The 42,641-nt window shown below is 70.8% G+C and carries 36 protein-coding genes (1 of these 36 running past the window's edge); 22 read left to right on the forward strand and 14 right to left on the reverse strand.

All coding sequences use genetic code 11. The features are described 5' to 3' along the window. Positions 1 to 487 carry the end of a hypothetical protein gene (locus tag KSO97_RS02230; RefSeq protein ID WP_232676247.1) on the forward strand. Its footprint begins 497 nt before the window's first position, so 487 of the gene's 984 nt are visible here — the last part of the coding sequence; its start codon lies beyond the left edge, outside the window; its stop codon occupies positions 485 to 487. Positions 488 to 539: 52 nt separating this feature from the next. Here the strand turns inward: KSO97_RS02230 and KSO97_RS02235 are convergent, their stop codons facing one another. Continuing rightward, positions 540 to 1,025 (reverse strand): MarR family winged helix-turn-helix transcriptional regulator, encoded by a 486-nt coding sequence (locus KSO97_RS02235; RefSeq protein WP_232676248.1) that lies wholly within the window; start codon positions 1,023 to 1,025, stop codon positions 540 to 542. Positions 1,026 to 1,142: 117 nt separating this feature from the next. Next, positions 1,143 to 2,357 carry an acetyl-CoA C-acetyltransferase gene (locus KSO97_RS02240; protein ID WP_232676249.1) on the reverse strand — a complete coding sequence of 405 codons (1,215 nt, stop codon included), beginning with the start codon at positions 2,355 to 2,357 and terminating at the stop codon, positions 1,143 to 1,145. A gap of 80 nt (positions 2,358 to 2,437) precedes the next feature. On the opposite strand from KSO97_RS02240, the gene KSO97_RS02245 reads away from it, so the two are divergent. Beyond that, a complete protein-coding gene (locus tag KSO97_RS02245) occupies positions 2,438 to 3,355 on the forward strand; it encodes a thioesterase family protein (protein ID WP_232676250.1) in 918 nt (305 codons plus the stop codon). 62 nt (positions 3,356 to 3,417) lie between these two features. On the opposite strand, the gene KSO97_RS02250 is transcribed toward KSO97_RS02245, so the two are convergent. Together KSO97_RS02250 and KSO97_RS02255 are read right to left on the reverse strand one after the other, a co-directional pair. Next, positions 3,418 to 3,828 (reverse strand): globin, encoded by a 411-nt coding sequence (locus KSO97_RS02250; RefSeq protein WP_232676251.1) that lies wholly within the window; start codon positions 3,826 to 3,828, stop codon positions 3,418 to 3,420. Further along, positions 3,825 to 4,847: a mechanosensitive ion channel family protein gene (locus tag KSO97_RS02255; RefSeq protein WP_232676252.1), complete on the reverse strand. Its 1,023-nt coding sequence runs from the start codon at positions 4,845 to 4,847 to the stop codon at positions 3,825 to 3,827. The genes KSO97_RS02250 and KSO97_RS02255 overlap by 4 nt, the downstream gene beginning before the upstream one ends. A 98-nt stretch (positions 4,848 to 4,945) precedes the next feature. Between KSO97_RS02255 and KSO97_RS02260 the strand changes: the two genes are divergently transcribed. Together KSO97_RS02260 and KSO97_RS02265 are read left to right on the forward strand one after the other, a co-directional pair. Next, a complete protein-coding gene (locus KSO97_RS02260; RefSeq protein ID WP_232676254.1) occupies positions 4,946 to 5,302 on the forward strand; it encodes a hypothetical protein in 357 nt (118 codons plus the stop codon). Beyond that, on the forward strand, positions 5,289 to 5,669 hold the full coding sequence (locus KSO97_RS02265) for a DUF5130 family protein (protein WP_232676255.1): 381 nt from the start codon (positions 5,289 to 5,291) through the stop codon (positions 5,667 to 5,669). The genes KSO97_RS02260 and KSO97_RS02265 overlap by 14 nt, the downstream gene beginning before the upstream one ends. Before the next feature lie 142 nt (positions 5,670 to 5,811). Here KSO97_RS02265 and pepN read toward each other — a convergent pair whose 3' ends face one another. Further along, on the reverse strand, positions 5,812 to 8,364 hold the full coding sequence (gene pepN, locus KSO97_RS02270) for an aminopeptidase N (protein WP_232676256.1): 2,553 nt from the start codon (positions 8,362 to 8,364) through the stop codon (positions 5,812 to 5,814). Between the two features lie 215 nt (positions 8,365 to 8,579). Between pepN and KSO97_RS02275 the strand changes: the two genes are divergently transcribed. The 4 genes from KSO97_RS02275 to KSO97_RS02290 all read left to right on the forward strand — a co-directional run bounded on the left by KSO97_RS02275 (position 8,580) and on the right by KSO97_RS02290 (position 13,114). Continuing rightward, positions 8,580 to 10,202 carry a CHAP domain-containing protein gene (locus KSO97_RS02275; protein ID WP_232676257.1) on the forward strand — a complete coding sequence of 541 codons (1,623 nt, stop codon included), beginning with the start codon at positions 8,580 to 8,582 and terminating at the stop codon, positions 10,200 to 10,202. Positions 10,203 to 10,228: 26 nt separating this feature from the next. After that, positions 10,229 to 10,864: a disulfide bond formation protein DsbA gene (locus KSO97_RS02280; RefSeq protein ID WP_232676258.1), complete on the forward strand. Its 636-nt coding sequence runs from the start codon at positions 10,229 to 10,231 to the stop codon at positions 10,862 to 10,864. A gap of 79 nt (positions 10,865 to 10,943) precedes the next feature. After that, entirely contained in the window at positions 10,944 to 12,254 is a 1,311-nt protein-coding gene (locus KSO97_RS02285; RefSeq protein ID WP_232676259.1) for a CHAP domain-containing protein, read from the forward strand. Continuing rightward, on the forward strand, positions 12,254 to 13,114 hold the full coding sequence (locus KSO97_RS02290; protein WP_232676260.1) for an MOSC domain-containing protein: 861 nt from the start codon (positions 12,254 to 12,256) through the stop codon (positions 13,112 to 13,114). The genes KSO97_RS02285 and KSO97_RS02290 overlap by 1 nt, the downstream gene beginning before the upstream one ends. A gap of 125 nt (positions 13,115 to 13,239) precedes the next feature. Here the strand turns inward: KSO97_RS02290 and KSO97_RS02295 are convergent, their stop codons facing one another. After that, the gene (locus KSO97_RS02295; RefSeq protein WP_232676261.1) at positions 13,240 to 13,524 is read right to left on the reverse strand and encodes a GIY-YIG nuclease family protein; all 285 of its coding nucleotides are present in this window, start codon (positions 13,522 to 13,524) and stop codon (positions 13,240 to 13,242) included. A 208-nt stretch (positions 13,525 to 13,732) separates the two neighbouring features. Between KSO97_RS02295 and metG the strand changes: the two genes are divergently transcribed. From metG to KSO97_RS02310, 3 genes are all read left to right on the forward strand, one after another. Beyond that, positions 13,733 to 15,547 (forward strand): methionine--tRNA ligase, encoded by a 1,815-nt coding sequence (gene metG, locus KSO97_RS02300; protein WP_232676262.1) that lies wholly within the window; start codon positions 13,733 to 13,735, stop codon positions 15,545 to 15,547. A gap of 71 nt (positions 15,548 to 15,618) precedes the next feature. After that, positions 15,619 to 17,199, forward strand: a complete 1,581-nt coding sequence (locus tag KSO97_RS18130; protein ID WP_232676263.1) for a GMC family oxidoreductase — start codon at positions 15,619 to 15,621, stop codon at positions 17,197 to 17,199. Beyond that, on the forward strand, positions 17,196 to 18,716 hold the full coding sequence (locus KSO97_RS02310) for an aldehyde dehydrogenase family protein (protein WP_232676264.1): 1,521 nt from the start codon (positions 17,196 to 17,198) through the stop codon (positions 18,714 to 18,716). Before KSO97_RS18130 ends, KSO97_RS02310 begins: the two co-directional genes overlap by 4 nt. 105 nt (positions 18,717 to 18,821) lie before the next feature. Here KSO97_RS02310 and KSO97_RS02315 read toward each other — a convergent pair whose 3' ends face one another. Then, entirely contained in the window at positions 18,822 to 19,550 is a 729-nt protein-coding gene (locus KSO97_RS02315) for a hemolysin III family protein (protein WP_232676265.1), read from the reverse strand. A gap of 50 nt (positions 19,551 to 19,600) precedes the next feature. Here KSO97_RS02315 and KSO97_RS02320 point away from each other — a divergent pair, with 50 nt between their 5' ends. The 3 genes from KSO97_RS02320 (at position 19,601) to KSO97_RS02330 (ending at position 23,017) form a co-directional block, all read left to right on the forward strand. Further along, entirely contained in the window at positions 19,601 to 20,374 is a 774-nt protein-coding gene (locus KSO97_RS02320) for an isoprenyl transferase (protein ID WP_232676266.1), read from the forward strand. Positions 20,375 to 20,782: 408 nt separating this feature from the next. Continuing rightward, complete coding sequence (locus KSO97_RS02325; protein ID WP_232676488.1) at positions 20,783 to 22,063, forward strand: PhoH family protein; 1,281 nt, start codon at positions 20,783 to 20,785, stop codon at positions 22,061 to 22,063. 252 nt (positions 22,064 to 22,315) lie between these two features. Then, on the forward strand, positions 22,316 to 23,017 hold the full coding sequence (locus KSO97_RS02330; RefSeq protein WP_232676267.1) for a lytic transglycosylase domain-containing protein: 702 nt from the start codon (positions 22,316 to 22,318) through the stop codon (positions 23,015 to 23,017). A 34-nt stretch (positions 23,018 to 23,051) separates the two neighbouring features. Here KSO97_RS02330 and KSO97_RS02335 read toward each other — a convergent pair whose 3' ends face one another. Together KSO97_RS02335 and KSO97_RS02340 are read right to left on the reverse strand one after the other, a co-directional pair. Beyond that, positions 23,052 to 24,464 (reverse strand): NAD(P)/FAD-dependent oxidoreductase, encoded by a 1,413-nt coding sequence (locus KSO97_RS02335; RefSeq protein WP_269781865.1) that lies wholly within the window; start codon positions 24,462 to 24,464, stop codon positions 23,052 to 23,054. Positions 24,465 to 24,536: 72 nt separating this feature from the next. Further along, complete coding sequence (locus tag KSO97_RS02340; RefSeq protein ID WP_308188245.1) at positions 24,537 to 25,949, reverse strand: class II fumarate hydratase; 1,413 nt, start codon at positions 25,947 to 25,949, stop codon at positions 24,537 to 24,539. 115 nt (positions 25,950 to 26,064) lie between these two features. Between KSO97_RS02340 and KSO97_RS02345 the strand changes: the two genes are divergently transcribed. Next, positions 26,065 to 29,751: a choice-of-anchor X domain-containing protein gene (locus tag KSO97_RS02345; RefSeq protein WP_232676268.1), complete on the forward strand. Its 3,687-nt coding sequence runs from the start codon at positions 26,065 to 26,067 to the stop codon at positions 29,749 to 29,751. A 116-nt stretch (positions 29,752 to 29,867) separates the two neighbouring features. Here KSO97_RS02345 and KSO97_RS02350 read toward each other — a convergent pair whose 3' ends face one another. Beyond that, on the reverse strand, positions 29,868 to 30,167 hold the full coding sequence (locus tag KSO97_RS02350; protein ID WP_232676270.1) for a zf-TFIIB domain-containing protein: 300 nt from the start codon (positions 30,165 to 30,167) through the stop codon (positions 29,868 to 29,870). Between the two features lie 220 nt (positions 30,168 to 30,387). On the opposite strand from KSO97_RS02350, the gene KSO97_RS02355 reads away from it, so the two are divergent. Then, entirely contained in the window at positions 30,388 to 30,819 is a 432-nt protein-coding gene (locus KSO97_RS02355; protein ID WP_232676271.1) for a hypothetical protein, read from the forward strand. A 90-nt stretch (positions 30,820 to 30,909) separates the two neighbouring features. On the opposite strand, the gene KSO97_RS02360 is transcribed toward KSO97_RS02355, so the two are convergent. Then, the gene (locus KSO97_RS02360; RefSeq protein WP_232676272.1) at positions 30,910 to 32,598 is read right to left on the reverse strand and encodes a fumarate hydratase; all 1,689 of its coding nucleotides are present in this window, start codon (positions 32,596 to 32,598) and stop codon (positions 30,910 to 30,912) included. 33 nt (positions 32,599 to 32,631) lie between these two features. Next, positions 32,632 to 32,931 (reverse strand): metal-sensitive transcriptional regulator, encoded by a 300-nt coding sequence (locus KSO97_RS02365; RefSeq protein WP_232676273.1) that lies wholly within the window; start codon positions 32,929 to 32,931, stop codon positions 32,632 to 32,634. A gap of 38 nt (positions 32,932 to 32,969) precedes the next feature. Here KSO97_RS02365 and KSO97_RS02370 point away from each other — a divergent pair, with 38 nt between their 5' ends. The 5 genes from KSO97_RS02370 to KSO97_RS02390 all read left to right on the forward strand — a co-directional run bounded on the left by KSO97_RS02370 (position 32,970) and on the right by KSO97_RS02390 (position 37,852). Next, entirely contained in the window at positions 32,970 to 33,182 is a 213-nt protein-coding gene (locus KSO97_RS02370) for a heavy-metal-associated domain-containing protein (RefSeq protein ID WP_232676274.1), read from the forward strand. A gap of 6 nt (positions 33,183 to 33,188) precedes the next feature. After that, positions 33,189 to 34,148 carry a hypothetical protein gene (locus tag KSO97_RS02375; protein WP_232676275.1) on the forward strand — a complete coding sequence of 320 codons (960 nt, stop codon included), beginning with the start codon at positions 33,189 to 33,191 and terminating at the stop codon, positions 34,146 to 34,148. Then, entirely contained in the window at positions 34,138 to 36,363 is a 2,226-nt protein-coding gene (locus KSO97_RS02380) for a cation-translocating P-type ATPase (RefSeq protein WP_232676276.1), read from the forward strand. The genes KSO97_RS02375 and KSO97_RS02380 overlap by 11 nt, the downstream gene beginning before the upstream one ends. 82 nt (positions 36,364 to 36,445) lie before the next feature. Continuing rightward, positions 36,446 to 36,937 (forward strand): VOC family protein, encoded by a 492-nt coding sequence (locus KSO97_RS02385; RefSeq protein ID WP_232676277.1) that lies wholly within the window; start codon positions 36,446 to 36,448, stop codon positions 36,935 to 36,937. A gap of 195 nt (positions 36,938 to 37,132) precedes the next feature. Beyond that, complete coding sequence (locus KSO97_RS02390; protein ID WP_232676279.1) at positions 37,133 to 37,852, forward strand: SDR family NAD(P)-dependent oxidoreductase; 720 nt, start codon at positions 37,133 to 37,135, stop codon at positions 37,850 to 37,852. Positions 37,853 to 37,918: 66 nt separating this feature from the next. Here the strand turns inward: KSO97_RS02390 and KSO97_RS02395 are convergent, their stop codons facing one another. Then, positions 37,919 to 39,574: a DNA repair helicase XPB gene (locus KSO97_RS02395; RefSeq protein WP_232676280.1), complete on the reverse strand. Its 1,656-nt coding sequence runs from the start codon at positions 39,572 to 39,574 to the stop codon at positions 37,919 to 37,921. A gap of 22 nt (positions 39,575 to 39,596) precedes the next feature. Further along, positions 39,597 to 41,891, reverse strand: coding sequence for a helicase-associated domain-containing protein (locus KSO97_RS02400; protein ID WP_232676281.1), 2,295 nt, complete (start codon positions 41,889 to 41,891; stop codon positions 39,597 to 39,599). Positions 41,892 to 41,936: 45 nt separating this feature from the next. On the opposite strand from KSO97_RS02400, the gene KSO97_RS02405 reads away from it, so the two are divergent. Continuing rightward, positions 41,937 to 42,641, forward strand: a 705-nt coding sequence (locus KSO97_RS02405) for a PP2C family serine/threonine-protein phosphatase (protein ID WP_232676282.1), incomplete at its 3' end; no start/stop codon positions are given.

Consider the following 42,641-nt stretch of genomic DNA (forward strand, 5'->3'; position numbering starts at 1 on the left):
GGGCTTCGAGGAGCCGGGCGGCTACGGCGGTCCCGAGTCGTTCGACTCCTCTGCCGTCGGGTCCTGGGTACCGCCCGAGCGTGGGCAGTGCGCGTGCGTCCACCATCTCGAGGACTTCCTGATGGAGGTCGTGCCGTTCGGGAAGACCGCACCGTCGGGGCTGGAGCCGCGACGCGTCTCCGACCTGGTGATGAGCCACGAGATCGACGCGCGCCCGGGATTCCCGGGCCCGCAGCTGGAGTTCCGCAAGCGCCCGGTCGGGCCGTTCCACTGGGAGGTCTGGCTCGGTCAGGGCGCGCGGCTGCACCTCGACGAGGGCGGCCGGGTGGACCTCGAGCTCTGGCTGATGCGCAACCCGAACGTGGGTGCCGTGGTCTGGCCGCAGCGTCAGACCCTGCATCTGCAGGGCCCGCACCTGTGCACCGACGGAGTGCTCACGCTGATCGCGCGGGCGCTCCTCGACGACCGCGTGCGACGTCGCAAATAGGCGGCCGCGCGACCTCCCAGCGGGACCGCTGACCTCCCTCTCGGCGCCCGGGTCAGCGCATCTCGCGGTCGGGGTGTGCGGCGATGAGATGGTCGGCGACGGCGTCGAAGACCCGTCCCACTGCCGCGAGATCCTCCGCGGAGGCCAGGTCCACGAAGTGGTCACGGACGCCGTGCACGTGGGTGGGCGCGATCGAGGCGTGCAGGCTCCGGCCCTCCTCGGTCATCACCGCGACGACGCCGCGGCCGTCCTCGGGTGAGTTCGTGCGCTCCACCAGTCCCGCGCGTTCCATCCGCTTGACGGTGTGGGTCACCCGGCTGCGGCTGTGTGCGAGCGCATCCGCCAGCTGCGCCATCCGCATCCGGCCGTCGCGCTCGGAGAGTCGCACGAGGATCTCGTACTCCACCAGGGAGACGCCGTGCGCGCGCTGGAGGTCGTCGTCGAGACGATCGAAGAGCAGCGTGCTTCCGAGCAGGAACGCTCGCCAGGAGCGTTGCTGCTCCTCGTCGAGCCATCGCGGCGGGGTGCTGCCTGTCACATCGCTGACCCTACTTGCGGCGCGAGGCAGGTGCGGTCAGAACACGACGCCCGGCTGCGAACTCGCAGCCGGGCGTCGTGGTGGAACGCGATCAGGAGGTCGCCGTGGAAGGCGCGCTCACATCCGCTCGAGGATGAGCGCCATGCCCTGGCCGCCGCCGACGCACATGGTGATCAGACCGGTCGACTTGTCGTGGAAGTCGAAGCTGTTGATCATCGTGTTCTGAAGGCGGGCACCGGTCATGCCGAACGGGTGGCCGACGGCGATCGCGCCGCCGTTGACGTTGAGCCGGTCGATGTCGATGCCGAGGTCCTGGTAGGACGGCACGACCTGGGCGGCGAACGCCTCGTTGATCTCGACGAGGTCGATGTCGTTGATCGTCATGCCGGCGTACTTCAGCGCGTTCTTGGTGGCCTCGACCGGACCCATGCCCATGATCTCGGGCGAGAGGCCCGAGACGCCGGTGGAGACGATGCGCGCCAGCGGCTTGAGGCCGAGCTCCTTGGCCTTGGTGTCGCTCATGATCACGACCGCGGCCGCGCCGTCGTTGAGGGCGCAGCAGTTGCCGGCGGTGACGACGCCGTCCTCGCGGAAGACCGGCTTGAGGCCGGAGATCGCCTCGATGGTGACACCGGCGCGCGGGCCGTCATCAGCGGTGACCACGGTTCCGTCAGGCGTGGTGATCGGAGTGATCTCGCGCTCCCAGAAGCCGTTGGCGATGGCCTGCTCGGCGAGGTTCTGCGAGCGGACGCCGAACTCGTCGAGCTCCTGGCGGGAGAGGCCGCGCATCGTCGCGACGTTCTCGGCCGTCTCGCCCATCGCGATGTAGATGTCGGGGGCGAGGCCGTCCTCGCGCGGGTCGTGCCAGGTGGCGTTGGACGCCGTCGTGGCGACCGTGCGGGCCTGGGCGTCGGCGAAGCTCGGGTTCTTGGTGTCGGGCCAGTGGTCCGGCGTGCCCTTCATGAACCGCGAGACGGTCTCCACGCCGGAGGAGATGAAGACGTCGCCCTCACCGGCCTTGATCGCGTGGAAGGCCATCCGGGTGCTCAGCACCGAGGAGGAGCAGTAGCGGTTCACGGTCGCGCCGGGGACCGAGTCGAGGCCGAGTATCGTGTTGACGACCTTGGCCACGTTGAAGCCGGCCTCGCCACCGGGCTGACCGCAGCCCAGGTAGTGGTCGTCGATCGTCGTCGGGTCGAGCTCGGGGATCTTGTCCAGCGCCGCACGGATGATGGTGGCGGCGAGGTCGTCGGGACGCAGGTCCTTCAGCGACCCCTTCATGGCGCGCCCGATCGGCGAACGCGCGGCGGAGACGATGACGGCTTCAGGCATGGAGGCACTCCGTTGTTCTCAGGGATGTCAGCCTGAGCCTAGAACAGGTTCTCGTGTCGGTGGCTGAGAGGATCCGGGACGTGCGTCACGTCTACGACTGTCCGACCCGCTGGGCCGACCTCGATCAGCTCGGTCACGTCAACAACGTGATCTACGTGGACTACCTCCAAGAGGCCCGTATCGACCTGATGCGCCACCTGTTCGGCCCGCGGCCGATCGGTGCCGCCGACCTCGTCGAAGGCGTCGTCGTGGTGCGCCAGGAGATCAGCTACCTGGCTCCGTTGGGCTTCGGGTTCGGACCCGTCTCGGTCGAGTGCTGGGTGAGCGAGGTCAAGGCGGCCACCTTCACGATCTCCTACGAGATCTTCCATGCCGCTCCCGACCGCGGATCTGACGGGCGACGGGTCTATGCCCGGGCGCGGTCGGTGCTCGCACCGTTCGTCTTCGCCGAGGAACGCCCGCGCCGCCTGGACGTCGAGGAGCGTCGGGTGCTGCGCGACGTCCTGGAGTCTCCTGGCGATGGGGGTGCTGGGTGGGGCGAGCTCGTCGCGGTCGAGGTCGACGACGTGGTGGTGTCGCGTGAGGCGCAGGACGCGCTCCGTTACGACGTCCACGTGCGGTTCTCCGACGTCGACGCGTACCGCCACGTCAACAACGTCGTCTACTTCGAGTACTTCCAGGAGTCGCGCATCCGTCTCCTCGCCCAGGTTGCGCGCGACGCAGGGGTCGTCGGCAACGTGGTCGTCGCCGCGGCCGACGTCGGCTACCTCGCACCGATGCTGCAACGCTCCGAGCCGTACCTGTGTCGCAGCAGCATCGTGGCGGTCGGGTCGCGCTCGGTGACGGTGGCCGGCGAGATCGTCGACCCCGCGGATCAGGCCCGGGTCTACGCGCGGGCTCGCGTCACTCTCGTCTTCTTCGATCCGGCCACCCAGCGTTCGGCCGAACCGCCCGCGGCGCTGCGTGAGACCCTGATGGCGCTGCTTGCGCCGGCCTGACGTCGTCGTACCCGCGCCGGCGCCGGACGGGAGCCGAGCGGTGTCTCAGCCTGATTCCAGGCTCAGCCCTGGGTGTTCACCATGAACTGGGCGGCGTGCGTGACGTAGTCCCAGAACTGGGCGTCCTGCTCCGGTGTCAGGGCCGCGGCGTCCAGGCCGGCGCGGAAGTGCACCAGCCAGCGGTCGCGCGCCTCGAGGTCGACCGGGAACGGTGCGTGCCGCATCCGCAGACGTGGGTGACCGCGCTGCTCGGAGTAGGTCGTGGGCCCGCCCCAGTACTGGATCAGGAAGAGTCGGAATCGCTCCTCGGCCGGCCCGAGATCGGCGTCCGGATACATCGGGCGCAGCAGCGGGTCGGTCGCGACGCCCTCGTAGAACACGCGCACGATCGTGGTGATCGTGGGCTCGCCGCCGATCTGGTCGTAGAACGAGCGCTCCGGATCGCCGTGATCGCTGAGCTTCAGGTCGGTCATGAGGCGTCCTCGTTGCTGGGGGTGACACCAGTGTGGCGGGTGCCGGTGTCGGCGCCCGAGCCGGTGCCGTCGCCGGCGTCGGTGCGCTGCCAGACCACCCGCTGGGGAAACGGCATCTCGATGCCCTCGTGGTCGAAGCGAGCCTTGATCCGCTCACGCATCTCCCGAGCGATCGCCCACTGCTCTCCCGGCGTGGTCTTGAGCACCACGCGCACGGTGACGCCGTCGGGGCCGAGATCCTGTACCCCCCACACCGACGGCTCCTCGATGACCTGGTGCTTGAAGTCCTCCTCCTCCCACAGCGAGTGGGCGACGTCGGCGAGCACGCGTCGCACGCGGGCGAGGTCCTCGTGATAGGCGACGCTGACGTCGAGCACGGTGCGGGCCCAGTTCTGGCTCTGGTTGCCCACGCGGACGATCTCCCCGTTCGGCACGTACCAGACCGTCCCGTTGACGTCGCGGACCCGCGTCATCCGCATCGAGACGGCCTCGACCGTGCCGATCGCCTCGCCGAGGTCGACGGAGTCGCCGACGCCGTACTGGTCCTCGAGGATGATGAAGATGCCCGAGAGGAAGTCCTTCACCAGCGACTGAGCACCGAAGCCGAGCGCGATCCCGACGATGCCGGCGCTGGCGATGATCGGGGCGATGTCGACGCCGATCTCGCTGAGCATCATGGTGCCGAACACGGCGACGATCAGCCCGGTGACGACGCTCTTGAAGAGCCCGCCCATCGCCTCGGCCCGCTGCAGGCGGCGCACGGGCGGCTGGAAGCCGAGCCGATCCAGGCCGATGCGCTCGCCGACCCGAGGCGGCAGGGCGGCGTGCGCCGCGCGTCGCACCACCCGGTCGATGAGTCGGTGTGCCACCCACCGCACCACGAGTGCGAGGAGAAGCAGTCCCAGGACGGCGAGGGGTTTGGTGACCAGGACGTCGGAGGACTCGGCGAGCGGTTCGCTACCGGTCCACTGATAGATCAGCCGGCAGACGGTCTCGCCCTTCTCGCACGGGTTCGCCATGCCTCCATGCATAACAGGTGGACGGCGAGAGCTCCCGGCGTGGGGTACGCCACGTCGGCGTGGCGCAGAGCGCTCCGAGAGCCCGATATCCTGGCCGCGTGAATACGCCCGTCGCCCGTCGCCTCGCGATCACCGTCTCCGTCTGCGCTGGTCTCGCCGTCTCGTCCGTGCTCGGTGCCGGCTCCGCCGCCGCCGACGTCCCCGAGGGGTGGCCGGTCAACGACACCGTCGAGCCGCTCCACGCGCTGTTGGTGCTGCTCGGCATCCCGCTGTTGAGCGCTCTGGTCATCGCCCTGCTGTGCTACCTGCCCTCGCTCGTGCGCGGTGAGTCGATCGCCCCCGGTGGTGCGGCGACCGAGAGCCAGTGGCTCGGAGGCCCGCGCAAGGCAGCCGGTGAGTTGGCGGCTCCCGACGGCGACGACTCGCAGGCAGGCGGAGCCAGTGGCCGCTGGTGACGTGCTCTCCGGCGCCGACCGGGCGTCGCTGGACGAGACGATCCGCAAGGCCGAGCAGCTCTCCCGCGCGGAGTTCTCGGTGTTCGTCGGCCACGCCGACGGCGAGGACGCGCGCGCATTCGCGACGAGCCTGCACAACACGCTGGTGGCGCCTTCGCGCAGCATCCTGATCATGGTCGACCCCGGGCGCCGCTCGCTCGAGGTCGTCACCGGCGGGTTCGTCCGCCGCACCCTCGACGACGTCCAGGTCGAGCTCGCGATCGAGACGATGACGCGCTCCTTCGGCGAAGGCGACCTCACCGGCGGTCTGCGGCGAGGCATCCAGCACCTCGCCGAGCACGCTCGCGCCACCGCCAAGACGGGCTGAGCCTCGATCACCGGTTCGCTTCGGTGGTCGAGGAGGTCGCCCTGCGACCGTCTCGAGACCGGATGGGTCGAACGCCGACGCCGGCTGGTGGGGTTTTCGAGGCCCTCGCTGGCGCTCGGGCTCCTCGACCACCGGGGGGCGCTCAGCGCGGAGCACACTCCTGGGCGTGGAGCGCGCGGCCGATCTCGGCACGTCCTTCGCGCACGTAGCGGACGGCGCCCGGATTCGCCGACGCCGTCTCCAGCCACGCATCGATGCGCGCGGCCAGCTCGGGCGAGGTGAGCGCGCGTGGGAACAACCCCTGCAGTGCGACGGCGGCCTTGTGGGCGCCGAGGCTCTCCCACGCCGACCCGACGGCGTCCAGGTAGCGCTCCACGAACGGTTCGAGCACGGCACCCTGGTCGGCGACGTTGAAGGCGACGGCGATGCTGCGGGCGGTCTCGTTCGGGGTGTCGGGGGAGAGGGCCGCGGTCCAGGCTGCCTCCTTCGCCGCGACGTCAGGTCGCACGGCGCGCGCAGCGGCGGCCTTCTCCTTGCCGGAGATCGTCGAGTCCTCGGCGAGCATCGCCTCGATGCGTGCCTCGTCGGCGCGCCCGGCTGCGGCGAGGCCGGTCAGCAGCGACCACCGCAGGTCGGTGTCGACGTCGAGCCCCTCGAAGGTGAGCGTTCCGTCGAGGATCGCCTCGAGGTCGTCGAGCCCGGCGTCGGAGCGGGTGGCGGCCGCTAGAGCGCGCACGAAGGTCAGCTGGTGGTCGCTGCCCGGCTCGGCGCTGTCGAGCAGTCGCCGTAGTCCGCGCTCCCAACGGTCCTTGATCTCGGCGCGGTGCTCGGGCGGCGTGTAGTAGTTCACCGCCAGGGCCGTGGAGTCGGGGATGCGGGTGACGCCCCAGGCGTCGGTCTCCGAGCCGATGTTGCCCAGCACCAGGTCGACGAAGTCGGATGTCGCGAGCTCGCCGTCGCGGGTCATGTCCCAGGTGGCGCCCCAGATGATCGCGCGCGCCAGCGAGTCGGGCATCGCGGAGAGGCCGGCGATCGCGGTCTGCAGCGACCGGTCGTCGAGCCGGACCTTGGCGTAGGCGAGGTCCTGGTCGTTGAGCAGCAGCAGGTCGGGCTGACGCAGCCCGACCGCCTCGGCGACCTCGGTGCGCTCGCCGTCGACGTCCACCTCGAGATACTCCCGGCGCACGAGCCGGCGCGCGCCCTGCTCCTCCACCCAGTCGTAGAGACCGATGCCGAGACGGTGGCGGCGCAGCGTCGGCCAGTCCGGGTGAGCGGTCTGGCGAACGGCGAGCGAGGCGTACGTGCCGTCGTCGGCGAGAGTGAATTCGGGGGAGAGCGTGTTGACCCCTGCGGTCTGCAACCATTCGGCGGCCCAGCCGCGCAGCTCGCGGCCCGAGGATCGTTCCAGGGCGGTCAGCAGGTCGTCGAACTCGGAGTTGCCGTAGGCGAAGTCGCGGAAGTAGGCGCGCAGGCCCTCGAGGAAGGGCTCGAGCCCGACCCAGGCCACCAGCTGCTTGAGCACCGAGGCGCCCTTGGCGTAGGTGATCATGTCGAAGTTCACCTCGACGGCCTCGAGGTCGTGGTTGTCCGCTGCGATCGGGTGGGTGCTCGGCAGCTGGTCTGCGCGGTAGCCGGTCTGCTTGCGGGCGTTGGCGAAGCCGGTCCAGGCGTCGGTGAAGTCCGTGGCCTCGGCCTCGCACCAGTAGCAGGCCCACTCGGCGAACGATTCGTTGAGCCAGAGGTCGTCCCACCAGCGCATCGTCACCAGGTCGCCGAACCACATGTGCGCCATCTCGTGGGTGATCACCGAGCAGCGGAACTCGTAGAAGGAGCGCGGCTGACGCGAGCGGGGGAGGTACTCGTCGCGCAGCGTCACGCAGCCCGCGTTCTCCATGGCGCCCATGTTGTACTCGGGCACGTACAGCTGGTCGTACTTCTCGAACGGGTACGCCATCTGGAACTGGGTCTCGAAGAACGCGAAGGCCTGACGGGTGATGCGCACCAGCTCCTCACGGTCCAGGTGCTCGACGAGCGACTGGCGGCAGTAGTGGCCGAGCGGAATGGTGCCGTAAGGACCTTCGTAGGTGTCGAAGACGCCGTGGTACTCGCCGGCCACGATCGCGGTGATGTAGGTCGACATCGGCTTCGTCGCGGGGAAGTGCCACACCGCGACGCCGTCGCGCTCGGACGCCGTGGGCTCGGGCGTCGGTGCGTTCGAGACCACGACCCAGTGGTCGGGCGCGGTGACGTGGAAGGTGAAGGTGCCCTTGAGGTCGGGCTGCTCGAAGGTGGCGAACACCCGGCGGGCGTCGGGCACCTCGAACTGGGAGTAGAGGTAGACGCGATCGTCGACGGGGTCGACGAAGCGGTGCAGGCCCTCCCCGGAGTTGGAGTAGCGGCAATCCGCGCGGACGACCAGGACGTTGTCGGCTTGGAGGTCGGGCAGCGGGATGCGGGAGTCGGCGTAGGTCGCCGGGTCGAGCGTGACGCCGTTGAGCGTGATCTCGTGGACGGTCTCGGCGACCAGGTCGGCGAAGGTCGACGCGCCGGGTTCTCCGCAGGTGAAGCGGAGTTCGGTGGTCGAGGCGAACGTGCGATCACCGGTGGTGAGGTCGAGCGACACGTCGTAGGTGGACACATCGAGCAGGGCGGCGCGGGTGGCCGCTTCGTCGCGGGTCAGGTTGGTTCCGGGCATGGTCGGCATCCTGTCATTCCCGCAGGTCAGCCGGGAGAGAGGGCCTCGGGGGCGACGCCGGCTGCGCGACCTTCGGGTACGGGAGTTCTTCCGTCGATCGTCGCTGTCGAGCGAAACGACACGCGTGTAATTACGCGAATGCGAGAAAATGTTACTGATGTGAGTTATGGGGAAATTGTTGCGAAACGCACCCGATGTGCTTGACAGTGTTCCCCGTGCCTGGCCTGAACCGGTTCCGACGACTGCTGCCCGTGCTGCTCATCGCAGCGCTGGTGCCCCTCGCCGTCCCCTCGTTCGTGCCGGACAGCGCGCCGTCCGCCCAGGCCTCCTCGACCTACCTGTGCACCGGGTACGAGGGATGCGCCAAGGCCGGCTATCCGAGTTCGGGCTACGCCGCCCGGAGCGGCCAGATGTACTGGCGGATGTACTCCGGCCACAACTGCACGAACTACGCCGCCTACCGCATGATCCAGGCCGGCATGTCGGCCGAGCGGCCGTGGAGCGGCTCGGGCATGGCCTACAACTGGGGATACGCGATGTCGCGGATCACCGACAAGGTTCCCGCCGTCGGCGCGATCGCCTGGTGGGACCGCGGTGTGTCCGGTGCCGGGTCGAGCGGACACGTCGCCTACGTCGAGCGTGTCGTCTCTCCGACCGAGATCGTGATCTCCGAGGACAGCTGGAGCGGCGACTTCCACTGGCGCACGATCGTCAACGACGGACGCGGATGGCCCACCGGATTCATCCACTTCGTCGACCAGGCGGTCACCAACACGTCCCCGCCTGCGGTGAGCGGCACACCGCAGGTGGGGTCCACCCTCACGGCGACCTCGGGGGCCTGGAAGCCCTCCGGCGCCTACGCCTACTCGTGGTTGGCCGACGGCGTCGCCGTTCCGGGTGCCACCGCGGCGACCTTCACGCCCGGGCCCTCGCACGTCGGCAAGGCGATCAGCGTGCGGGTGACCGCTCGCAAGACCGGGTACGCCAACGGCACCGCGCTGACGGCGTCGACCGTCGCGGTCGCACCGGGGCTCATCGATGTCGGCGGTGCGCCGACCCTGGAGGGCGAGGGCATGGTCGGCCAGGTCCTGCGTGTCGATCCCGCGTCGTTCTCCCCCCAGCCGACCACGACCGGCATCCGGTGGCTGGCCGACGGCCGGGTCATCCAAGGTGCCAACGGCGCCTCGCTCGAACTGACTCCTGCGCTGGTCGGTCGCACGATCCGGGTCACTCAGGTGGCGCGTCGCAACGGCTACGAGCGAGCCACGGTCGACTCGCCGATGAGTGTCGGTCCGGTGCTGGCGGGCGTGATCGAGGTGGCGACTCCGATCGCGATCGAGGGACGCAACCGTTTCGGATCGACGTTGTCCGCCGTGCGGGGAGCGTTCGCGCCCGCGGATGCCCAGGCGACGTTCGAGTGGCTGCGCGACGGTGTCGTGATCGAGGGTGCCGGTGCCGCGAGGTACCAGCCCACGCCCGCCGACGTCGGACATCGGCTGGGGCTGCGGATCACGGCCACCAAGCAGCACTACCGCTCGCTCGAGCGCACCTTCGACTTCGGGCGCACCACCACCGGCTCGCTGATCCGGATCGCGAAGCTGACGCCGATCCGGGGTGGCGTCAAGGCCGTGGTGCGCGTGGTCGCCGCGGGTGTCCAGCCCAAGGGCCTGGTCGTGATGACCGTGGGCAAGCACGTGGTTCGCGGTCGCCTGGAGAACGGTCTGGTGCGACTGCGGCTGGACGGGCTGAGCACGGGCCAGCGCCGCGTGCAGTTCGAGTACCGCGGCACCGATGCCGTCGAGGCGTCGCGCACGGCGAAGGTCGCCACCGTCAAGTAGTAGGTCGCGGTGGTTGAATCGATGCCATGACGCAGACACCAGGTTCTGGGACCGCCGACTTCTGGTTCGACCCGCTCTGCCCGTTCGCGTGGATCACCTCCCGCTGGATTCTCGAGGTCGAGCAGGTGCGCGACATCGAGGTGACCTGGCACGTGATGAGCCTGGGGTACCTGAACAAGGACCGCGACCTCCCCGACGAGTACCGGAAGATCCTCGCTCCCGCCTGGGGACCCGTGCGCGTGTGCATCGCTGCCGAGCAGCGGCACGGTCGCGAGGTCCTGCTGCCGCTCTACACGGCGCTGGGGGAGCGCATCCACCCCGGTGGTCGCAAGCTCCACGAGGAGGGCGACGGCGGGCGGGCGCTGATCGCGGAGGCTCTGGCCGAGGCAGGTCTCGAGGCGGACCTCGTGGATGCCATGGACGACTCCTCCCTGGACGACGCGGTCGCCGCGAGCCACCACGAAGGCATGGATCAGGTCGGCGACGACGTCGGCACGCCGACGATCTCCTTCGACGGGTCGGCGTTCTTCGGGCCCGTGCTCTCCAAGATCCCGCGGGGCGAGGAAGCGGGGACGTTGTGGGACGGCTGCGTCGCCGTGTCGAAGTTCCCCTACTTCTACGAGCTCAAGCGCACCCGGAGCGGGGATCTCGACTTCTCCTGACGCTCGCCGCGACGTCGGCGATAATCACCGGGTGTACCGGGTCGCGTCTTCTCGAGCTCGGGCGACCGGTCTGGCGACGGTGATCTCACTGGTCCTGGCGGCCGCCCTGCTGCTCGTCCCGACGTCGTCTGCGAGTGGCGCGACGACGCACTGCGTGGGCTACTCCGGCTGCCGTGCTCAGGGGCTCAGCGACTCCGGCTACGGGGCGGTCAACAACCGCTACTACTGGAACATGGCGCTCGGCCACAACTGCACGGCCTATGCGGCGTACCGGATGATCCAGGCGGGTCGCCCGAACTCCAGGCCATGGAGCGGAAGCGGCGACGCGAACCGCTGGGGCCATGAGATGGCCGGCATCACCGACGGCACGCCGATGGTGGGCGCCGTCGCCTGGTGGGACGCCTTCCGCGGTGGCTGGGGCGAGAACGGCCATGTCGCCTACGTCGAGCGCGTCACCGCCAACACGATCACGATCTCCGAGGACATCTACAACGGGGACTTCCGCTGGCGGACGCTGACGCGAGGCGAGGCCGCCTGGCCGACCGGGTTCATCCACTTCGCCGACGAGCGGGTGCGCGCCGTCCGTTCGCCGAGCGTCAGCGGAACGCCGCGGGTGGGGGAGGTGCTCAACGCCTCCGGGGGCACCTGGAGCCCGGGAGACGTCGCGCTCTCCTATCAGTGGCTCCTCGACGGTCGCCCGATCAAGGGAGCGACCGGCTCGCGCCTGGAACTCACGCCGTCGATGCTGCGCAAGCGGGTCGACGTCCGAGTCGACGCCTCGAGAATCGGGTACCAGGCCGCGACAGCGACGATGCGTGCTGCGCGCCGGGTGGATCTCGGCGTGATCGACCGCCGTCGCGCACCCCGGATCATCGGCAGCGCGCGGGTGGGCGAGATCGTCGTCGCGGACCCCGGCGTGTGGGAGCCGCGAGTCCGCGCCCGCTACCAGTGGTTCGCCGGGGATCGTCGGATCCGCGACGCCTCGGGACCCCGGCTACGGATCGGACCTGAGCTCGCCGGACGTCGCATCCACGTGCGGCTGACCCTGCGCGCTCCCGGCTATCGTCCCGCGAAGGCGCGGGTCGCCGTGCCGCGCCCGGTCGGCCGCGGAGCGTTGGAACGACGGGTGTCCCCGCGCATCCTCGGGACACCGCAGGTCGGGCAGACCCTGACGGCGCAGCCCGGAGGCTGGTCGGTGGAGCCCGCCAAGCGTGCCTACGTCTGGTTCGTCGACGACCAGGTCGTGGAGGGCCAGTACGGTCCGCAGCTCCTCGTGGACGCCGCCATGGTCGGTCGCGCCATCGTCGTGGTCGAGGGAGTCGCCCGGCCGGGCTACGCCCCCGGCGTGAGCGCCTCCAGGCCCGTCGGTCCGGTCGTCGAGGCGAGTTGATGGGGCGGCTCGTCGAGCTTCACCGCTACCCGCTCAAGTCCGGGCGGGGCGAGTCCCTGGACGCCGTCGACGTCGAGCCCTGGGGCCTGGCCGGCGATCGCCGGTGGATGGTCGTCGATCCCGAGAACCCCGGACAGCTGGCGATCACCGCGCGGGAGGTGAACAGCCTGCTGCTCGTGGGCGCGCAGGCACGCGAGGACGGCGGTCTGCGTCTCACCGCTCCCGGCGTCACCGGACTCGACGTCGCGCCGCCGGACGCGCACCGCCAGGAGCCCGTGGGCCTGTGGCGTTCCCGTCTCACCGCAGCCCCGGCCCCCGACGCGGACGGCTGGCTCACCGCCGTCCTCGGGCGCCCGGCACGACTCGTCTGGCTCGACGACCCGCGCCGTCGGCCGACCAACCCGACGTACTCCCGAGTCGGCGACCGGGTCTCCTTCGCCGACGGCTATCCGCTGCTCCTCGCCACGGAGGAGTCGCTGGCTGCGCTCAACGACGTCGTGCTGGGGGCGTCGGCGCACCCACGCGAGCCGCTGCCGATGACCCGCTTCCGCCCCAACGTCGTCGTCACCGGCGCGACGGCCTGGGCCGAGGACGACTGGCGACGGCTGCGTATCGGCGACGTCGTCTTCAGGGCCGTCAAGGGCTGCGCACGCTGTGTGATGACCACCGTCGATCCCGAGACCGCGGTGCGTGAGAGGGAGCCGATCGCCTCGCTCGCACGGATGCGACGCTGGGACGGCGCGACCTGGTTCGGCGTCAACCTGATCCCCGACGACCCGCAGCGCGTGCACCGGCTTCGGCTCGGCGACGACGTCGAGATCCTCGAGGCGGTCGAGCCCGGCGGCGGCCCGCTGCGCTGACCTGTCGCCGCATCGCCCGGTCTCGACATGCTCGACCAACCGCTCGGTCATCGACCCGTCGCACCGGTCATCGAGCTTGTCGAGATGGCGGGTCGGGCTCGGCAGGCTCGACCACCGGGGTTCGGTCATCGAGCTTGTCGAGATGGCGCCAGGTCAGGGAGGTCGCCATAACGCCCTTCGATCAGTGCGATCCGTTTGGCGCGGCCCCAGCCTTGGATCTGCTTCTCGCGAGCGAAGGCGTCGGCGATCCGCATGTACTCCTCGTGCCAGACCAGACGCACCGGCAGTCGACAGCGCGTGTAGGCGGAGCCGGCTCCGGCTGCGTGTTCCTCCAGGCGTCGGCCGAGGTTGTAGGTACTGCCGACGTAGAACGAGCCGTCACGGCACTGCAGCATGTAGGTGAAAGGCATCCTGCACGGTCGCCGACCAAGAGGCGCGGTCGACGGGCAGCGACGGTGGGGATGTGGAATCGAGGTCGAGGCGGTCGCCTGTGCGTGCTGACGGGTCTCGACAGGCTCGACCACCGGCGTTCGGTCATCGAGCTTGCCGAGATGCGGGTCTCGACAAGCTCGACCACCGGGGCGGACCGCGGTCGCGGGCGTCAATAGGATCGTCCCTATGACGCATGTCCTGTCCGCCGTCGCCTGGCCGTACGCCAACGGCCCGCGCCACATCGGCCACGTGGCCGGTTTCGGCGTGCCCTCCGACGTGTTCAGCCGGTACATGCGGATGGCAGGACACGAGGTGCTCATGGTGTCGGGCTCCGACGAGCACGGGACGCCGATCCTGATCGCGGCCGACGAGGCCGGCATGACGCCGCAGCAGCTCGCCGACCAGAACCACCGGATCATCGCCGAGGACCTCTGCGCCCTGGGGCTGAGCTACGACCTCTACACCCGGACGACGACGCGCAACCACCACGCCGTCGTCCAGGAGCTGTTCCTCGGGGTCTACGAGAACGGCTACTTCGTCGAGCAGACGACGAAGGGTGCGATCTCGCCGTCGACGGGACGCACGCTGCCAGACCGCTACATCGAAGGCACCTGTCCGATCTGTGGGGCCGGCGGTGCTCGTGGCGACCAGTGCGACACCTGCGGCAACCAGCTCGACCCGGCCGACCTGATCGACCCCGTCTCACGGATCAACGGGGAGACGCCGGAGTTCATCGAGACCCAGCACTTCTTCCTCGACCTGCCGGCGCTCGCCGAGGCGCTGACGGCCTGGCTCGACGAGCGCGAGGCGACCGGGCTGTGGCGGCCCAACGTCATCCGGTTCAGCCAGAACATCCTGGAGGAGATCCGCCCGCGCGCCATGACGCGCGACATCGACTGGGGTATCGCGGTGCCGCTCGACGGTTGGCGCGAGAACCCCACCAAGAAGCTCTACGTCTGGTTCGACGCCGTCATCGGCTACCTGTCGGCCTCGATCGAGTGGGCGCGTCGCTCGGGCGACCCCGAGGCTTGGCGTCGCTGGTGGAACACCGCGGACGGCGCGCAGAACCAAGCGCTCTCGTACTACTTCATGGGCAAGGACAACATCACCTTCCACTCCCAGATCTGGCCGGCGGAGCTGCTCGCCTACTCCGGACGCGGATCCAAGGGGGGCGAGCCGCGCGAGTACGGCGTGCTCAACCTGCCGACCGAGGTGGTCAGCTCGGAGTTCCTGACGATGGAGGGCAAGAAGTTCTCCTCGTCGAAGAAGGTCGTCATCTACGTGCGCGACCTGCTGAGCCGTTACCAGCCCGACGCGTTCCGCTACTTCGTCGCGGCGGCCGGCCCGGAGAACCAGGACTCCGACTTCACGTGGTCGGAGTTCGTCCGTCGCACCAACGACGAGCTGGTGGCCGGTTGGGGCAATCTGGTCAACCGCACGGCGACGCTGATCCACAAGAACTTCGGCGAGATCCCGGCAGCGGGCGAGCTCACCGACGTCGATCGTGCGGTGCTGGACGCCGTCGAGGCCACGTTCGGCACCGTCGGCGACCTCATCGGTCGTCATCGCCAGAAGCAGGCGATCGGCGAGGCCATGCGCGGCGTCGCCGAGGTGAACAGGTACGTCTCCGACCTGGAGCCGTGGAAGCTCGCCAAGTCCGACGGCGACGCCGAGCGCGAGCGTCTGGCCACGGTGCTGCACGTCATGGCGCAGTGCGTCGCGGACCTCAACGTCGTGCTGTCGCCCTTCCTGCCGTTCTCGGCCAACCTGGTCGACGCCGCCCTCGGCGGCAGTGGCCAGGTCGCGCCGATGCCGCGGATCGAGGAGGTCGAGGACCTCGACGGTGGCGCGCCGTACCCGATCATCACCGGCGACTACAGCGAGATGCCGGCGTGGGCGCGCCGTCCCGTGCAGGTCGGCGCGACGGTCGACAAGCCGACGCCCATCTTCGTCAAACTCGACACCGCACTGGTCGAGGAGGAGCTCGCGCGTCTGGCCTGATCGAGGGAGTGTCATGGGCGAGAGTGCGTGACGGCGTAGCCGTGACGTCGCGTCGCGGGTAGCGTCGCGGTGTGACGCAGGACACCTACGACTATGTGATCGTCGGCGCCGGGAGCGCGGGGGCCGTGCTCGCGGCCCGGCTCAGCGAGGACCCCCGCCTCAGTGTGGCGCTGATCGAGGCGGGAGGGGCGCCCGACATCGACGAGGTGGCGATCCCGGCGGCGTTCCCCGCGCTGCTGCGCACCAAGTGGGACTGGAACTACTGGACGACCGAGCAGAAGCAACTGCACGGTCGTCGGACGAGCTGGCCGCGGATGAAGGCGCTCGGCGGGTGTTCGGCGATGAACGCGATGATCTACATCCGCGGGCACCGGGTCGACTACGACGGCTGGCGGGACGCGTTCGGGGCCACGGGCTGGGGCTACGACGACGTTCTCCCGTACTTCCGTCGCTCCGAGGCCAACAGCCGGCTCGGGGCGCCGTTCCACGGCACCGACGGTCCACTCACCGTCGAGGACCGTCGCTACACCCACGAGCTGACGTCGGCGTTCGTGGAGAGTGCCGTCAGCGCCGGGATGAAGCGCAACGACGACTTCAACGGTGCCGAGATGGATGGCGTCGGCCCCTACCAGGTGACGTGCCGAGGCGGCGTCCGCTGGTCGACGTACCACGCGTTCCTGAAGCCCGTGCAGGGCCGCGACAACCTGACCATCCTCACGGGGGCCCTCGCCGCACGCGTCGAGCTGGACGGCGAGCGCGCGAGCGGGGTTGTCGTCCGCCGAGGTGGTCGGGAGCAGATCGTGCAGGCGCGGCGCGAGGTGGTGCTCAGCGGGGGCGCCATCAACTCACCGCAGTTGCTGATGCTCTCGGGCATCGGGCCGGCCGCCCACCTCGCCGAGCACGGCATCACCGCGCGCGTCGACCTCGCCGGCGTCGGCTCGAACCTGCAGGACCACCCCTTCGTGCCGATGATCTGGCACACCCGTGACACCACCGATCTGGCCGACTTCAACAACCTCGCCAACCTGGTGCGCTGGAAGGCGCGCAAGAGCGGGCCGCTCACCTCCAACGTCGCCGAGACCGGCGGCTTCTGGCGCACCCGGGAGGGGCTTTCGGCCCCCGACATGCAGGCCCACGCCCTGCCGACCGGCATCCACGGCGACGGCTGGCACGAGCCGCAGACGCGGATGACCTCGGTGCTCGCGACGCTGGTCGAGATCCGCAGCCGCGGCTCGGTGCGACTGCGCTCGGCCGATCCGACGTGGCACCCGGCGATCGACGCCGCCTACTACGACGACCAAGCCGACCTCGACGCGATGGTCGCCGGCTGCCGGCGCATCACCGAGATCGCCGAGGCAGGCCCGCTGGCGCGCCTGATCGACCGCCCCTGGGAGCGCCCGGAGTCGCCGTCGGACGGCGACCTGGAGGAGTTCGTGCGCACCCAGACCCAGACGACGTTCCACCCGACGTCCACGTGCGCGATGGGGACCGGCGAGGATGCCGTCGTCGATCCCGAGCTGCGGGTACGCGGTGTCGCGGGCCTGCGGGTGGTGGATGCTTCGGTCATGCCGACGGTCGTCCGCGGCAACACCAACGCCCCCACCATCATGATCGCCGAGAAGGCCGCCGACTTGATCAGGAGCACCCGATGACCACGACCGCCGTCACTGCCACCGAGGCGTCCAGCCCGCCCGTGACCTTCGAGTCGCTGAGCCCGATCAGCGGCGATGTCGTGGGCACGCATCCCGTGCACACCGCCGACGACGTCGCGTCGGCCGTCGAGCGTGCCCGCGTCGAGGCGGAGTGGTGGGGCGCACTGACCTTCGACGAGCGCGCCAAGCACCTGCGCACCTGGAAGGCGGTGATGACGCGGCGGATCAACCAGCTCGCCGAGCTGATGCACGCCGAGACCGGCAAGCCGCGCGGCGACGCGCTGCTCGAGATCGCCCTGGGTATCGACCATCTCGCCTGGGCATCCGGCAACGCCGGCAAGCACCTCAAGCGTCGTCGCGTCGCCTCGGGGCTGTTGATGGCGAACCAGGCCGCGCACCTGGAGTACCGACCGCTCGGTGTCGTTGGCGTGATCGGGCCGTGGAACTACCCGGTCTTCACCCCGCTCGGCTCGATCTCCTACGCGCTCGCCGCCGGCAACGCCGTCGTCTTCAAGCCCTCCGAGTACACCCCCGGTGTCGGCGAGTGGATGGCGCGGATGTTCCTGGAGGCCGTCGGGCGCCCGGTGCTCTCGGTGGTCACCGGCTACGGCGAGACCGGTGCCGCGCTGTGCCGCGCCGGCGTCGACAAGCTCGCCTTCACCGGCTCCACCGCCACCGGCAAGCGCGTGATGGCTGCCTGCGCCGAGAGCCTGACGCCGGTCGTCATCGAGGCAGGCGGCAAGGACGCGGTGATCATCGATGACGACGCCGATCTCGCCGCTGCCGCGGACGCCACGCTGTGGGGCGCGTGCGCCAACGCCGGCCAGACCTGTGCGGGCGTCGAGCGCGTCTACGTGCACGAGCGGGTCTACGACGACTTCCTCGCCCAGCTCACCGCCAAGGCCCGCGACCTCCGGGCCGAGGACTCCGAGGACACCAAGATCGGCCCGATCACGATGCCCGCGCAGCTCGACGTCATCCGCACCCACATCGACGACGCACTGGCCCGTGGTGGGCGCGCCGTCGTCGGTGGTGCGGACGCGGTGGGTGAGCGGTACGTGCAGCCGACGGTGCTCGTCGACGTGCCCGAGGATTCGCTGGCGGTCACCGAGGAGACCTTCGGTCCGACCGTCACCGTCACCAAGGTGGCCTCCATGGCCGAGGCGATCGAGCGCACCAACGCCAGCCGCTACGCGCTCGGCTCGACGGTGTTCGCCAAGAAGAACGCGCAGGAGATCGCCGCGCAGCTGCGCTGCGGGATGACCGCGATCAACGGCGTCATCACCTTCGCCGCGATCCCCTCGCTGCCCTTCGGCGGCGTGGGGGAGTCGGGCTTCGGTCGTATCCACGGTGCCGACGGCCTCCGTGAGTTCACCTACGCCAAGGCGACCGCGCGCCAGCGGTTCAAGCCGATGATGGCGCTGACCACCTTCGATCGCACCGAGAAGGCCGACCAGCAGTTGGTCAAGATCATGTCGCTGCTGCACGGGCGGGGCTCCACGCTGCCCAAGCGTTGAGCGACGCGGCACCACCCGGTGGTCGAGCTTGTCGACACCCCTCGCCGCGTCTCGGCAAGCTCGACGACCGGGCGACAGGCTCGACGACCGCGCCCGGGCGCCCCCTCAGCGCAAGGAGTACGTCGCCAGCGAGACGCCCACGTAGTGGCTGACGAAGGCCAGGATCGTGAAGGTGTGGAAGACCTCGTGGAAGCCGAACCACCGCGGCCAGGGGTTGGGCCGCTTGAATCCGTAGACGACGCCGCCGAAGGTGTAGAGCGCCCCGCCGGTGACGATCAGGACGAAGATCGCGATGCCGACGCCGAGGCCCAGGCTCACCGCACCGTCGTAGAAGGCCGGGATGAAGAAGACCGCCGCCCAGCCGAGCGCGATGTAGATCGGCACGTAGAGCCAGCGCGGCGCGCTGGTCCAGAAGATGCGGAATGCGACGCCGAGGATCGCCCCGCCCCAGACCGCCGACAGCAGCACGACGCGAGCGGTGCCCTCGAGCAGGATGATGCTGAACGGCGTGTAGGAGCCCGCGATGAGCAGGAAGATGTTCGCGTGGTCGAAACGGCGTAGGAACGCCCAGGCTCGGGGCGACCACGTGCCGGTGTGATAGATCGCCGAGACGCCGAAGAGCAGCAACGCGGTCGCGGCGAACAGCGCCGAGCCGATCCGCGTGCCCGCCGTGGGGGAGAGACAGACCAGCACGATGCCGGCGGCCAGGGTCAGCGGGGTGATCCCCAGATGCAGCCAGCCACGCAGCTTCGGCTTGACCTCCGCGAGCTTGTCGCCGAGCGCGTCGAGCGCCGCGTGAGCGGCATCGCCGGCGTGCTGGAATGCCTGGTTCATGGCGCAAGGATATCCGGCGTCCAGAGGCGCGCCTCCCGTACGCTGGCTCGGTGGCGGACTGGAAGCGTGGCGTGCGGCGAGTGCTGTACCCGGCCTACGAGGCCCGGATGCTGCGTCGGATGCCCGACAGTCTCCCGCGTCACGTCGGCGTCATGCTCGACGGCAATCGTCGCTGGGCCAAAGCGGTCGGGCAGGACTCCGCCAGCGGTCACCGTGCCGGAGCGGCGAACATCGAGCCGCTGCTGGGCTGGTGCGACGAGGTCGGGATCGAGGTGGTCACGCTCTGGCTGCTCAGCACCGACAACCTCAACCGCTCGGCGGCCGAGCTGGAGCCGTTGCTCGGCATCATCACCGACGCCGTCGACGCGCTCGCCGTTCAACGGCGATGGCGGCTGCACCTCGTCGGCGCCCTCGACCTCCTGCCCGACGAGACGGCGCGCCGCCTCAAGCTCGCCGCCGACGCGACGGCCGACGTCGAGGGCATGGTCGTCAACGTGGCGGTCGGCTACGGCGGGCGCCGCGAGATCGCCGGTGCCGTCCGCTCGCTGCTGCACGGGCACGCCGCCCTGGGCACCTCGTTGGAGGAGCTGGCGCAGGTGCTCGACGTCGAGCACATCGGCGAGCACCTCTACACCAAGGGCCAGCCCGACCCCGACCTGGTGATCCGTACCTCCGGTGAGCAGCGGCTCGGGGGGTTCCTGCTCTGGCAGAGCGCGCGCTCGGAGTTCTACTTCTGCGAGGCCTACTGGCCCGATTTCCGGCGCGTGGACTTCCTGCGCGCGATCCGCGCGTACGCGCAGCGCGAACGTCGCTACGGCACCTGACCCGGTCGATCCGCGTCACGTGAACTTCACATGACGTTGCCGCGTGTCGCCCTGGACGGGTCGGGTCGCAGGCGTACGTTCGCGAGCACGGACGAGTGGGGAAGCTCGTCCTACCTGGAGGCCCGATCGTGATCACTCACGAACCGAATGTCGACACCGGTCGACGGGCGCCCGCCCGCGACCGCGCGTCGTCAGGAGGGCGTCGGCACTCCGGCGCACGGGCTCACTCCCGGTCCATCTGCGCAGACTGAGGGCCGGCGGGAGTGCGCGTGCGGCCATCGTGAAGGGGTAGTCGTGGCCGACGCCGCCGTCCGGACCCAGCGCACGTCATCGGAGAAGCCCTCTCCGAAGTCCTCCGGCAAGTCCGCGGGGACGAAGAAGTCCCACCGCGCGGACACGCGCACCTATGTGCTCGACACCAGCGTCCTGCTGGCCGATCCGGGAGCGCTCAAGCGCTTCGCCGAGCACGAGGTGGTGCTGCCGGTCGTCGTGATCACCGAGCTCGAGGGGAAGCGGCATCACCCCGAACTCGGCTACTTCGCGCGAACGGCGCTGCGCATGCTCGACGAGCTCCGCGTCATCCACGGCCGACTGGACGAGCCCGTCGCGATCGGTGACGTCGGCGGCACGGTGCGGGTCGAGCTGAACCACACCGACCCCGCGGCGTTGCCGTCGGGGTTCCGGCTGGGCGACAACGACACCCGCATCCTCGCCGTCGCCAAGAACCTGGCCGACGAGGGCCACCAGGTCACGTTGGTCTCCAAGGATCTGCCGCTGCGGATCAAGGCCTCGGCCGTCGGTCTGGACGCCGAGGAGTACCGGGCCGAGGCGATCAGCGACTCAGACACCGGCTACACGGGCATGGCCGAGCTCGAGGTGACGTCGGCCGACCTCGACGAGCTCTACGACGACGGCACGCTCGACCTGCAGCCCGCGCGCGAGTTGCCCTGCCATACCGGTCTGGTGCTTCTCTCCGACCGGGGGACGGCGCTGGCCCGGGTCGGTGCGGACAAGCAGGTGCACCTGGTGCGCGGCGACCGCGAGGCGTTCGGCATCCACGGCCGCAGCGCCGAGCAGCGGATCGCGCTGGAGATGCTCCTCGACCCCGAGGTCGGCATCGTCTCCCTCGGCGGGCGAGCCGGCACGGGCAAGTCGGCCATGGCGCTGTGCGCCGGCCTGGAGATGGCTTTGGAACGCAACGCACACAAGAAGGTGGTCGTCTTCCGGCCGCTGTTCGCCGTCGGCGGCCAGGAGCTCGGCTACCTGCCGGGCTCGGAGAACGAGAAGATGTCGCCCTGGGCGCAGGCCGTGTTCGACACCCTCGGTGCGATCACCTCGCGCGAGGTGATCGAGGAGGTGCTGGCCCGCGGCATGCTGGAGGTGCTGCCGCTGACCCACATCCGCGGCCGCTCGCTGCATGACTCCTTCGTGATCGTGGACGAGGCGCAGTCGCTGGAGCGCAACGTGCTCTTGACGGTGCTGAGCCGTATCGGTGCCAACTCCAAGGTCGTCCTGACCCACGACGTCGCCCAGCGCGACAACCTGCGGGTCGGTCGTCACGACGGCGTCGTGGCGGTGGTCGAGAAGCTGAAGGGGCACCCGCTCTTCGCGCACGTCACCCTGACTCGCTCGGAGCGTTCGCCCATCGCAGCCCTGGTCACCGAGATGCTGGAGAACGTCACGCTCTAGCCGCACGCGGCGTGGCGTCGGGCGATCAGCTGGTCGTCCGGCGCCACGCCGACGGTGTGACCTGCGTGTTCGATGTGCCTTGTGTGACGCACGAGGCGCGCAGAAGCCCCGGAAGTCCCACGAGTTTCGCCGTTCGGTTTGCACGGCCCTGCCGCACGAGGCATGGTGGGTCGCGCACTGGCCGCCACTGACGTCGTCCGGTTCCCCATGCTGTTGCCTTCCGGCGATCACCTACGACTTCTGGATTCCCTCTTGTCGAAGCCCGCCCCGCGTCACCGTGCCGTGCCGCCGCGCCATCGTGCCGCGCGCTCGCCGCGGCCCTCGCGCGTGGCAGGCGTGATCGGTCAGGCGCCGGCCGCACTGCGTGCCACGGTCGTGGTCTCCTCCGTGGCGGTCGCCGCGACGGGCGGGACGATCACCACGGGCCTGCTCACCTCCGCGGCCCCGAGCTCGGCGGCCGCCGGGTCGATGACGTCGGCCACCCCCGGCGGCCTCGACGCGGCGCAGGCCGCGTTGCTGGCGGTCTCCGATGTCGCCCGCGACCAGACGGTGTCCCGCTCGGCCGATCGCCGCGACGACGTCGACCCGCTGAAGGCGGCCGCGCTCTCCGCGCCGTCGGGCCCGGCGGTCACGGGCGAGGAGAACCTCAGCGACGCCGATCCGCGCGACATCGCTCGCGCCCTGCTCGGCGAGTTCGGCTTCTCGCTCGACCAGTTCTCCTGCCTGGACTCGCTCTACATCCGCGAGTCCAACTGGAACCCCCGCGCGGCCAACCCGACGTCGAGTGCCTATGGCATCCCGCAGGCGCTGCCGGGCTCGAAGATGGCCTCGGCCGGCGCTGACTGGCAGACCAACCCCGTCACGCAGATCCGCTGGGGCCTGGGCTACATCGCCGACCGCTACGGCAGCCCGTGCGGCGCGTGGTCGCACAGCCAGAGCAACGGCTGGTACTGACCGCGGCGAGCGGTGAGGCCTCCGCCCCGCCGGATCAGCCCAGTCGCAGGTCGCGGATCGCGAGCTCGGCGGCACGGAACCCGACCATGCCGTGGGCTCCCGGCCCGGGCGGCGCAGCGGCTGAGCACAAGTAGACCTTCCGCGCGCCGGTTCGGTAGGGATTGCGGCCCGGGCGCGGTCCGAGCACGAGCGCGCCGGGCGTCTTCGAGCCGGTGAGGATGTCGCCGGACACGTAGTTGGCGTTGGCCGCCGCGAAGCGCGCAGGGCTGGTCACATGCTGGTCCACGATCCGCTCGCGGAAGCCTGGGGCGAAGCGCTCGATCTGAGCGACGATCGCAGCCGTGGCGTCCCCGGCGTATCCGGCGGGAACGTGGGCGTAGGCGTAGATCGGGTGTACGTCGCCCCGTGACCGAGAAGGATCCGCCAGGTACTGCTGGCCCAGCAGCACGAAGGGACGTTCCGGCAGTCGGCCCGACGCGACGGCTCGCTCGTTGGCGATGATCTCCTCGGCTCCGCCGGAGAGATGTACCGTGCCAGCGGCTCCGACTCCCTCGTCACGCCACGGGATGCCGCCCTCGACTGCGAAGTCGACCTTGAACGCGGCCGGCCCGAACCGGTAGCGGCCGTAGGAGCGTCGAGTCCCTGCCGGCAGACGGTCACCGCACAGCTCGAGGGCCGCACGCGGCGAGAGGTTGAGCAGGACGGCGTCGGCGTGTTCGACCTGGTCGAGCGAGGTGATCGTGACGCCGGTCTCGATGCGACCACCGAGTCCGCGCAGCGCCGCCGTCATCGCGTCGCTGATCGCACGGGTACCGCCGACGGCGACCGGCCACCCGTCGTGGTGGCCCGCGGTCAGGATGCCGACGCCGATGGCGGAGGAGACCATCTCGGTGAGCGGTCGCATCGCGTGCGCGGCCGTGCCGAGGAAGAGCGCCCGGGCCCGCTCGGTGCGAAACGCCCGGGAGAGCGTGGTGGCGGGCAGCAGGGTCGGGGCGCCGAACCGTCCCAGTAGGAGCGGATGCCGAGGCAGGTGCAGGACCGGGCCGAGCACATCCGCGGCGAGGCGATCGTAGGAGCGCGACGGTCCGTCGAACAGCCGCCGCCATCGCCGACCGTCAGCCGCGAGGCCCGCGGCGGTCTGCTCCACCGAGCGATGAAGCAGCGCCGCGGGGCCGTCGTCGAGGGGATGAGCGGCGTCCACGTCGGGCCACGCCCACCGCAGGCCGTGGAGTTCGAGACCCGCGAGCGCCGGCGAACGCACGGCCATGGGATGGATGGCCGCGCAGTGGTCGACGAGGATGCCGTCGCCGAACGGTTGGGAGGTCTTCGTACCACCGCCGATCTCGTCCTGCGCCTCCAGCACGGTGACGTCGGCGCCTGCGCGGGCCAGGGTCAGCGCGGCGGCGAGGCCGTTGGGCCCGCTGCCGACCACGATCACGTTCGCCATGTCACGAACGTAGTGGCCAGAGCGTCGTGGCGCGTCGACTCGCGTGCTGATCGGGGTCGGGGCGGGCGACGGCTACGCGGGAGGTCGCGTCATCGCGTCGACGTCGAGGGCGGCATCGAGGTCGGCCTCGCTGAGCTCGCCGCGCTCGACGTAGCCGAGATCGACCACGGCCTCGCGGATCGTGCACCCCTGCGCGAGAGCGTGCTTGGCGATCGCTGCGGCCGCCTCGTAGCCGAGGTGACGGTTGAGCGGGGTGACCACCGAGGGCGACGACTCGGCGTAGTGCCGCATCCGCTCGACGTCCGCGGTGATGCCGGTGATGCAGCGCTCGGCCAGCATCTGCGTGGAGGTCGAGAGCAGCCGGATCGACTCGAGCACGTTGCGCGCCATCACGGGCATGGCGACGTTCAGCTCGAAGGCGCCGCTCGCCCCGGCCGCTGTCACGGCGGCGTCGTTGCCGATCACCTGGAAGCACACCATCAGGGTCGCCTCCGGCAGCACCGGGTTGACCTTGCCGGGCATGATGCTCGACCCCGGCTGGAGGTCGGGGAGGTGGATCTCGGCCAGTCCGGTGGTGGGGCCAGAGGAGGCCCAGCGCAGGTCGTTGCAGATCTTGGCGAGCCCCACGGCGATCGTGCGCAGCACGCCGGACAGCTCGACGAGGGAGTCCCGCGTCGCCTGGGCCTCGAAGTGGTTGCGGGCCTCGGTGAACGGCTCGCCGGTGCGTCGGCCCAACTCCGCGATCGCTCGCTCGGCGAACCCGGCCGGGGTGTTGATGCCGGTGCCCACTGCTGTGCCGCCGAGCGGCAGCTCGCGCACCCGCGGCAGGACGGCGTCGAGTCGCTCGATGCCGTAGCGGACGGTCGCCGCGTAGCCTCCGAACTCCTGTCCGAGCATCACCGGGGTGGCGTCCATCAGGTGGGTGCGGCCGGCCTTGACGACGTCGGCGAACTCGACGGCCTTGGCCTCGAGAGCGTCGGCGAGGACCGCGAGCGACGGCGTCAGGTCGCCGCCGACCGCGAGCGCGGCTGCGACGTGGATCGCCGTCGGGAAGGTGTCGTTGCTCGACTGGCTCGCGTTCACGTGGTCGTTGGGGTGCACGGTCACGCCCGAATCGGCCGCCAGCGAGGCGATCACCTCGTTGGCGTTCATGTTCGAGCTGGTGCCTGATCCGGTCTGGAAGACGTCGACCGGGAACTGGTCGTCGTGCTCGCCCGACGCCACCGCATCGGCGGCGGCGACGATGGCCTGGGCCTGGTCGTCGTCCAGCGCTCCGAGCTCGCCGTTCGCCGCGGCCGCGGCGGCCTTCACGTGCCCGAGCGCGTGGATGAGCCGCGGTTCGATCGGCGTCCCGCTGATCGGGAAGTTCTCCACCGCGCGCTGGGTCTGGGCTCGCCACAGGGCCGCGACCGGCACCTCCACCTCGCCCATCGAGTCGTGCTCGATGCGGAACCCGTCCGCTGCGCCCTCGCCCGAAGTGCTCACGCTTCCGACGCTACCTCGCCGTCCGCGTCGGCCCCGCGCACTCGGATGCTCGTCCCGGCCACGAGGTGCGGCTGTCCCTGTCGACCGGGTCGCCGGGAGGGCGAACGTCGTCCCTATGCGAACTCGACTGTCCTCCCTGCCGGCCGCCGTGTCGGCGTTCATGCTGTCGGTCGGACTCCTGGCTCTCGTCGTCCCGACGGCCACCGCCCAGGGTGATCCCGCCCCCGCGGCTTCCGGCTCAGCCCCTCCGGCCGCGGAACCGTCGCGCGCCGACGACGGCATCGTCGGACCGCAGCCGCTTCTGGTCGTCGGCCCCGGTGCGAGCGCCGCGCCCACGCCCGGGTGTCGTGACCTGGACCTGAGCTACTTGGCGCAGGAGAGCATCTCCTTCAACGAGGGGATGCCCTGGATCCTGGATGCCGGTCCGGAGATCGACCTGACGGCCTCGTGGGTGCGTGGCGAGAGCCGGACCGTCACCTACGACCCGGGGTCGGGACAGCTGCCGGTGTTCGGATGGGGCGACCCGACCGACTTCCCGCTGTTCCGCGGTGTCAACGACCTACGCATCCACGGCGACGAGCTCGGCGAGACGCGGGTCACCTGGCACCTGGCACGCACCGACGGGGAGCCCGCTTGCGACGGCGAACTCATCACCCGGGTACGCCACCTCGCCACGGCGAGCACTCCGGCGAATGTGCGGTACCGACAGGAGCACTCGATCGTGAAGATCACTGCACCTGCGCAGGGTGCGAAGCTGGAGGTCGGGCGCCCCGTCGAGGTGACGTTCGGCTGCGCGTACACCGGGACGTTGCCGACGAAGAGCGAGTGCTTCGCGTCCGGCGGCTTCGGAGCCACCCACACCGCCACCTTCGCTCCGCATGCGCTGGGTGACGGCTATGTCTGCTTCTATGCCAGCACGGAGGCGGTCGGCGTACCGCCGGAGAGCACGTACGGGTGGTTCAACGGCGTCGACTGTCTCTGGTACCGAGGCGTCGCAGCGACCGTGCCTCCGGCGCTGGAGAAGAGTGTGCGCCTCGAGACGCAGGTGTTCCCCTCGACGGAGTGGAGCGAACTGCCCGACGGCGCGAACGTCGTCGCCGGCAATCCGGTGCGGGTCGTGACCACCCTGCGCAACGTCTCGGGTGAGGAGAAGTCGATCGACCTCGCCCTCCGTGACGTCGCGACGGGGCAGGCGCTCCCGGATTCGGAGGAGAGTTTCGATCTTCCACCGGGCGCGACCTACGAGCGCAGTACCCGCTGGGACACCACCGATCGAGCCTGGCTCGCGCCCGGCCTGCCGAACGTGCAGGCATCGCAGGTAGAGGTCGACGTCCGTGTCGGGCGTGAGAAGCAGGCCGTGCGCCGCGCCGTCGTCGTCCAGCCCCGCCCGGTCGTCCTGGTCCACGGTTGGAAGTCCTATGCCGAGTCGTCGTGGGGCACCTACCAGGACATCGTGGAAACGGGGCACCCCTGGCTGCGCGGCTACGCCGTGGGAGACGGCCGGTTCCCCGGGCGGATGAACACCAACGGCGGGGGCACCGGCTGCCAGACCTGCCGCACCAACACCGTGGCCGAGAACGCAGCGGAGGAGGCTCGCTACATCGAGGGCGTTCGCGCGGCCACGGGCGCGTGGCGGGTAGATGTCCTCGCGCACTCCATGGGAGGTCTGATCTCCCGGTACTACCTGCAGGAGCTGATGCCGCTCGACAACGACGGGCGTCCGGTCGTGCACCGCCTGATCCAGATGGGCACCCCGAACCGGGGCTCCCAGCTCGCCGACATGCTGATGGCCTTCGGTGCTGCCGGCGCAGACAAGATCCCGTTCTTTCCGGCGTCGTACCACCTGACCCCGGAGTGGGTCGAGGGCTACTTCAATCAGATTGTCACCGACACTCGCGGTGTGCCGATCTCCAACCTCGTCGGCACGTCGTTGCCGCTGGTCGGCATGCCGCTGCTGCCCTGGCTCGCCGGTGACGGCATCGTGCCGGCCGACAGTGCTCGCTGGACGCTCGCGGACACGATGGACTCGCCCTACGACTTCCACACCGCGATGACCGAATCCGCCGACGACTTCACCAAGTACGTGCTCCCTCGGCTCTCCACGCCGGTCAGTCCCAGCGAACGACGTGCGGCTGCCCTGGGTCCGCTCTCGGTCGAGCCGGGGGTCGAGGAGGACCCGGTGATCTTCGAGCAGCGCTCGCAGCCGAACGGCGTCCGCACCGCCTCGGTGCCAGCCGGCGGCACCGTGAACCTGCCGTACCAGTTGGAGAACGCCACCACCATGGGCGCACTCGCCGTGGCCGATGATCTGCGGTTGACGTTGCTGGATGCGGCCGGCGAGGTGCTGGCCACCGACGAGGAGCAGGGCGCCGACGGCGTCGTGCAGGTCGCCACTCCGAACTTTCGCGCCACTCGCGGTGCCGGCACCCTCCGGGTCACCGACCTCTCAGGTCAGGCGCGCGACGTGACTCTCCTGACGTTCGTGGCGGGCAGCCCGCTCACCCTTGAGGCCGCCACGTCACCGTGGTCGCGCGCGGGTACGACGTCCGGACCTGCACGTTCCGAGGCCCCGGGTCAGGTCACCGCCCGGCTCGTCCGACTCGAGCAACCCGCCGCGGGCACGGTGACGGCTCGCGTGATCGGTCGTGCTCAGGAGGTCACGATGGTCGACGACGGAGCACACGGGGACGGCCCGGCCGGGGACGGCGTCTACGGCGCCCGGCTCGGCGACCTGCCCGAGGGCCAGCACGCCGTGGTCATCACCGCGACCACACCGGGTGGGTCCACGCGGATCGCCACAACAACGATCGCGGGCAACGGTCGGGGCGGCCCGGTGCCGGGTGACCCAGGCGATCCCGGTCCAGTGGATCCAGGTCCGGTGGATCCCGGTCCGGTGGATCCCGGTCCGGTGGATCCCGGTCCGGTGGATCCCGGTCCGGTGGATCCCGGTCCGGTGGATCCCGGTCCGGTGGATCCCGGTCCGGTGGATCCCGGTCCGGTGGATCCCGGTCCGGTGGATCCCGGTCCGGTGGATCCCGGTCCGGTGGATCCCGGTCCGGTGGATCCCGGTCCGGTGGATCCCGGTCCGGTGGATCCCGGTCCGGTGGATCCCGGTCCGGTGGATCCCGGTCCGGTGGATCCCGGTCCGGTGGATCCCGGTCCGGTGGATCCCGGTCCGGTGGATCCCGGTCCGGTGGATCCCGGTCCGGTGGATCCCGGTCCGGTGGATCCCGGTCCGGTGGATCCCGGTCCGGTGGATCCCGGTCCGGTGGATCCCGGTCCGGTGGATCCCGGTCCGGTGGATCCCGGTCCGGTGGATCCCGGTCCGGTGGATCCCGGTCCGGTGGATCCCGGTCCGGTGGATCCCGGTCCGGTGGATCCCGGTCCGGTGGATCCCGGTCCGGTGGATCCCGGTCCGGTGGATCCCGGTCCGGTGGATCCCGGTCCGGTGGATCCCGGTCCGGTGGATCCCGGTCCGGTGGATCCCGGTCCGGTCGATCCAGATCCGGTCACGCCCGGCCGGCCCTCGACCGGCACCCGACTGCTCGCGCGATTCGAGTCGATCGTGCGTCTGCACCACCTGCGGCCGACGTTGACCAGGCCGATGCGGGCGGCGCTGCGCAATGCCATCCGGTGGGAGGAGGCCGACAGACGGCGAGTGGCGCGCCGGGAAGTCCGTCGCTTCCACCGTCACGTGGTGCTGGCTGGCCGGCGCGGCCACGTCACCACGCCGCAGCGCGTGGCGCTCCTACGCGTGTGGCGCGCCGCACGGCGCCTCGTCACGACGTCCGGCGGGCGTTGAGCGACCACCGTCACCGCGGCGTCGCCTCGACGAGGTGCAGAAGAGCCGACGGGGGGGGGCCCCGGGGGGGGCCCCGGGGCCCCCCCCCCCGGGGGCCCCCCCGCGGGGGCGGACGTTCAGTCGAACAGCTCGGAGAGCCAGCTCTCGCGGCGCTTCTTCTTGTAGCCCTTGTCGTAGTCGCGGTCGTGACGTTGGTCATAGCCACGCGGAGCCGGCGGTGCCTGGTAGGACTCGTACCGGGCGGCGGGTGCCTGTTGGGGCGCGGGCACAGTCGGCCCCTGGCTGAGGGAGCGGTCGATGATCTTGTCGAGCTCGCCGCGGTCGAGCCAGACCCCACGGCACGTGGGGCAGTAGTCGATCTCGATGCCGCTGCGCTCGCTCATCACGAGCGTCGCCCCGTCGGTCGGGCACTGCATGTGGGTCCTCCTGGTCGCCGTCGGAGCCGGAGCGGCTCCCATCGTGTCCAACGACCCGGGGCGATCGACCGTTCCCGCGTGGTCGAGCCCGTGGTGAGGGCCGGCGCCGGTGCCCGCCGGCTTCGTCGGGGATCGGGGCGTCACTTACGCTCCCTGGGCTCGTTGAACCATGTGTCGGCGCGCCCGTCGTCCCTTCCTCGGTGTTGAAAGGCCATTCCTCATGAAGCGCTACCTGTCCGCCCTGCTCGTCCTCGCGAGCCTGATGACGTCCGCCGTCACGATGTCGGCCCCGGCGCAGGCGGCCAAGAAGGCCGGTCCGAGCTACGGCAGCTACTCCAGCTACCTCTTCGACATGCGTGCTCGCGTCGCGCAGCCGGTCAAGAAGCAGGGTCGTCTGTACGTGCAGATCAACCGCAACGGCAACCAGTCCGGCGATCGCCAGGTCATCTTCAAGCGCCAGATCCAGGGCAAGTCCGCGCAGGTCTCCGGCATCCGGGATCTCGCGCCGAACCAGACGATCACGTTCAACAGTGGCGTCGTGCCGTGCGGCAAGTCGATCTCGGCCACGTTGAGTGCGCGCGGTCGCGCCGACGCGAACTCGGCCTGGACCGAGTGGAAGTCGATCTCGGCGAACTTCACGCGCTCCTGCTGAGGCATCTGCCCTGACGTGAGACGAGCCGGCCCGCCGCTGATGCGGAGGGCCGGCTCGTCTGTTCCCCGACGGCGTGTGCCGGTGACACCGCTATTCGGCCGAGCGCACCCGGATCCCCGATACGGGCACGGTGACGGTGCCGGAGGGGTCGGTGAAGAAGTCGTTGCCCTTGTCGTCGACGACGATGAAGGCCGGGAAGTCCTCGACCTCGATCTTCCACACCGCCTCCATGCCGAGCTCGGGGTACTCGATGACCTCCTGGCTCTTGATGCAGTCCTGGGCCAGCCGGGCCGCGGGGCCGCCGATCGACCCGAGGTAGAAGCCGCCGTAGGTGTCGCACGCCTCGGTGACCTGCTTGGAGCGGTTGCCCTTGGCGAGCATGACCATCGAGCCTCCGGCGGCCTGGAACGACTTCACGTAGGAGTCCATCCGGCCGGCCGTGGTCGGGCCGAACGAGCCTGACGCCATGCCCTCCGGCGTCTTGGCCGGACCGGCGTAGTAGACGGGGTGGTTCTTCAGGTACTCCGGCATCTCCTCACCGGCGTCCAGGCGCTCCTGGATCTTGGCGTGGGCGATGTCGCGGGCCACCACCAGCGGTCCGGTCAGTGAGAGCCGTGTCTTCACGGGGAGTTCGGAGAGGACCGCGAGGATCTCCGACATCGGCCGATTCAGGTCGATGGCGACGACCTCTCCGCCGCTGATGTCCTCGGCGACGCCGGCGTCGGGCATGTACTGGGCGGGGTCCATCTCGAGCTGCTCGAGGAAGACGCCGTCCGCGGTGATCTTGCCCAGCGCCTGCCGGTCGGCCGAGCAGGAGACGGCGATCGCCACCGGGCAGGAGGCGCCGTGGCGGGGGAGGCGGACCACGCGCACGTCGTGGCAGAAGTACTTGCCGCCGAACTGCGCACCGATGCCGAAGCTCTGGGTCAGCTTGAAGACCTCCTCCTCCAGTTCCAGGTCGCGGAAGCCGTGGGCGCTCATCGAGCCCTCGGTGGGGAGGTTGTCCAGGTAGTGCGCGCTCGCGTACTTGGCGGTCTTCAACGCGTACTCCGCGCTCGTCCCGCCGATCACGATCGCCAGGTGGTACGGCGGGCAGGCGGCCGTGCCGAGCGAGCGGATCTTCTCGTCGAGGAACTCCAGCATCCGCTTGGGGTTCAGGACGGCCTTGGTCTCCTGGAACAGGAACGACTTGTTCGCCGAGCCGCCGCCCTTGGCCATGAAGAGGAACTTGTACTCCGGACCTTTCGGCCCCTGAGCGGTGGAGTAGAGCTCGATCTGGGCCGGCAGGTTCGTGCCGGTGTTCTTCTCCTCATACGTCGTCAGCGGCGCCAGCTGGGAGTAGCGCAGGTTGAGGTTGGTGTAGGCGTCGAAGACGCCGCGGCTGATCGCCTCGCCGTCGTCCGCGCCGGTGAGCACGCCCTCGGACTTCTTGCCCATCACGATCGCGGTGCCGGTGTCCTGGCACATCGGCAGCACGCCGCCGGCCGAGATGTTGACGTTCTTGAGCAGGTCGAGCGCCACGAAGCGGTCGTTGCCCGACGCCTCGGGATCGTCGATGATCTTGCGCAGCTGGGCGAGGTGCGCGGGCCGCAGGAAGTGGCTGATGTCGTGCATCGCCTCGGCGGTCAGTCGCTGGATCGCCTCGGGGGCCACCTCGAGGAACGTCTTCCCGTTCGCCTCGAACGTGGAGACGCCCTCGGTGGTGATCAGGCGGTACGGCGTCTCGTCGGCGCCGGTCGGCAGCAGGTCGGAGTAGCGGAACTCTGGCGGGGTGCTCACGAGCCCCCAGGGTAGTGGGCGCCTCCCGCGCGATCAGGACCGCACGAGACGGCGGATGGCGGCCGACGCCTCCGCCACCTTCCCGTCGGCCTCGGCGCCACCGGCGCGCGCCGCCTCCACGACGCAGTGGCCGAGGTGATCGTCGAGCAGGGCGAGTGCCACCTGCTGCAGCGCCTTGGTGGCAGCGCTGACCTGCGTGAGGACGTCGATGCAGTAGGTGTCCTCCTCGACCATCCGGTGGATGCCGCGCACCTGACCCTCGATACGACGAAGACGCTTGAGGAGGGCCTCTTGGTGCCCGTGGTGGTGGTAGCCGTGCGCCTGGGTCTCCATGACGTCGATCTTATACCCCTAGGGGGTATGATGTCGGCATGAGCGAGAGCGTCGTGCAGAACTACACCGTCGAGGGCATGACCTGCGGCCACTGTGCCGCTTCGGTCACCGAGGAGCTGGAGGAGATCGACGGCGTCGTCGCCGTCGAGGTCGACGTGACCACGGGATCGGTCACCGTCACCAGCGAACAGCCGCTCGCCGAGGCCGACGTGCAGGCGGCCGTCGTCGAGGCCGGCTACCGGGTGGTCTGACCCGGCATGAGCACCGGAGTCCGCGTCCTCGCGTTCGTCGCGATCCTGGCTGTCATCTTCGGTGGGGCCTGGGCGGTCGGCGCGGCCGTCGGACCGATCGGCACCGACGACACCGGGCACGGCTCCCACTCGACGGGTCGCACGGTGCTCGACCCGGTCGAGGGTGGGGCGGAGCATGAGCACGGCTCGGACTCCGACTCCGACTCCGGCGACGTGGGCGGGCCTGGCGGCCTGGCGGTCGCGCAGGACGGCGTCCGGCTGGTGCTGGCCGACCAGACCCTTCGCGCGGGCACGCGACCGCTGAGCTTCGTCGTCGAGGGAGCCGACGGTCGTCCTGTCACGGAGTACGACATCGTGCACGAGAAGCGATTGCACCTGATCGCCGTGCGTCGTGACTTCGGCGGCTTCCAACACCTGCACCCCGTGCTCGACGACGGCATCTGGTCGACGTCGGTGGACGTGAGCCCTGGAGCATGGCGGGTGTTCGCGGACTTCACTCCGGCCGGTGGATCGCCGGTCACCCTCGGCGCGGACCTGCAGGTGCCGGGCTCGGTGCCCCCGGCGCGACCGGGAGAGGAGAGCCGCACCGACGAGGTCGACGGCTTCACCGTGCGCCTGCACGGAGACCTCGTCGCGGGCCAGCACGAGATGCTGCACGTGGAGGTACAGCGCGACGGCGTGCCCGTGACGCCGGAGCCGTATCTGGGTGCGTTGGGGCACCTCGTCGCGTTGCGCGAGGGTGATCTCGCCTACCTGCACGTGCACCCCGACGGCGAGAGCACGACGTTCGGCACCGAGGCGCCGAGCCTCGGTCGCTACCACCTCTACTTCGACTTCCGGGTCGGCGGGGTGGTGCGCACCGCGAACTTCGTGCTGGACGCCGCGCGCGGCGCCGCCGCCTCCGACGTCGACTCGGGCGACGTGGATGCCGAGACGGACGAGACGGGCGCGGGCCATGCGCACTGAGCTGGCCGAGACGGCCGCGGTGGCGGACGCGGCAGGGCGCGTCGAGCTGGAGCTGACCGGCATGACGTGTGCCTCCTGCGCCAACCGGATCGAGCGCAAGCTCAACAAGGTGCCGGGTGTCGCCGCGACGGTGAACTACGCGACCGAGAGGGCCGTGGTGCGCCTCAGCGGCCCCGAGGTCACGACGTCCGAGCTGATCGCCGTCGTCGAGTCGGCGGGATACGGCGCGACGGTGCGGGAGCCGGATCGACCGGTGTCCGCCGATGCACCGGACGACGGGGGCGCGTCGTCCGTGGGTGGGCTGCTCGACGACCCGCTGGCGCAGCGTCTGGTGGTGTCCGCGGTACTGAGCGTGCCGGTCGTCGCGATGGCGATGGCGCCCGCGCTGCAGTTCACGTACTGGCAGTGGCTCTCGCTCACGTTGGCCGCACCCGTCGTGGTGTGGGGAGCCTGGCCGTTCCACCGCGCCGCCTGGGTCAACCTGCGTCACGGCGCCGCCACGATGGACACCCTGATCTCGATGGGCACGCTAGCGGCGCTCGGCTGGTCGGTCTGGGCCCTCTTCTGGGGAACCGCGGGCACTGCCGGGATGACGCACCCGTTCGAGCTGACCATCCGGCGCGGCGACGGCAGCGCCAACATCTACCTCGAGGCCGCCGCGGGCGTCACGACCTTCATCCTGGCCGGCCGCTACCTGGAGTCACGGTCCAAGCGTCGTGCCGGTGCCGCGCTGCGCGCCCTGCTCGACCTCGGCGCCCGCGACGTCGCAGTGCTGCGGGAGGGCGCGGAGCTGCGGATCCCGATCAACGAGCTCGGCGTCGGCGATGAGTTCGTCGTGCGGCCGGGGGAGAAGATCGCCACCGACGGCGTCGTCGTCAGCGGTGCCTCGGCCATCGACGCCGCCCTCGTCACGGGTGAGTCCGTGCCGGTCGACGTCGTCGTGGGCGACCAGGTCGTCGGCGCGACCCTCAATGCCGGCGGGCGCCTCGTCGTCCGGGCGGAGCGGGTGGGTGCCGACACCCACCTGGCGCAGATGGCGCGCCTGGTGGAGGAGGCCCAGGAGGGTAAGGCCGCCGCCCAGCGGCTCGCCGACCGGATCTCCGGGATCTTCGTCCCGGTCGTGATCGCGCTCGCCGTCGGCACGCTGGCCTTCTGGCTGGGCAACGGCGGCGGCGCGAGCGCTGCGTTCACCGCCGCGGTCGCCGTCCTGATCATCGCGTGCCCGTGCGCGCTGGGGCTCGCGACGCCGACGGCGTTGATGGTCGGCACGGGTCGTGGCGCCCAGCTCGGCATCCTGATCAAGGGTCCCGAGGTGCTCGAGCAGACCCGGCGCATCGACACCGTCGTCCTCGACAAGACCGGCACGATCACCACGGGCGAGATGACCGTGCTCGAGGTCGACGCCGAGCCCGGCCACGACGCTGACGAGGTGCTGCGGGCCGCGGGGGCGGTGGAGGCCGCCTCCGAGCACCCGATCGCCCGAGCCATCGCCGACGCCGCACGGGTTCGCGGCGCCCTGCCCGAGGTGACGGGGTTCCTGGCGACCGCCGGTGTCGGGGTCGAGGGAGTGGTCGAGGGCCGCGCTGTGGTCGTGGAGCGGTCGCAGCGGTCGCATGCGACCGGCACCGCCGTCGACGTCCGGTGGGACGGCGTGGCGCGGGGTCGCATCGTCGTCGCCGACACGGTGAAGCCGTCGTCGGCCGAGGGCATCGCTCGGCTGCGCGCACTCGGGCTGAGGCCGCTCCTGCTCACCGGTGACGCGGAGTCGGTGGCGCGTGCGGTGGCCGAGGACGTCGGCATCGCGCCTGACGACGTGGTCGCCGAGGTGATGCCCGCCGACAAGGCCGACGTCGTGCGCCGTCTGCAGGCGGAGGGCCGGGTCGTGGCGATGGTGGGCGACGGCGTCAACGACGCCGCGGCGCTCGCGCAGGCGGACCTCGGCCTGGCGATGGGCACCGGCACCGATGCGGCGATCGCGGCCAGCGACCTCACCCTCGTGCGCGGCGACCTGCGTGTGGTCGCCGACGCGATCCGGCTCTCCCGCCGCACGCTCCGCACGATCCAGGGCAACCTGGTCTGGGCGTTCGGCTACAACGTGGCCGCGCTGCCGCTCGCCGCGGCGGGCCTGCTCAACCCGATGCTGGCGGGCGCGGCGATGGCCTTCTCCTCGGTGTTCGTGGTCGGCAACAGCCTGCGGCTGCGCTCCTTCCGCTGACCGGGCCGGTGGCGGGCGATGAGTCCGAGGGCGAACCCGGGTCGGTAGTGGTCACAGCACCGAGGATCACGAGGAGAGCGACATGACCGGCATCAGGACCAAGATCACCCCGAACCTCTGGTTCGACCGCGCGGCCGAGGAGGCCGCTGCGTTCTACATCGACGCGCTCGGCGGTGTCGGTCGCATCGTCACCGTCGTGCCGCCGCACCCCGGAACGCCGGCGCCCCAGGACGTGCCGATGGTGGTGGAGTTCGAGCTGCACGGCCAGCGCTTCGTCGCCATCAACGGCGGCGACCAGTTCCAGTTCACGCCGGCGGTCTCCCTGGAGGTCACGGTCGCCGATCAGGACGAGCTCGACCGGGTGTGGGCCGCGCTGACCGTCGACGGTGAGGAGCTTCCGTGTGGCTGGCTCACCGACCGGTACGGCCTCTCGTGGCAGGTGACGCCCCAGGCCTACTACGAGGCGATGAGCTCCGACGACGAGGCGGCCAAGAGCCGCATGCTCTCCGCCCTGTTCACCATGCACGGCAAGCTCGACGTCGCCGCCCTCCAGGCCGCCTTCGCCGGCGAGTAGCCCTCCCGTCGGTGGTCGAGAGGAGGGCGCCGAGGAACGAGGTGGGTCTCCCGGTGGTTGAGGAGGGCCGAGGAACGAGGCCCGTCTCGAAACCCCCGCACCCGACCCACTCCCGTCGCCCACGCCGTCTCCAGCGGATAGGGTCCGACCGGCTTCACCCCCGACAGACACACCACAGGACAGGCGGAACACGCGATGGGCGGACGGTTCGACGGTAAGCGGGCAGTGGTCACCGGAGCGGCGGGTGGCGTGGGCCGCTCGACGGTCGAGCTGCTCGAGCGCGAGGGCGCGACGGTCGTCGGGCTCGACCTGCACGCCTCGGACGGAGTGCTGGCGTGCGACGTCAGCGACGAGACCTTGGTGCGAAGCGCCGTCGAGCAGGCCGCCGCGACGCTCGGCGGCATCGACGTCGTGGTCAACGTCGCCGGCATCGACCAGTTCCGCAAGTTCGAGGACCTCGACGTCGCGACCTGGCAACGCCACCTCGGCGTCAACCTGACCGGCCCGATGCTGGTGAGCCACGCCGCGCTCCCGCACCTGCGCGCCAGCAAGGGCAACATCGTCACGATCGCCTCGATCGCGGGTCTGCGTGCCCAGCCGTACCAGGCCGCCTACTGCGCCTCCAAGGGCGGCGTGGTGCTGCTGATGAAGTCGCTCGCCCTCGAGCTGGCCGCCGACGGCATCCGGGTCAACACGATCTGCCCCGGCGGCGTGCAGACCGACCTGCCCACGAACGCCGCCGCCGAGCACCCCGACACCGACCTGGACTGGGGCCTGCTCATGGAGACCGCCGGTGCGCGCTACGGCTTCATGCCGCCCAGCGACATCGCGGACGCCGTCGCCTACCTGGCCTCGGACGCCGCGGCCTCGGTGACCGGCGCCGTGCTCTCGGTCGATCGCGGCACCGCCTGCTGAGCCGCACGTCTCGGCGGTCGGGGCAGAGGACGAGGTCACGTCGCCCCGCAGTGCGACCGCGGTTCCCTATACCCCCAGGTCCTCCGCATCCACGATCCGGTAGGCGTAGCCCTGCTCGGCCAGGAACCGCTGCCGGTTCTGGGCGAAGTCGGCGTCGACGGTGTCGCGGGAGACGACGGTGTAGAAGCGCGCGACCTTCCGCTCGCCCGTCGGGGACGGCGGGCCCGGGCGCAGCAGGCGGCCGAGCCGTTGGGCCTCCTCCTGGCGGGAGCCGAACGAGCCGGACACCTGGATCGCGACCTCGGCCGAGGGCAGGTCGATGGAGAAGTTGGCGACCTTGGAGACCACCAGCAGGCCGATCTCGCCGGTGCGGAACGCGTCGAAGAGCCGCTGACGCTCCTTGACCGGGGTCTCGCCGGTGATGACCGGCGCGTCGAGGGCAGCGGCCAGCTCGTCGAGCTGCTCGAGGTACTGGCCGATCACCAGGGTGGGGGAGTCGGCGTGGAGCGCGACCAGGTCGCGCACCACCCGCACCTTCTCGTGGGTGCAGGACGCGAGCCGGTAGCGCTCCTCGGGTTCGGCGGTGGCGTAGGTCAGCCGCTCGGACGTCGGAAGGGTCACCCGCACCTCGACGCAGTCGGCGGGCGCGATCCAGCCCTGCGCCTCGATGTCCTTCCAGGGCGCGTCGTAGCGCTTGGGCCCGATCAGGGAGAAGACGTCGCCTTCGCGTCCGTCCTCGCGCACCAGGGTCGCGGTCAGCCCGATCCGACGGCGTGCCTGCAGGTCGGCGGTCATCCGGAAGATCGGTGCCGGAAGCAGGTGCACCTCGTCGTAGACGATGAGGCCCCAGTCGCGAGCGTCGAGCAGCTCCAGGTGCGGGTAGGTGCCCTTCCGGCGGGTGGTCAGTACCTGGTAGGTCGCGATGGTGACCGGACGGATCTCCTTGACGGTGCCCGAGTACTCGCCGATCTCGTCCTCGGTCAGCGACGTGCGCCGCACCAGCTCGTCCTTCCATTGGCGTGCCGAGACGGTGTTGGTCACCAGGATCAGCGTGGTCGCCCGCGCTTGCGCCATCGCTGCCGCGCCCACCAGCGTCTTGCCCGCCCCACACGGCAGGACGACGACGCCCGAGCCGCCGTGCCAGAACGACTCGGCTGCGTGACGCTGGTAGTCACGCAGCGTCCAGCCGTCCTCCAGGAGATCGATGGGGTGCGCCTCGCCGTCGACGTACCCGGCGAAGTCCTCGGCCGGCCATCCCAGCTTGAGCAGCGCCTGCTTGAGGTTGCCGCGCTCGGAGCCGTGGACGACGACGGTGTCGTCGTCGATGCGGCTGCCGAGCATCCCGGCGATCTTCTTGGCACGCAGCACCTCCTCCAGCACGGGGCGGTCCGAGCTGGCCAGCACCAGGCCGTGGGTCGGGTGCTTCTCCAGCCGGAGCCGCCCGTAGCGCGCCATCGTCTCGGCGACGTCGACCAGCAGCGCGTGCGGCACCGCATACCGCGAGAACGTCAGCAGCGTGTCGATGACCTGCTCGGCGTCGTGACCGGCGGCGCGCGCGTTCCACAGTCCGAGGGGCGTCAGACGATAGGTGTGCACGTGCTCGGGAGAGCGCTCGAGCTCGGCGAACGGGGCGATCGCCCGCCGACAGTCCGCGGCGCGTTCGTGGTCGATCTCCAGCAGCAGGGTCTTGTCGGACTGCACGATCAAAGGCCCGTCGTTCACCCGAGGATTCTACGGACCGCCCTCAGCCGGACGGCGCGAGCGGGCGCACGGTGCGGATCCGGTGGACGGCGAAGCCGCGCACGTCGTCGGCGCGATGGTCGAACGCGACCAGCGAGCCGCCGTCGACCGAGCGCGGATCGACGACGCGATCCGAGGTCATGCCCTGGTTGTCCAGGTAGCCGATCACGACGGTCGTGCCGGTGTCGATCGCCTCGCGCAGTGCCGCCAGGGCACCGCTCGGCGAGAGCACCTCGGACGGCGGGCCCGCGGCGCCGACGGCACCCGCGGCACGGTCGCCTGCCCGCAGGCTCGTCACGGCCGCCGCGATCCGTGCCGTCTCCCGCGCGGCACTCGAGCGCGACGACGCCGCATCGCTGCGCCGCTGTCCCGAACCCGATCGCGGTGTGCGCGCACGCAGGACGTCGGGGCGCGTCACCTGGACGGCGCCGTCGGGCCCCTCGACGACCGGGGCGGCGCCCAGCTCGCGTAGGCGCGGCAGCAGGACGTCGAGCGAGGTGCTGCTGATCAGCACGGTCGGGGCCAGGCGACGCAGCCCCAGCCCGGCGGCCTGGGGGTGGTGCAGCAGCTCGGTCAGCGCGTTCTCGTCGTCGGCGCGCAGGAACGCCTCGGCGTGACCAACCCGGATCGAGCCGAAGGTGCGGACGGTGTCGTCGACGAGGTAGGTCAGCGGCTGTGGCACCGGTGTCCGCGAGACCGAGCCGAGGAAGTCGTGCAGCTCGACCGCGGTCCAACCGACGTCGAGTGCGCGGCGCACCGAGTCGCGGGTGAACCGGTAGACGGTCGCGCCGCCTTGGGACTCGATGTCGGCCACCAGGTGGAGCGAGCGGGCCAGCGTCGACTCCAGCGGGCCGGGAGCGACGGCGGTGAGGTCGGCCTGGATGAGCACGTGGTCGACCGGCTCGGGGAGCAACGGGTCGAGGGCACTCGCCGTCTCGTGGTCCAGCAGCTCGCGGAGGTACGCCGGTGCGCCGCCGAGCCCCAGCATTCCCAGCGCCGCCGCCTCGCGGCACGCCTCCTCGGTGAACCGGCCCCACGAGCGGGGGCGCCGTGGTCGACGCCAGGTCAGGTGTGCGACGAGCGAGGCCAGGCCGGTGCCTGCCGCGAGGGTCTCGCCGGCGGGAAGCTCGGCGATCGCCTCCAGGGTCGCCCGTCGGGTCGCCGGCGCCTGCGGCTCGCCGATCTCGGCGCTGAGACAGTTGCGTACCTTGCCGGCTTCGTCGCGCCCGCCCACGCGGGCCGGCGAGCGCGGCATCGTCAGCCACGTCGTGGCCAGTCGTGCCCATCGCTGCGAGGTCGGCTGGTCCAGCCAGGCGTCGAACGCGTCGCTGGGCACCCAGGCGAGGTCGCCCTCGTTGTCGGCGCGCTGGCCCACCAGGCCCGCTGCGACCGCCACCTCGACGAGCAGCGCCGCCTGGGCGTCGTCGACCTGCATCCAGGCGGCGGCCGCCCTGAGGTCACGGACACCGAGCCCTCCGTTGCGCAGCACGGCGGGCGGTGCCGTACCCCAGCGCTCGAGCAGCATCTCCACCCGGCGCATCGCCTCGAAGGCGGCGCCCGCCGCGGTGCGGTCGATCAGCGCCGTCGTCCGGGGGGACGTCGCCACGCTCGGCTCGACGTCGACGGCGCGGTCGGTGGTGTGTCCTCCGCGCAGCGCCAGGCCCACCTCCCCGGGCACCACGAGCGTGCCGTTGCCACCCCGTGGCACGAGGAGTCGCCGGGCGAGCAGTTCCTCCGCGGGGGTCCGGGCGTCGTCGACGGCGACCACGACCCGGGAGCCGGACGTCGTGGCCTCGCTGCGCGACTCGAGGAGGTGTTCGAGCATGCGCCGGGCCGGCTCGGACAGCTCCGCGAGCCGGGTGCGGAGCACGTCGCCGCTCGGTGCGTCGGCCGTGCGCGGCCAGAGCCCGCTCGTCCCCGGCCCGCCCCCGAGCGCGTCGCTCAACCCACCGACGGCGCGCAGCCCGTCGGTGGACCGCCACGCGAGCGCGAGCGCCTCGACCCGCGCGAGAGCTTCGGCGACAGCCGAGGGCTCGGCGTCGATCAGTGTCGTCAACTCGGCGGGTGTGGTTTGGCCGGCGACGACCAGGGCATCAAGCACCGAGAGTTCGAACGTGGTCAGTCCGTCGAGCGCCCGTGCGAGCGATGCCCGTGCGGCCGATCGCGACGCGAGCTGGCCGAAGTCGTGAGGAGTGGTGGTGGCGAGGTCGGGCCGGTGCGCGAGGAGCGCGCTCAACTGCTCGTCCGACCAGTTCCGCAGCTGGTCGGCGAGCGAGCGGAATCGGAGCTCCTCGGCCATCCTTCCCACGTTATCGGTGCGCTCCGCACCGTCGGCGGGAGTGTCATGAGCGGCGTCGAGCTCCACCACGGGTCGGCCACCGACGTCGGCCGCGTGCGGGAGGTCAACGAGGACGCCTTCCTCGTCGCTCCGCCGCTGTTCGTCGTCGCCGACGGCATGGGCGGCCACGACCGCGGCGACGCCGCGAGCCGGATCGTGGTCGAGGTGTTCGGCACCCTCGCGACCGACGCGGCGTCCGCCGACAACGTCAGCGCCACCCGCGCGGTCGAGGCGGCGCTCGTGGAGTGTCATCGGAGGCTGGCGGCGCTCGATGAGGCGGGCCGCGCCTCGGGCGACGATCACTTCAGCGCCGGTACGACGGCGGTCGTGGCGTTGCTCGTCACGGGGAGCGGCGAGCCGCGGTGGCTGCTGGCCAATCTCGGCGACTCGCGCGTCTACCGCTACCACGACGGCGTCCTGGAACAGCTGAGCACCGACCACAGCGTCGTCCAGGAGTTGGTCGACGCAGGGGAGATCTCGCGCGCCGACGCCGCCCTGCACCCCGAGCGCCACGTCGTCACCCGTGCGCTGGGCGGGGAGATCCTGCCCGACGCCGACTTCTTCCTCGCGCCCGTCGCCGACGCCGAGCGGCTGCTGCTGTGCACCGATGGCGTGAGTGGGCTCATCGACGACGCGACGATGGCGCGGATCATGGCGGGGGGGGGGGGGCCCCCCCCCGCCCCCCCGGCCCCCGGGGGGGGGGGGGGGCCC

The sequence above is a fragment of the Nocardioides sp. R-C-SC26 genome, assembly GCF_021246465.1.
GTDB lineage: Bacteria > Actinomycetota > Actinomycetes > Propionibacteriales > Nocardioidaceae > Nocardioides.

Bases quoted from the DNA above. Each gene is read 5' to 3' on its own strand.
- KSO97_RS02240 (WP_232676249.1), bottom strand. From the start codon at position 2,357: ATGCCTGAAGCCGTCATCGTCTCCGCCGCGCGTTCGCCGATCGGGCGC.
- KSO97_RS02250 (WP_232676251.1), bottom strand. From the start codon at position 3,828: ATGACCGACCTGAAGCTCAGCGATCACGGCGATCCGGAGCGCTCGTTC.
- KSO97_RS02255 (WP_232676252.1), bottom strand. From the start codon at position 4,847: ATGGCGAACCCGTGCGAGAAGGGCGAGACCGTCTGCCGGCTGATCTAT.
- pepN (WP_232676256.1), bottom strand. From the start codon at position 8,364: ATGCCCGGAACCAACCTGACCCGCGACGAAGCGGCCACCCGCGCCGCC.
- KSO97_RS02280 (WP_232676258.1), top strand. From the start codon at position 10,229: ATGACGCAGACACCAGGTTCTGGGACCGCCGACTTCTGGTTCGACCCG.
- KSO97_RS02290 (WP_232676260.1), top strand. From the start codon at position 12,254: ATGGGGCGGCTCGTCGAGCTTCACCGCTACCCGCTCAAGTCCGGGCGG.
- KSO97_RS02295 (WP_232676261.1), bottom strand. From the start codon at position 13,524: ATGCCTTTCACCTACATGCTGCAGTGCCGTGACGGCTCGTTCTACGTC.
- metG (WP_232676262.1), top strand. From the start codon at position 13,733: ATGACGCATGTCCTGTCCGCCGTCGCCTGGCCGTACGCCAACGGCCCG.
- KSO97_RS02310 (WP_232676264.1), top strand. From the start codon at position 17,196: ATGACCACGACCGCCGTCACTGCCACCGAGGCGTCCAGCCCGCCCGTG.
- KSO97_RS02315 (WP_232676265.1), bottom strand. From the start codon at position 19,550: ATGAACCAGGCATTCCAGCACGCCGGCGATGCCGCTCACGCGGCGCTC.
- KSO97_RS02335 (WP_269781865.1), bottom strand. From the start codon at position 24,464: ATGGCGAACGTGATCGTGGTCGGCAGCGGGCCCAACGGCCTCGCCGCC.
- KSO97_RS02345 (WP_232676268.1), top strand. From the start codon at position 26,065: ATGCGAACTCGACTGTCCTCCCTGCCGGCCGCCGTGTCGGCGTTCATG.
- KSO97_RS02350 (WP_232676270.1), bottom strand. From the start codon at position 30,167: ATGCAGTGCCCGACCGACGGGGCGACGCTCGTGATGAGCGAGCGCAGC.
- KSO97_RS02355 (WP_232676271.1), top strand. From the start codon at position 30,388: ATGAAGCGCTACCTGTCCGCCCTGCTCGTCCTCGCGAGCCTGATGACG.
- KSO97_RS02365 (WP_232676273.1), bottom strand. From the start codon at position 32,931: ATGGAGACCCAGGCGCACGGCTACCACCACCACGGGCACCAAGAGGCC.
- KSO97_RS02370 (WP_232676274.1), top strand. From the start codon at position 32,970: ATGAGCGAGAGCGTCGTGCAGAACTACACCGTCGAGGGCATGACCTGC.
- KSO97_RS02375 (WP_232676275.1), top strand. From the start codon at position 33,189: ATGAGCACCGGAGTCCGCGTCCTCGCGTTCGTCGCGATCCTGGCTGTC.
- KSO97_RS02380 (WP_232676276.1), top strand. From the start codon at position 34,138: ATGCGCACTGAGCTGGCCGAGACGGCCGCGGTGGCGGACGCGGCAGGG.
- KSO97_RS02385 (WP_232676277.1), top strand. From the start codon at position 36,446: ATGACCGGCATCAGGACCAAGATCACCCCGAACCTCTGGTTCGACCGC.
- KSO97_RS02390 (WP_232676279.1), top strand. From the start codon at position 37,133: ATGGGCGGACGGTTCGACGGTAAGCGGGCAGTGGTCACCGGAGCGGCG.
- KSO97_RS02400 (WP_232676281.1), bottom strand. From the start codon at position 41,891: ATGGCCGAGGAGCTCCGATTCCGCTCGCTCGCCGACCAGCTGCGGAAC.